Source organism: Komarekiella delphini-convector SJRDD-AB1, from assembly GCF_014831675.1.
GTDB lineage: Bacteria > Cyanobacteriota > Cyanobacteriia > Cyanobacteriales > Nostocaceae > Komarekiella.
In genome coordinates this window covers 172,109-229,779 of the sequence record NZ_VJXY01000002.1, presented here as the reverse complement: position 1 = coordinate 229,779, position 57,671 = coordinate 172,109, and the positions used below count along the sequence as shown (strand labels likewise).

The 57,671-nt window shown below is 41.8% G+C and carries 48 protein-coding genes and 2 tRNA genes (2 of these 50 running past the window's edge); 29 read left to right on the top strand and 21 right to left on the bottom strand.

Going from position 1 to position 57,671, the window contains the following annotated elements; genetic code table 11:
• A protein-coding gene (locus FNW02_RS03740; protein ID WP_191756238.1) for an IS630 family transposase occupies positions 1-727 on the bottom strand; the annotation gives its coding sequence in 2 pieces (ribosomal slippage) (positions 1-316 and positions 316-727; 1,110 coding nt in all); it reaches 382 nt to the left of the window's first position.
• A gap of 536 nt (positions 728-1,263) precedes the next feature.
• Here FNW02_RS03740 and FNW02_RS03735 point away from each other — a divergent pair.
• From FNW02_RS03735 to FNW02_RS03725, 3 genes are all read left to right on the top strand, one after another.
• Entirely contained in the window at positions 1,264-1,692 is a 429-nt protein-coding gene (locus tag FNW02_RS03735) for a tudor domain-containing protein (protein WP_191756237.1), read from the top strand.
• A gap of 570 nt (positions 1,693-2,262) precedes the next feature.
• A complete protein-coding gene (locus tag FNW02_RS03730; protein ID WP_191756236.1) occupies positions 2,263-2,427 on the top strand; it encodes a DUF2256 domain-containing protein in 165 nt (54 codons plus the stop codon).
• A 222-nt stretch (positions 2,428-2,649) separates the two neighbouring features.
• Entirely contained in the window at positions 2,650-3,606 is a 957-nt protein-coding gene (locus tag FNW02_RS03725; RefSeq protein WP_191756235.1) for an isoaspartyl peptidase/L-asparaginase, read from the top strand.
• Between the two features lie 17 nt (positions 3,607-3,623).
• Here FNW02_RS03725 and glmU read toward each other — a convergent pair whose 3' ends face one another.
• The 3 genes from glmU to FNW02_RS03710 form a co-directional block, all read right to left on the bottom strand.
• A complete protein-coding gene (gene glmU / locus FNW02_RS03720) occupies positions 3,624-5,006 on the bottom strand; it encodes a bifunctional UDP-N-acetylglucosamine diphosphorylase/glucosamine-1-phosphate N-acetyltransferase GlmU (protein WP_191756234.1) in 1,383 nt (460 codons plus the stop codon).
• Positions 5,007-5,124: 118 nt separating this feature from the next.
• Positions 5,125-6,357, bottom strand: coding sequence for a response regulator (locus FNW02_RS03715; protein WP_191756233.1), 1,233 nt, complete (start codon positions 6,355-6,357; stop codon positions 5,125-5,127).
• A gap of 761 nt (positions 6,358-7,118) precedes the next feature.
• A complete protein-coding gene (locus tag FNW02_RS03710) occupies positions 7,119-8,069 on the bottom strand; it encodes a tRNA (5-methylaminomethyl-2-thiouridine)(34)-methyltransferase MnmD (protein ID WP_191756232.1) in 951 nt (316 codons plus the stop codon).
• A 111-nt stretch (positions 8,070-8,180) separates the two neighbouring features.
• Between FNW02_RS03710 and FNW02_RS03705 the strand changes: the two genes are divergently transcribed.
• Positions 8,181-8,999: a sulfurtransferase gene (locus tag FNW02_RS03705; RefSeq protein WP_191756231.1), complete on the top strand. Its 819-nt coding sequence runs from the start codon at positions 8,181-8,183 to the stop codon at positions 8,997-8,999.
• A 46-nt stretch (positions 9,000-9,045) separates the two neighbouring features.
• Here FNW02_RS03705 and FNW02_RS03700 read toward each other — a convergent pair whose 3' ends face one another.
• On the bottom strand, positions 9,046-10,365 hold the full coding sequence (locus FNW02_RS03700; RefSeq protein WP_191756230.1) for a porin family protein: 1,320 nt from the start codon (positions 10,363-10,365) through the stop codon (positions 9,046-9,048).
• 465 nt (positions 10,366-10,830) lie between these two features.
• On the opposite strand from FNW02_RS03700, the gene FNW02_RS39460 reads away from it, so the two are divergent.
• The 4 genes from FNW02_RS39460 (at position 10,831) to FNW02_RS03680 (ending at position 16,287) form a co-directional block, all read left to right on the top strand.
• Entirely contained in the window at positions 10,831-12,354 is a 1,524-nt protein-coding gene (locus FNW02_RS39460) for a FecR domain-containing protein (protein ID WP_191756229.1), read from the top strand.
• 596 nt (positions 12,355-12,950) lie between these two features.
• Positions 12,951-14,327 carry a glutathione-disulfide reductase gene (gene gor / locus FNW02_RS03690; protein WP_191756228.1) on the top strand — a complete coding sequence of 459 codons (1,377 nt, stop codon included), beginning with the start codon at positions 12,951-12,953 and terminating at the stop codon, positions 14,325-14,327.
• Between the two features lie 45 nt (positions 14,328-14,372).
• Entirely contained in the window at positions 14,373-15,053 is a 681-nt protein-coding gene (locus tag FNW02_RS03685; protein ID WP_431356787.1) for a YqiA/YcfP family alpha/beta fold hydrolase, read from the top strand.
• Positions 15,054-15,138: 85 nt separating this feature from the next.
• Positions 15,139-16,287, top strand: a complete 1,149-nt coding sequence (locus FNW02_RS03680) for a histidinol-phosphate transaminase (RefSeq protein WP_191756227.1) — start codon at positions 15,139-15,141, stop codon at positions 16,285-16,287.
• An 8-nt stretch (positions 16,288-16,295) separates the two neighbouring features.
• Here the strand turns inward: FNW02_RS03680 and FNW02_RS03675 are convergent, their stop codons facing one another.
• The gene (locus tag FNW02_RS03675; protein WP_191756226.1) at positions 16,296-16,859 is read right to left on the bottom strand and encodes a hypothetical protein; all 564 of its coding nucleotides are present in this window, start codon (positions 16,857-16,859) and stop codon (positions 16,296-16,298) included.
• A 915-nt stretch (positions 16,860-17,774) separates the two neighbouring features.
• On the bottom strand, positions 17,775-18,419 hold the full coding sequence (locus FNW02_RS03670; RefSeq protein WP_348535357.1) for a GNAT family N-acetyltransferase: 645 nt from the start codon (positions 18,417-18,419) through the stop codon (positions 17,775-17,777).
• Positions 18,420-19,453: 1,034 nt separating this feature from the next.
• On the opposite strand from FNW02_RS03670, the gene FNW02_RS03665 reads away from it, so the two are divergent.
• The 4 genes from FNW02_RS03665 (at position 19,454) to FNW02_RS03650 (ending at position 25,932) form a co-directional block, all read left to right on the top strand.
• Positions 19,454-22,990, top strand: coding sequence for a response regulator (locus FNW02_RS03665; RefSeq protein ID WP_191756225.1), 3,537 nt, complete (start codon positions 19,454-19,456; stop codon positions 22,988-22,990).
• A 72-nt stretch (positions 22,991-23,062) separates the two neighbouring features.
• The gene (locus FNW02_RS03660) at positions 23,063-24,271 is read left to right on the top strand and encodes a hypothetical protein (protein ID WP_191756224.1); all 1,209 of its coding nucleotides are present in this window, start codon (positions 23,063-23,065) and stop codon (positions 24,269-24,271) included.
• A 57-nt stretch (positions 24,272-24,328) separates the two neighbouring features.
• Positions 24,329-24,399: transfer RNA gene (locus tag FNW02_RS03655), tRNA-Gly, on the top strand.
• Positions 24,400-24,975: 576 nt separating this feature from the next.
• Entirely contained in the window at positions 24,976-25,932 is a 957-nt protein-coding gene (locus FNW02_RS03650) for a hypothetical protein (RefSeq protein ID WP_191756223.1), read from the top strand.
• 124 nt (positions 25,933-26,056) lie between these two features.
• Here FNW02_RS03650 and nadA read toward each other — a convergent pair whose 3' ends face one another.
• Positions 26,057-27,031, bottom strand: a complete 975-nt coding sequence (gene nadA, locus FNW02_RS03645; RefSeq protein WP_191756222.1) for a quinolinate synthase NadA — start codon at positions 27,029-27,031, stop codon at positions 26,057-26,059.
• A 150-nt stretch (positions 27,032-27,181) separates the two neighbouring features.
• On the opposite strand from nadA, the gene FNW02_RS03640 reads away from it, so the two are divergent.
• From FNW02_RS03640 to FNW02_RS03610, 6 genes are all read left to right on the top strand, one after another.
• The gene (locus FNW02_RS03640; protein WP_191756221.1) at positions 27,182-28,111 is read left to right on the top strand and encodes a TIGR04168 family protein; all 930 of its coding nucleotides are present in this window, start codon (positions 27,182-27,184) and stop codon (positions 28,109-28,111) included.
• A 78-nt stretch (positions 28,112-28,189) separates the two neighbouring features.
• A tRNA-Ser gene (locus tag FNW02_RS03635) sits at positions 28,190-28,274 on the top strand.
• A 213-nt stretch (positions 28,275-28,487) separates the two neighbouring features.
• Positions 28,488-30,551, top strand: coding sequence for a DEAD/DEAH box helicase family protein (locus tag FNW02_RS03630; protein ID WP_191756220.1), 2,064 nt, complete (start codon positions 28,488-28,490; stop codon positions 30,549-30,551).
• The gene (locus FNW02_RS03625) at positions 30,518-31,288 is read left to right on the top strand and encodes a hypothetical protein (protein WP_191756219.1); all 771 of its coding nucleotides are present in this window, start codon (positions 30,518-30,520) and stop codon (positions 31,286-31,288) included. The genes FNW02_RS03630 and FNW02_RS03625 overlap by 34 nt, the downstream gene beginning before the upstream one ends.
• A 209-nt stretch (positions 31,289-31,497) precedes the next feature.
• Complete coding sequence (locus FNW02_RS03615) at positions 31,498-31,764, top strand: hypothetical protein (protein WP_191756217.1); 267 nt, start codon at positions 31,498-31,500, stop codon at positions 31,762-31,764.
• The gene (locus FNW02_RS03610) at positions 31,761-32,189 is read left to right on the top strand and encodes a type II toxin-antitoxin system VapC family toxin (RefSeq protein ID WP_225225397.1); all 429 of its coding nucleotides are present in this window, start codon (positions 31,761-31,763) and stop codon (positions 32,187-32,189) included. Before FNW02_RS03615 ends, FNW02_RS03610 begins: the two co-directional genes overlap by 4 nt.
• A gap of 336 nt (positions 32,190-32,525) precedes the next feature.
• Here the strand turns inward: FNW02_RS03610 and FNW02_RS03605 are convergent, their stop codons facing one another.
• Complete coding sequence (locus FNW02_RS03605; RefSeq protein WP_191756216.1) at positions 32,526-33,428, bottom strand: S1 RNA-binding domain-containing protein; 903 nt, start codon at positions 33,426-33,428, stop codon at positions 32,526-32,528.
• Between the two features lie 268 nt (positions 33,429-33,696).
• Positions 33,697-34,458, bottom strand: a complete 762-nt coding sequence (locus tag FNW02_RS03600) for a dienelactone hydrolase family protein (protein WP_191756215.1) — start codon at positions 34,456-34,458, stop codon at positions 33,697-33,699.
• A 211-nt stretch (positions 34,459-34,669) separates the two neighbouring features.
• Between FNW02_RS03600 and FNW02_RS03595 the strand changes: the two genes are divergently transcribed.
• Positions 34,670-35,653, top strand: coding sequence for a GntR family transcriptional regulator (locus tag FNW02_RS03595; protein WP_191756214.1), 984 nt, complete (start codon positions 34,670-34,672; stop codon positions 35,651-35,653).
• Positions 35,654-36,150: 497 nt separating this feature from the next.
• Here the strand turns inward: FNW02_RS03595 and FNW02_RS03590 are convergent, their stop codons facing one another.
• Positions 36,151-37,071, bottom strand: a complete 921-nt coding sequence (locus tag FNW02_RS03590) for an alpha/beta fold hydrolase (protein ID WP_191756213.1) — start codon at positions 37,069-37,071, stop codon at positions 36,151-36,153.
• 393 nt (positions 37,072-37,464) lie between these two features.
• On the opposite strand from FNW02_RS03590, the gene FNW02_RS03585 reads away from it, so the two are divergent.
• Positions 37,465-37,608 carry a hypothetical protein gene (locus tag FNW02_RS03585; protein WP_191756212.1) on the top strand — a complete coding sequence of 48 codons (144 nt, stop codon included), beginning with the start codon at positions 37,465-37,467 and terminating at the stop codon, positions 37,606-37,608.
• Positions 37,609-37,639: 31 nt separating this feature from the next.
• On the opposite strand, the gene clpX is transcribed toward FNW02_RS03585, so the two are convergent.
• The 3 genes from clpX to tig all read right to left on the bottom strand — a co-directional run bounded on the left by clpX (position 37,640) and on the right by tig (position 41,467).
• Positions 37,640-38,983, bottom strand: a complete 1,344-nt coding sequence (gene clpX, locus FNW02_RS03580) for an ATP-dependent protease ATP-binding subunit ClpX (protein ID WP_191756211.1) — start codon at positions 38,981-38,983, stop codon at positions 37,640-37,642.
• A 9-nt stretch (positions 38,984-38,992) separates the two neighbouring features.
• A complete protein-coding gene (gene clpP / locus FNW02_RS03575) occupies positions 38,993-39,691 on the bottom strand; it encodes an ATP-dependent Clp endopeptidase proteolytic subunit ClpP (protein WP_191756210.1) in 699 nt (232 codons plus the stop codon).
• A gap of 339 nt (positions 39,692-40,030) precedes the next feature.
• A complete protein-coding gene (tig, locus tag FNW02_RS03570) occupies positions 40,031-41,467 on the bottom strand; it encodes a trigger factor (RefSeq protein WP_191756209.1) in 1,437 nt (478 codons plus the stop codon).
• A gap of 1,027 nt (positions 41,468-42,494) precedes the next feature.
• Here tig and FNW02_RS03565 point away from each other — a divergent pair.
• The 3 genes from FNW02_RS03565 to FNW02_RS03555 all read left to right on the top strand — a co-directional run bounded on the left by FNW02_RS03565 (position 42,495) and on the right by FNW02_RS03555 (position 46,608).
• Complete coding sequence (locus FNW02_RS03565; protein WP_191756208.1) at positions 42,495-43,538, top strand: aspartate-semialdehyde dehydrogenase; 1,044 nt, start codon at positions 42,495-42,497, stop codon at positions 43,536-43,538.
• Positions 43,539-43,670: 132 nt separating this feature from the next.
• On the top strand, positions 43,671-44,558 hold the full coding sequence (dapA, locus tag FNW02_RS03560; protein WP_191756207.1) for a 4-hydroxy-tetrahydrodipicolinate synthase: 888 nt from the start codon (positions 43,671-43,673) through the stop codon (positions 44,556-44,558).
• A 280-nt stretch (positions 44,559-44,838) separates the two neighbouring features.
• Positions 44,839-46,608, top strand: coding sequence for a ribonuclease J (locus FNW02_RS03555; protein WP_191756206.1), 1,770 nt, complete (start codon positions 44,839-44,841; stop codon positions 46,606-46,608).
• A 254-nt stretch (positions 46,609-46,862) separates the two neighbouring features.
• On the opposite strand, the gene FNW02_RS03550 is transcribed toward FNW02_RS03555, so the two are convergent.
• Entirely contained in the window at positions 46,863-48,059 is a 1,197-nt protein-coding gene (locus FNW02_RS03550) for an SLC13 family permease (protein WP_191756280.1), read from the bottom strand.
• A gap of 500 nt (positions 48,060-48,559) precedes the next feature.
• On the opposite strand from FNW02_RS03550, the gene FNW02_RS03545 reads away from it, so the two are divergent.
• Positions 48,560-48,937, top strand: coding sequence for a Mo-dependent nitrogenase C-terminal domain-containing protein (locus FNW02_RS03545; protein WP_191756205.1), 378 nt, complete (start codon positions 48,560-48,562; stop codon positions 48,935-48,937).
• 88 nt (positions 48,938-49,025) lie between these two features.
• Here the strand turns inward: FNW02_RS03545 and FNW02_RS03540 are convergent, their stop codons facing one another.
• Positions 49,026-50,969, bottom strand: coding sequence for a caspase family protein (locus FNW02_RS03540; RefSeq protein WP_191756204.1), 1,944 nt, complete (start codon positions 50,967-50,969; stop codon positions 49,026-49,028).
• 199 nt (positions 50,970-51,168) lie between these two features.
• Between FNW02_RS03540 and FNW02_RS03535 the strand changes: the two genes are divergently transcribed.
• The 3 genes from FNW02_RS03535 to FNW02_RS03525 all read left to right on the top strand — a co-directional run bounded on the left by FNW02_RS03535 (position 51,169) and on the right by FNW02_RS03525 (position 52,914).
• Positions 51,169-51,756 carry a hypothetical protein gene (locus FNW02_RS03535; RefSeq protein ID WP_225225395.1) on the top strand — a complete coding sequence of 196 codons (588 nt, stop codon included), beginning with the start codon at positions 51,169-51,171 and terminating at the stop codon, positions 51,754-51,756.
• Positions 51,757-51,973: 217 nt separating this feature from the next.
• Complete coding sequence (rpmF, locus tag FNW02_RS03530) at positions 51,974-52,147, top strand: 50S ribosomal protein L32 (protein WP_012407602.1); 174 nt, start codon at positions 51,974-51,976, stop codon at positions 52,145-52,147.
• A 161-nt stretch (positions 52,148-52,308) separates the two neighbouring features.
• Positions 52,309-52,914 (top strand): sulfite oxidase-like oxidoreductase, encoded by a 606-nt coding sequence (locus tag FNW02_RS03525; protein ID WP_191756203.1) that lies wholly within the window; start codon positions 52,309-52,311, stop codon positions 52,912-52,914.
• Between the two features lie 62 nt (positions 52,915-52,976).
• Here FNW02_RS03525 and FNW02_RS03520 read toward each other — a convergent pair whose 3' ends face one another.
• From FNW02_RS03520 to FNW02_RS03505, 4 genes are all read right to left on the bottom strand, one after another.
• Positions 52,977-54,359: an aldehyde dehydrogenase gene (locus tag FNW02_RS03520; RefSeq protein WP_191756202.1), complete on the bottom strand. Its 1,383-nt coding sequence runs from the start codon at positions 54,357-54,359 to the stop codon at positions 52,977-52,979.
• A 166-nt stretch (positions 54,360-54,525) separates the two neighbouring features.
• A complete protein-coding gene (locus FNW02_RS03515) occupies positions 54,526-55,671 on the bottom strand; it encodes an ATP-binding response regulator (protein ID WP_191756201.1) in 1,146 nt (381 codons plus the stop codon).
• 462 nt (positions 55,672-56,133) lie between these two features.
• Positions 56,134-56,508, bottom strand: coding sequence for a PIN domain-containing protein (locus tag FNW02_RS03510; RefSeq protein WP_191756200.1), 375 nt, complete (start codon positions 56,506-56,508; stop codon positions 56,134-56,136).
• Positions 56,499-56,714, bottom strand: a complete 216-nt coding sequence (locus tag FNW02_RS03505) for a hypothetical protein (RefSeq protein ID WP_191756199.1) — start codon at positions 56,712-56,714, stop codon at positions 56,499-56,501. Before FNW02_RS03505 ends, FNW02_RS03510 begins: the two co-directional genes overlap by 10 nt.
• 117 nt (positions 56,715-56,831) lie before the next feature.
• Between FNW02_RS03505 and FNW02_RS03500 the strand changes: the two genes are divergently transcribed.
• Positions 56,832-57,062 (top strand): type II toxin-antitoxin system HicB family antitoxin, encoded by a 231-nt coding sequence (locus FNW02_RS03500; protein ID WP_191756198.1) that lies wholly within the window; start codon positions 56,832-56,834, stop codon positions 57,060-57,062.
• A gap of 7 nt (positions 57,063-57,069) precedes the next feature.
• On the top strand, positions 57,070-57,297 hold the full coding sequence (locus FNW02_RS03495; protein WP_191756279.1) for a type II toxin-antitoxin system HicA family toxin: 228 nt from the start codon (positions 57,070-57,072) through the stop codon (positions 57,295-57,297).
• Positions 57,298-57,414: 117 nt separating this feature from the next.
• Here the strand turns inward: FNW02_RS03495 and groL are convergent, their stop codons facing one another.
• On the bottom strand, positions 57,415-57,671 hold the final stretch of the coding sequence (groL, locus tag FNW02_RS03490; RefSeq protein ID WP_191756197.1) for a chaperonin GroEL. It continues 1,381 nt past the right edge of the window; only the last 257 of its 1,638 coding nucleotides appear in the window; its start codon lies off the right edge, out of view; the stop codon is at positions 57,415-57,417.

Here is a 57,671-nt window from a genome sequence, read left to right as displayed (position 1 = left end):
ATTTTTGTACGACGCTGTGTGACTTCAATATGTCTCCAACTGGCTAAAGGTTCAAAAAGGGCGAATAAATTTCCGACTCCATTGCGTTTGTATTCATAATCATAACGTTCAGCCTGCCCTGGTTCTGCGGGTATTGGTTTTCTAACTTCTTCTACTAATTGATATGGGCGTTCATCTAGGCAGAGCGTAGGTTTTTTCGGATCATATGGCTCATTGTACAAATCCAACACATCTTCCATCCTAAACACATACTCTGCGTTAATTTCTGGAATACACCACTGTTCTTTTAACCACGGTTTAATTTCATTTTTTTTAGAGTCTGGCGTATTGTTTCGTCGGAGATTGAATCTACTATCCCAATGTTTACTAAGTGCTCTGCTAATAATTGCATTGTCCAGCGCACTCTTCCACTTGGTGGATTTGAACAAGCAGTTGCTATCAAAAATGCTTCTTGTTTTTCATCTAATTTTTTAGGTTTTGTTGGATGTTCCCCATCCTTTAAAGCAAACTCTAATCCTCCAATCACAAACTTTTCTCTTGTCCTTTCCACCGTGGCAACATGAACTCGAACTGCGGCAGCGATCGCTGTGTCCGTTTCTCCCTCAGCCGCCATCAAAAGAATGTTTGCACGGGTTATAGTTCTTGCTTTGTGCTTTCCTTTTTTTAGGATTGCTTGCAGTTGTAAAACTTCCTCTTCACTTAAATCTACAATATACTTTTTTGCCATGCTTAACCCCTTTTTTGACTAGTTTATCAATTAAATGGGCTTACCCAGCAAAATTACCTTGGTGGACTACTAGGGGGGATCTAGGTTTCAGGATTCAGTGCGTAAGTTCTATTAGTAAGCAAAAAGGTATACTGGCTTTTCAAAATGCTCGATCGCCTTCTCATTTCAGTAGATCGCGCAAGCAAAAAGGCATATTGTCTTCTCAAAATGCTCAATCGCTTTCTCATTTCAGTAGATCGCGTACTCATTTTGGTGTTTTCCGCAAGCAAAAAGGCATATTGGCTTCTCAAAATGCTTAATCGCTTTCTCATTTCAGTAGATCGCGTACTCATTTTGGTGTTTTCCGCAAGCAAACAGGCAAATTGTTTCCAAATTTACCTGTTTGCTAACTCATTACAGTAATTCCTGCACTCATGACAACTATCGCGCTTGTAGCAAAAGGCATTGCAGATTTGCCAAAATTCTCTCAAGCCAATTAATACGTAAGTTTTTTAAGGTAAAGAATATTAACCGTAGTAAATTCCGAGGTCTACATCATGGCTCGTCAAAAAAGAACCTCTAAGATGTTAGAAAAAGCAGTGCGCCGTGCTGCTGGCATAAATTCAATCGATCCAAATTTAGATTTAGGCAATGGACTCACCCTAACTGCCTTTTTAATTCTCATTGAGACGATGCGAACCAGAGAGAATACATATAACAGCGCCCTTTCCAGCTTAGATAAGTTCTACTGTGAAATGCTAGAAACCGAGCGCGAGTTGGCAGATATGGCAGAACACATGCTGTTGGGAGTTGCAACTCGATATGGCAAAAGTAGTATAGAGTACGGCATGGCGGGAGGAGTTCCTAAGAACCAACGCCGCAAGGGACTGCGAGGCGAGTCGCCGACTTCCAGTTCACAGCAAGTGTCATTTGTTGCCAGTGTGAACAGCAACGGGAATGGAAAAAAACCAACAGCAACAAGCTAATAAGCTATTACGCCTTTAAATTGCACAGTCACTCATGAGGTTCGTTAACAGTCAACAGTTAACAGTCAACAGTCAACAGTCAACACGAAAACGCTACGACTCCAGGACTTTTCATCAGTAGTCTTTTTAAATGCAAAACTGCTCTCAAGTTTTGACAAGAGAGCAGTTTTGGCTTTCGCTGATCGCGCCAATCTCTTCCTTTGCAAAAAAGTTATCGCATACGATGATCGCAGCCTAGCAATTACAAAAAAACTGAAAAAGGCGATCGCCTAGCTTCAAAATCGGCAAGCTTACGCTGATGAGCACTCGTCTTTTGTAACTTCTGTTGGTTTATCTCTTTGTTTCCTGACAATGCTACGAAAAACCCTCGCTGGATAGATACACAAACTTATTTGAGCGTTGAGGCATCTGCCTATAGTTTTATCTTTCCAAGTAGGTAGTCAAGAAATAAGCCTATAGAGATATTGACTATACATTTGTTTGTTAAAAGTATCCTCCCTTTGTAACAAACTGGTTATAATTATCTTCCATCTCTCTCAGGAATAACATTCTAATCCGCATAGTGTTCATATGGGACATGCTCGTTCTAAATCTGACCTGCCCACAAAAATCTGTCCGGTATGTCAACGTCCTTTCACATGGCGCAAGAAATGGGAAGATTGCTGGGACGAAGTGAAATACTGTTCAGAACGTTGTCGCCGTCGTCGTTCTGAAATTACAGTGACTAGGGACTAGGGATTAGGGACTGGGGATTAGGACTAATCTTGGGAACTAAATTCTTCCCAAGACCCAATTCCCAATCACGCCGCTTGCTTCTCTTACAAAGCTTAGAGCGGCAAGAATCGCCGCTCTAAGCTTTGCGCTTCCGACGCAGGGCGACAGGAACGCAGTGGCTCCCCAATACCCAATCCCTAGTGAAATGAACCGCAAGTGAGACGCAAATAGCGCAAGAGATAGATGAAGCTACAGGTGCAACCTAAATTAATTATTCATGGAGGGGCTGGTAGTTCGCTCCACGGGAAAGGGGGAATAGAGGTAGTGCGCCGATCGCTCCATAAGGTAGTAGAAGAAGTTTATTCTCTTCTATTGTCTGGAGCAACTGCCTCCGAGGCAGTGGTGCAAGGATGCTACATACTCGAAGATGACCCCCGTTTTAATTCTGGCACTGGTTCAGTACTGCAATCTGATGGTCAAATCCGCATGAGTGCTTCTCTGATGGATGGTGCTTTAGGGCGCTTCAGTGGCGTGATTAATATCTCACGTGTGAAAAATCCCATTGAGTTGGCGCAATTTTTACAAAACTCCCCAGACCGAGTGCTGTCGGATTACGGATCAGCTGAGTTGGCGCGAGAAATGCAAATTCCGATTTATAATGCTCTAACTGATTTGCGGTTGCAAGAATGGATACAGGAACGCCAGGATAACTTTAAAAGTACGATGGCTGGTGTAGTAGCAGAACCCGAACTGGTAGAAACCAGTAACGCTCGACGCGGCACCATCGGAGTAGTAGCTTTAGATGGCTATGGTAAACTAGCCTCTGGCACTTCCACAGGCGGTAAAGGCTTTGAGCGAATTGGGCGGGTAAGTGATTCAGCTATGCCAGCAGGTAACTATGCAACTGGTCATGCTGCGGTCAGCTGTACTGGTATTGGAGAAGACATTATTGATGAGTGCTTAGCAGCAAGGATTGTAGTGCGCGTCACTGATGGGATGTCCCTCAAGGATGCCATGCAGCGCTCATTCATGGAAGCCCACCAGAACAAGCGGGATTTGGGAGCGATCGCTCTAGATGCTAGTGGGGCGATCGCTTGGGGTAAAACCAGCCAAGTCTTACTGGCTGCGTTCCACGATGGCGTAAGAGTAAGTGATACTTTGGAACTTCCTGAAAGTACAGAAGTTGGCTGTTTGTCTTAGCTATCAGCCTGAAGCTGTCAGCTAGATTTCGGTTGTTGGCTTTGGGCTGAACGTTTCTTTGATACCCAACCCGGTTTGATCACTTGATGCTCACGGGCAATCACCAATGAATCATCAGAGACATCTTCTGTAACAGTCGAACCTGCTGCTACATAAACATCGTTTCCGAGAGTTAATGGTGCAACTAAGGTAGTATTAGAGCCTGTACCAGTGCGATCGCCTATGATGGTACGATTTTTATTAACGCCATCATAGTTGGCAGTAATTGTCCCCGCACCGATATTGACTTTATTGCCCGTAATGGTATCGCCCAAATACGATAAATGCGCCACATTTGTGCGATCGCCTAACTGAGTATTTTTCAATTCCACAAAATTACCCACACGGCAACCAGTACCTACTTGTGCATGACCGCGCAAATGGCTATAGGGGCCAATCCGGCTGCCTGCCTGTACAATACTATCCGTCACCACAGAATACTTGACAGTGACATTTTCACTAATTTGGCTATTTTCAATTAAAGTCCCAGGCCCGATGCGACTTCCTGTTTGAATTGTGGTTTTTCCCCGCAGGTGTGTTTGCGGTTCAATAATTACATCCGGCTGTAATTCCACCGTTTCATCAATAGTGATGCTTGTAGGATCGATCAGGGTGACACCCGCCAGCATCCATTTTTCCTTAACTCGTCTTTGCAAAATATCGTATGCTGTTGCTAGTTGCAGGCGATCGTTAATACCAAGAATTTCTTGGTAATCTTTCACATCGACTGCCATGACTTTGCCAACCTGAGTCACAGCATCGGTAAGATAATATTCTTTTTGGGCATTGTTTGCCTGGAGATGCGGTAGTATCTCTGCCAAATTCTGCCACCGGAAGCAATAAACTCCAGCGTTAATCCGGCTATTTTGTCTTTGGGCAGGCGTACAATCTTTGTGTTCAACAATTTGCTGAACAACACTTTCATCGTTACAAAAAACGCGTCCGTAGCCTGTAGGATCACTTAGGTGCGAGGTGAGGATGGTGGCAGCGTTCTGATTTTCTTGATGAGTTTGTAACAGTTGGTGGAGGGTTTCGGTACGTACTAAAGGCAAATCGCCATTTAGTACCAGTAAATCCCCAGTGTAACCCTCTAAATAAGGAAGTAATTGCTGGATTGCATGACCAGTACCTAGTTGCACAGTCTGCTCAACAAACTCCAAGGTGGGGATTGAATGCATGGCGGCTTTGACTTCCTCGGCTTGATACCCCACAATCACTATCCGCCGTGAAGGCGAAAGTGGTTCTACACTTTCGATAACTCTCTCTACTAGCGATCGCCCACCCAAAGAATGTAAAACTTTGGGTAAGTTTGATTTCATCCGTGTGCCGCGTCCTGCCGCTAGAATTGCTACAACTACCATAATTAGCTATCAGCTATCAATAAAACTGTGATAAATACTGTTGGTGCTTTGAGATTTAGGCTCAAATCATACCAGCTAATTGTCGAAGACAGAAATATCAAAGACTCCTGATTACTGACTACTCTCTATCCTCAAAAGAGTTAATAAACTCTGTAAACTGCTGCATTAGTTTGGGATTACGCCAACCAGAATCAGTTTCTTCTTGCATCACTAAAAGCGCTTCTTCTGAAGTAAAAGCTCTCTTGTAAGGTCGTTCGCTGGTTAAGGCATCGTAAATATCAATTAACTGAAACACTTGCGCCAAAAAAGGAATGTTATCTTCCTTAAGTCTATCGGGGTAGCCTGAGCCATCCCAGCGCTCATGGTGATGGCGAATGATTGGAATTACACCCCGCATACTGCGTAGTGGTTGGCAGATTTTTTCCCCAATCAAAACATGCTGTCTCATAATTTTCCAATCTTCGGGGGTGAGTTTGCCTTTTTTCAGCAACACCGCGTCGGGAATACCCACTTTACCGATATCGTGGAGATAACCACCCCACATCAAATCCCGAATTTGGTAGCGTGAAAGATTGAGGTATTCCCCAAATGCTTGTCCCAGTTTGACCAGTCGTTCGCAGTGGTCGCCCGTATTAGGATCGCGACTTTCAATCGACATGGCAATAGAAAACAGTACTTGTTCGGCATGATCTAAGTCTTCATTCAAACGCTTCTGCCGCACTAAGGATTTAACACGCGCTGCTAATTCCACACGGTCAAAGGGCTTGGTCAGAAAATCATCCGCTCCGACTTCAATTCCCCGGATGCGCGATCGCCTATCATTCAAGGCTGTAACAAAAATTACTGGTATTAGCCTAGTCTGCTCATCCTGCTTGAGCAACTGGCACACTTCAAATCCATCCATCCCCGGCATCATCACATCCAGCAAAATTAGATCCGGTTGTTTTTGCGTCACTAATTCTACAACAATGAAACCACTGTCTGCCTCAATTACTTCGTACCCTTCCATAGCTAAAAGGGCAACAGCAGTCATGCGACTAGCAGCATGGTCATCAACCACTAAAACCTTGGGTGGCTCTGAGTCAAAGCCATTCAATTTAGAACCTTTGGTTTGTAGGATTCTAGATACCAATGAATCATCACCACCATTAACATCAGCCTTTATCCAAGAAGACACTGCTTGGGTATCTTCAAGCATAAGGTCTTCTTTAGATAAGCCCAAGGAATAACCCTCTACATTTTGCAATTCTACGGCGTGACTTGAACCGATACTCTTTACTTTACTTAGAGGGTTCGACCCACTAATAATTTGTTCGGTAGAGCCTGTATGGTTGGATTTCCATTGAATCATAAAGGCACTGCAATTTTATTGAAAAAGTTAACAGCGTCAAATTTCAAAAAAAAGTTTAGCTTTTGACTATATTTAAGCCAGTATTTTTATAAGGGTCACATATCATAACTTTTACTCTTTAATATACATAATTATGCGTTATGGTTCTCAAAAGCTGAACTAGAGATGTTTCCGTTAGTTACGGTTAAAAATCCTCCAGTTCAGAGTAAAACTTGACCGGAGGCGGAGTATCGCCGACTCTGCTCTTGCCAACCTTCTCTTGTAACCGACGCTGCTTTGTCGCTTGCTTCCCCAAAGGGGTACACAATAGAATGTGCAATTTATAAGTCTGAGAGCTGATCAAACTGCTCAACCGAGGCATTCACAGCATGTTTTTTATGTTACAAGAACCAGGGGAATATTGCTGTCTAATTTTTCGGCTATAAATTCCAGTATGATAAATCCGCGCAAATGTTAAATCAGGTTTTTTACGGATATCGATTAATATAGCAGTGCTAAAAAATCTTTTAATTGCTTAGTCCATATCAAAGTATTGGGGTTTAAATTTAAAGTTTTTATAGTGATTATATAAATGTATAAGTGTTTTTCCTTAGCTAACAATGAAACCTAGTAAATACAACTAACAAATGTGTATTTTTGGCTACTTATTAGCAATCTAATTGATTTAGGTTATCAAAACTCATTGCTTAACCAGTTAAGAAACACAAATCAAAATTTTCGTAAATTATTATACGTAACTTAGGATTGTTTACCAGATATTATTATGAACTAGTGCTTGTATCAGTACCTTCAATTCCCAATAGCCACCTTTTTCGCCAACGAGAGGTAGGTTCCAAGGATGAGGCTTGTTGCTCTTGTTGTCGACGCATTGCTATGAGTTCAGCAGAATCGCTCAATTTGGGATCGCGGTAGGGAATTGCAGCGCGAGTTAGCAAATGTTCTTTTTCTGCCTGAGAGAGTGGGTAAGAGGAGGGGGAGACAGGCAAAGGAGCAGAGGGGAAATCCAATGCTTCTCCTGTTGCTCTATTATGGGCTGCTACTGTACCGGGCGATCGCCTTCCCACTGGCAAAGTAGAAGCTATTACCAAGCCAGCTGCCAATAATGCTGTTCGTACAGCAGCAGCACAAGAATAAGTGGCTAGGAAACCGTCTTCATGTAAACACAATGACAGTTGTTGAATAAATTCAACTGTCCATAATTGAGGACATTGAGGTGGTGAAAACGGATCGAGAAAAATCGCATCTGCTTGGAAATCTGACTGACGTACCAATGCAATCGAGCTTCTAGCATCGCCAATTAGTAGTGTTGCTTTCAAGCAAGGTGTTTGCACTTGATGCTCAAAAGCTAATTGGGTCAAAATGCCGGTATGATTGCAGTTCCAATTATCGAACAAATTATGAGCGATCGCAGCTTTTGGCACAGACGGATTCAGTTCTAAACCAATTACTTCAACACAGCAATTAGGATTAATTGCCCAAATAGTCTGTAAAGCCGCCGCTGTATTGTATCCTAGACCATAACAAACGTCGAATAGCCGTAATACAGGTTTATGTGCAGCTGTAGATAGTTGAGTGGGAACTACAAACTTGAAAAAACTCTCCTGCTTAGCTCCATAATGGCTGTGAAAAGATTCGCCAAACTCATTGGAGGTAAAGGTGAATGAACCATCAGCTGTGAGCTTAGGTGTGAAATTATTTTCCAAGTCTGACATTTGACAAATAAAACTGATAATAACAATTCACTGACCCAAGGCTAAAGTACCCGTTAATTTTCCCTACCAGGGCTAAAGCTACTGGGTTTCCAAATACTATCGCAAGGTTTTATGACAAATATCCAATTTGTTGTTTCGCCAACGTGGCTGTTTGAACATCTTGAAGATCCGCAAGTCATCATTGTAGATTGTCGCTTTTCTCTAGCCGATCCACAATTAGGACGACAACAGTACCAAGCGAGCCATATAAAGAATTCCTATTACCTCGATTTGAATCAAGATCTTTCCAGTCCTGTAGGTCAGCATGGCGGGAGACATCCTTTACCTAATCCCAATGATATAGCTAACAAATTATCGGCGATTGGAGTAAATTCCCCAGAAACTTTAGTTGTAGCTTATGATGATTCGCGCTTTGCCTTTGCCGCTCGTCTGTGGTGGCTGTTACGCTATCTAGGACATGAGCAAGTAGCTGTACTGGATGGAGGCTTTGCTGGATGGCAAAAAGCCGGATATCCCATCACAGATGTCCTTCCTAGCCCCAAAATGGGTACATTCGTAGCTCAAGTACAAATAGACAGGGTAGTAGATATTATAGCGGTGAAAAATCGGAAAGATAGTCCAGAGGTAGTGTTGATAGACTCAAGAGAGAGCGATCGCTATCGAGGCGAACGAGAGCCAATTGATAAAATAGCCGGTCATATTCCCGGCGCAGTTAACTATCCCTGGCAAGAAATTACAGACTCCGGTTACTTACTTCCTCAATCAGAGCAACGCCGTCGATGGGAGGAAATAGAAACAGCCGAGGAAATTTTAGTTTATTGCGGTTCTGGTGTAACCGCTTGTGTGAATTTACTTTCTTTGGAACTAGCCGGCATAAGTAAGGGTAAACTTTATGCTGGTAGCTGGAGTGATTGGATTAGTTATATGTAGTCATTTGTAATCATCAAAGAGCAAGAAAAAATGACCAATGACAAATTTAAAACTGACCCAATTCCAAATTGTAATTGACACTAAAGAACCAGCCATCAAAATCAATGTTTTGAGCGGTAGAACTACCTAATGTAACTCCAGCCTGTACATTCATATTTATGGAGTTGGAGATTTGATAATTCAAATGCCCAAATAGCCGATGAAATTGATCTTCTCGCTCGCGCTGCGTAAAGTCAGAGTAGCTAAATTGGTAATCCAGACCAACCTGAAGCGGTTTTTGCAAGTAGTAATTTAAAGAAATCCAAAAGGAATTGATCACGCGATTTCTGCTTTCGGGGTCAGCAAAATTCACACTCAATTCGTAGAAGCTATCTAACGTCAATCTTGAAGTTAGAGGATCTCGCCGTCCCAAAGACAGTTGCAAGGAATTCTCACCTAAGAAGCGATCGCCAGCTTTAAAACTATCTAAGCGATCGCTGTTGTTGGCATAAAATAACTGTTGATTACTCCAACTCACTCTTCCGTACATTCGCTGCGATAGCTGCTGGTAAAGACTGACATTAAATCTTACTTGGTTGTAATTGTATTGTGATTGATCTATGTAACGAATTAGGTTGCCATCAATTGACCCGTTTAAATAAGTCTTAGATCCCAAAGGGAAATATGCAGAGGCTAGTCTTAGTCCAGAAAAAATCAAACCATCTTCAATTGGAGGATCATTGGAGGAAAAAATATTACTTGTCTGAAAGTAGCCAACACGAGCTTGTAGGTAGCCTATAGGTTTAAACTGAGCTAAAGGCTGTTCTGTTGGTGGTGGCAGCTGTTCTAGGGGTCGTGGTCGTAGCCTTAGTCCTAATTCGCGATCGCTATCAGACTCAAGAGGTGGCTGTTTTTGCTCTTGCAACAGTTGCCAGAGTTTCTCTAGTCTTTCAGACTCATTAATCTCAGGAGCATTTAATAGTTGCTCTATTGAGTCAGAAGAAGCAGGGAAGTTGCTTGGCTGTACTTCTAGCTGTGGCAGGTCATCCTGCTCTTGATTACCTCTAGAATTTTCTGTTGGTGCTGGAGTTTGCTCAGTTGTTGGTGGTGTTTGCTGTGTCAGATTTGACGGAATCTGAGAGCGTAAACTCTGTGACTCACTAGACTGCTTGCAAAAAGAGTTAATTGCTTCTTGCTCTAACTGCTGGCATTGCTGATGATTTTGTTTGCTAGCGAAAGATGTTATTTTCGGTGCAAAATTATTGTGATGACGCCATATATTTGTATTTGCTGATTCTGCCGCATCTACTTTAATGCAATAACAGCTTCCACCACTGAATGCTAACAAAATCCAAAAAAACAAACTTTTCCAGATCTTCATTTGCATCTTTGAAGGTGTTGATCGCATCTGGCAGATGTAGACCCACAAGTTGCACTGGAAGTTCCAACTCAGAAAATAAAATTTCTGCCTGACTTTACTGAAATTTAGCCAGTGAGTCACCTTATACAGCTCCTCAACAACTTCTTGTTACGCATACCCACCCTGTGGTTTAGGTAATTAGATAAGGATTATCTGTAAGGTACTCCTCATTTAACTGTTGATATTTAGTATTAACTTTGAAATTTGTCCCAGACTTTATTTCATAGTATGTCAATTTTCGAGTAAAAACTTAAACAAACTAAATATAGTGTATTTATTGTCTATTTTATCTATTAAATGTACACTAAAATGCAGATAAATTTACCCGAAAAAATTTGCTGTAACAGTTATTAGCTGCTTGAACCTTTAATATTAAAATCTATGATTAACTTGTTTGGTATCAGTTGAAGTTCATAAGTTCCCAAACAAACTATGTTTCATAAATCGTTTCCACTGTTAATTATTGGTTTTTGGGGAATTGTAGTGCTGCCTTTGTCAAATCGGGCAAGTGCCATAACTCCTCTGACAAGAGCTGAGATTCAGAATCTCCGCAATTTAGTGCAACTGATACCCAGAGATAACCTAAAGAAGCGTCCCGCACGCAAATTAGATGCAATGATTCCTGGGGATGGGCTGTCAACTGGTCGAGCTTCTCTAGCAGACTTGCGTTTCAATGATGGCTCTTTGGCAAGGATTGGAGAACAAGCGGTATTTCAATTTTTGCCAAAGACTCGCGATTTTAGACTCTCAAACGGGACTGTACTGTTGCTCATCCCACCTGGAAGAGGGCAAACGCGTATACAAACACCGAGTGCAGCAGCAGCGATTCGTGGTTCAGCATTATTTGTGCGCCACAACCAACAAACAGACACCACAATTGTGGGTGCGCTGACAAATAGTGGCATTGAAGTTTCTAATAAAGAAGCTTCTCAAACTCAAGTGCTGGAAGCAGGGCAGATGATAGTTATAGTTAAAGGTAAATTTCAAAGCTTATATGATTTTGATCTGAAAAATTTTTATGAAACGAGCGAGCTAGTTCGGGAACTTGATTTGAATAGACAAAATCCCACATCTACGCCTGATCCTGCCATCACTAGTGTTCAAGCCGAAACTACTGCGGCTTTAAAAGCACAGCCACCCATAACAGGCGAGGGAGTAATTGAAAATCCTTCTTTTGTACAGTTAACTACTAGTCCTTCAAACTCGCCCAGTAAAGACGTTATCACAAACAATTCTTCAGCCAATTCCTCAGAGAAAACAGGACAAGCCTCGACAAATACTGACCAGCAAAGCACAACAAATGGTAACGGCAACGTAAATACTCCGAAAAATAACGTTGGTGTTGATTCTAGTAGAACTTCAACAACACCTCAAAACTCTTCAGCAGAAAATCCGACAAACCAAAACTCACAAAATAACACATCACCCGTTAAAAATCCCACCAATAACACACCTGTCGAAAAGCCAACTGGCAACACACCTGCTAAAAATCCCAGCGATAACACACCCGTCGAAAAGCCAACTGGCAACACACCTGTCGAAAAGCCAACTGGCAACACACCTGTCGAAAAGCCAACTGGCAACACACCTGCTAAAAATCCCACCGACAACACACCCGTCGAGAAGCCAACTGACAATACACCCGTCGAGAAGCCAACTGACAACACACCCGTTGAGAAACCAACTGACAATACACCCGCTAAAAATCCCACCGACAACACACCCGTCGAGAAACCAACTGACAATACACCCGCTAAAAATCCCACCGACAACACACCCGTCGAGAAACCAACTGACAATACACCTGTTAAAAATCCCACTGACAACACACCCGTCGAGAAGCCAACTGACAATACACCCGTCGAGAAGCCAACTGACAACACACCCGTTGAGAAACCAACTGACAGCACACCCGTCGAGAAACCAACTGACAACACACCACCCATCAATAATTAAACTGATTCTCCAAATATATAAAACTGCTAAGGTAGTCTGTAATAGAGCTCCTCATCAGTTAATTTCTCTTTGTAAAGGACAAGGAGACAGCCTGAGCCTGCTTCTTTTACTACTAAAACTTTATTTCTTAAACACAGATGGAGTGCAAATTACACCCAACACTAGAAGCGGAAATATGACAAGTGTTAAGCTGTTCTTGCTTTGATTTGTATTCTGGCTATTGACTGAATGTTCACTGAGATTGCGTTTCTTCATTGTGAATTTCTGAGCTACTATCTCTACTAAAGTAAAAGCAAAAAGTAAGATTCACGACTGACAGGAGAGCATCTGCTAACGCTAGATTAAATCAAGGACAGGATTTGCAAAGGATTCAGCGGATATCCTTTGTAGTTCAATTAAGTTCTCTGTGTAATACTAATTCCAGAAAAGAATGAAACAGATGCTTAGGTTGGGTTTCACTTAGTTCAACCCAACAATTACAAGACTTTGAGGCGTTGGGTTTCGTACCTTAACCCAACCTACATCCGCATCAGATTTTTCGTGAAATGGTATAAGTTCCCAGGAACCAACTTGTTGCTAATAGAGATAAATAAATTATGACTTTTGATTACGACCTGTTTGTAATTGGTGCTGGTTCTGGGGGTTTGGCAGCTTCCAAACGAGCGGCTAGCTACGGGGCTAAAGTGGCGATCGCCGAAAACGACTTAGTTGGCGGTACTTGTGTGATTCGTGGTTGTGTTCCCAAAAAACTCATGGTCTATGGCTCTCACTTTCCCGCATTATTCGATGATGCCGCAGGTTATGGCTGGAAAGTGGGTAATGCAGAATTGGACTGGGAACATTTCATTACATCTATAGATAGAGAAGTTCGACGACTGTCGCAGCTACACATAAGCTTTTTAGAAAAAGCAGGAGTCGAACTAATTCCCAATCGCGCTAGTCTGGTAGACCCTCATACCGTAGAAGTTGATGGACGCAAAGTGACAGCGGACAAAATTTTAATTGCTGTTGGCGGGCGTCCTGTGAAACCAGATTTATCAGGTATGGAATATGGAATTACCTCTAACGAAATTTTTCATCTCAAAGAACAGCCGAAACATATAGTCATTATTGGCGCTGGTTATATCGGCACGGAATTTGCTTGTATCATGCGCGGTTTGGGTTCTCAGGTGACGCAGATTACTAGAGGTGAAAAAATTTTGAAGGGGTTTGATGAGGACATCCGTACCGGAATTGAAGAAGGTATGACGAACCACGGAATTCAGTTGATCAAGAACAATGTGGTAAAAGCAGTTGAACGCGTGCCGGAAGGGTTGAAACTGACTTTATCTCAAGCAGACCAACAACCAGTAATTGCCGATGTGTTTTTAGTAGCGACTGGTCGGATTCCCAATGTAGATGGACTAGGTTTGGAAAATGCTGGAGTAGATGTCGTCCCTAGCTCCGTCGAAGGGCCTGGCTATAAAACCATGAATGCGATCGCAGTCAATGAATATAGTCAAACTAGTCAACCGCATATCTTTGCCGTGGGCGATGTCACTGATCGCTTAAATTTAACTCCTGTGGCCATTGGTGAAGGTCGCGCCTTTGCTGATAGCGAATTCGGAACTAACCGCCGCGTATTCAGTCACGAAACTGTTCCAACAGCCATATTTTCCACACCCGAAGCCGCTACAGTCGGGTTGACAGAAGTGCAAGCACGAGAACAACTTGGCGATGCTGTAAAAATATATAGCACTCGCTTCCGCCCCATGTACCACAGTTTGACTGGGAAACAAGAGAAAATAATGATGAAATTGGTGGTTGATAGCAACACCGATAAAGTACTGGGCGCTCACATGGTTGGAGAAAGTGCAGCTGAGATAATACAAGGGGTAGCGATCGCAGTCAAAATGGGCGCAACCAAAAAAGACTTTGATGCTACCGTTGGTATCCATCCCTCAGCAGCAGAAGAATTCGTCACATTACGTTAAGAACGAGGTCATTAGTTTTTTGTCATTTGTCCTTTGAAATCACAAATGACAAATGACAAAGGACAACCCTCACAAGAAAGCTTGATGAAAACCAAGTTCGTATATCTTCATGGCTTTGCTTCCAGTCCTAAATCTGCTAAAGCACAAGATATAGGCGATCACTTTGCCCAAATTCAAACAAACCTAAAAATTCCTGATCTTAACGCTAGCGATTTTTCTCATCTGACAATCACTCGTCAACTAACACAAGTAGCCGCAGAATTCAGTAATGATAGTGCATCTGTAGTACTGATTGGCTCAAGTTTGGGCGGTTTGACAGCTGCTCATTTAGGAGAGCAATATTTACAAGTACAACGTTTAGTCTTGCTAGCACCAGCCTTTGGATTTCTATCTCATTGGTTGCCCAAGTTAACAGATGAAGAGGTGAAGCGTTGGCAAAGGGAAAAATATCTCATGATCTACCACTATGGGGAGGGGCGATCACTGCCCCTAAGTTACGATTTCGTTAAAGACGCTGCTCAATACCAAGAGGAACTTTTGCAACGTCCTATCCCTACCCTTATTCTGCATGGAAAGCATGATGAAGTCATCCCTATTGAAGCTAGTCGTGATTTTGCGCGATCGCGTCCTTGGGTGGAATTAGTAGAACTAGAGGATAATCATGCTTTGGGTAATGTTATGGAAGAGATCTGGCAAGCAATTCGCCTCTTCTGCCAATTACCTTGAAGCTGTAAAATATTAAACTCTTACTTGTCATTTGTTGAATAACCAATGACAAATGACAAATTACTAATAACAAATTACTAAAATTATGCTTCCATTCATCCGATCAGATTTAACTAAGCTACACGCGTATAAACCTCACCCCAGCAGTGATACAGCCGGAGCTGTTCCCACGCAGTTTGATCGGCTGGATACAAATGAAAGTCCCTATGATTTGCCACCTGAATTAAAAGAAAAACTAGTCTGGACGTATCAGCAAGTAATTGAAACAAATCGTTATCCTGATGGCGGACACGAGACACTCAAAGATGCGATCGCCGAGTACGTCAATGAGTCAGCGACCCTTTCACCATCCCTGTTCACTTCTGCCAATATTTCTGTGGGCAATGGTTCAGATGAACTGATTCGCTCCTTATTAATCGCCACCTGTCTTAAAGGAGAAGGCTGCATTCTAGTTGCCAACCCTACTTTCTCTATGTACGGAATTTTGGCACAAACTTTAGGCATCCCTGTAGTAGCGGTGGACAGAAATGAAGAAAATTTTGAAATTGATTTAAAAGCTGCACAGTCTGCCATCGAACAAATTCAAAATCCTCCCATTCGAGTGGTTTTTGTAGTACATCCCAATTCTCCAACTGCCAACAGCTTAACCATGGCAGAGTTAACATGGTTAAAAAATCTGAGCGAGGATATTTTAGTAGTAATTGATGAGGCTTACTTTGAATTCAGTCAAAATACCCTAGTTAGTGAATTAGCACATCATCCTAACTGGATTATACTACGTACTTTTTCTAAAGCTTTCCGATTGGCAGCCCTTCGCGTTGGCTATTGCGTTGCTCATCCAGAAGCGATCGCCATCTTAGAAAAAGTCCGCTTACCCTACAATCTTCCTAGCTTCTCCATAGCAGCAGCATTAGTTGCTTTGCAAAACCGCACACTCTTACTTGAGACGATTCGCCACACCCTAAATGAACGAGCCAAACTTATCGAAGCTTTATCTCAACATCCAACATTACAAATTGCAGAAAGTACTGCTAACTTTATTTATCTGCGTCTCAAACCAAAAGGTTCTTATCCCCAAGACGCTGCTTTAAAAAAGCTACACCAAAAACTCAGAGAGTATGGCACTCTTGTTCGACAAATTAGCGGAGGATTGCGAATTACTGTCGGGACGACCGAAGAAAATGCTCGCACCTTAAAACGAGTACAAGCTGCTTTGGCAAATCTTGACTCTTAGCGATTCACTCAAGAATTAAACCTGCCATCTAGCTCGTTGCCAAAACGGCGTACTGTTCCGACTGTTTGTGGCAGTACACCCACTAAAAGGGCAAAAGCAACATCCGGCAAATCAGCCACTATTTCTGGTAGGAAATATTGTTCAAATTGATCAAGAATTTTCTGGACTCGCTGCTGGGGCACCGGGTTTTCTGTAATTTGCTTAATTAACCGAATCCACTGTCGTCGAATCAAGTAAGCCTTTTGGCGCTCCTCATTAGATTCAGGAGTTAATAAAAACTGATTAGAAACATTTCCTATGGGCAGTGCCCTATGGCAATCACAATCGTAATCCCCACCCACTGCTGCTCCAGGCCCAGCAAACTCCGCGTGGTAGCGTTTAAAGAGTATTAGTCCATTCCGCTTACGACTATTGACGATGAAAACTTTTCCAGTGTGCAAAAGTGTGAGGATATCCGAGCCTTGCGATTGCTCAGTTCCATCGTGCATGACAAGATGGTCAAGGAAACTGGTGTCAGGGTAGTAAGTTGATAACATAGCAGTTTGATAGCGTCGACGCTTTTCGCTATCCATGTTTTCTCAAACTTTTAATGAATTTTGTAGTAGTATGCACTTCCAAACAGAACTAGATTTTACATCAAATTAAGTTTTTGAGTTTTCTTATTATCAAAATTTTGCAGGATAATTTAACTAAAATGGGAAAAATATAGACGTTGTTCAGTAATTGAGTGATCATATTTTATGAGATTTAACTAGATTTGTCTCCAACTGTATGACTTTTTGTTTAAAGTTTTTATAAAGATGAATATGTTAATTACAAAGTTATTATGAGGTAGATAAAATTTGAAAGTGTGAAATTACGGATATATCCATTATAATATAATTGATTAATTTTTTTATAGAAATTTTTAGTATTAATAAATCTAAAAAATTCAAAACTTGGATACATTTAAAAATAGTAAAATTTTATAAATAAACAAAATCAGATTTTTTTGATATTAGAAATTATTTAGAAATTTAAAAAGTTTATATCAAACTATACTATGTAATATCAAAATAACTTCCACAATTAAATACTCAAAGATGTCTAAAAATTTATATTTAACTTGGAGCTATATTAGCTATTAAACTATCTAATATATATAATTTTTTCTAAAATTTGAAAGTAGTTTATTTTAGACTAAGCAATACTAATAATACAGCATATTTATTGTTATTTAAAGAGAGGTTAATGCAAATTTATGATGAATCAACATAACAAAAAATTATACTACTTGGGTACTCATCTATTCAATATGGACAATAAGTTTTATATCAATTGTGTCACTTAATCTAAATTATAGAAAACATGAATTACCGCCATATAAACTATATGTGATATTGAAAGTATATTCAACTAGATAAATTTATAGTCTAATTACCAATATTTCCGATAATTTTTTTCCTAGATAACTATAATTGTGTAATTTCCAATTCCCACAATATAACTCAGGTAGTTGAATCAGCACTCAAATGCTTGAATAATAGTATTTGACGTGCTCGTCTTAGAAGATATGTATTCCAATTCGATTCAACTTTATGCGTCCGATATCCCAGCTTGAAATAAAGCTGTCTTGCCTGATAATTATTTTCTAACACGTGGAGATATAGGTCTTGAAAACCCCAGTCTTTGGAGAATTTTTCACAGCTAATAAGTAACTCTGAAGCTACACCGTGCCTACGGTATTTTGGATGAACCGCTAAGTTAGACAGATAAGGAAAACTCTTACCAATCTGTGCCCACGAATCACTGAAACGTACATTTAGTTCCACGGTTCCCACTAAGTTATTAGCCTCACCATTAGTAACATCAACGGCAACTAAACAAACTTGATGGGGTGTAGATAACGCTAGGCGATGCCTTAAATCTTCATAAATACCCAAACGTAGTAACGGAAAAGCCCATCCCCATATACCCTTTTGAGAGTGAAAGCTTTCAGTAATGATTTGAGCAACACCAGTCAAATCAGCAGATGTCGCTGCACGGATTTGAAATTGCCTAGAAGTTGGATTAATAACAGATGTAATAGACTGTTGGTGGTATGGATGAAAAAAACAAGATGTCAAGGCTAGTTTAGTATTAATTTTATTCACAAAAATCTTCTCAAATATCCTAAAACGCCGTCTACACCTGGATAAAACTCAAGAGCCGCCCAGGTGATTGAACTGACCTGAGATGCCAATTCACCTTTGATTGTGGATCAAACAAAGTGCAAAACTTTGCTTGGGGTTTTATAACCTGTGTGCCTCAAGGAGCTTTAAGAGTTGCAGTTTCATAAATTTACACTCTTTAGTTCAGGAGGTTCAAGCGCATCCTGGTTTTAGGGTAGAAAAGCAAGCGATGTGTTTAGTACAAAACAAGTTGATAGTTGACAGTGGTAGTAGCTGGATTGAGCAGGTAGAGACATAGTATAACCTGTTAGTAAGCATTGCCTACAAAATTGTTAAGCAAGCACACCCCTCGCAAACCCTGGTTTCAAACCACCTCTAATTACAGTACTGACTTAAATTTATGCAATTAAAACTACATAAAAACAAGCACGCTACTAAGTAGTAGATACAGGCTATATAGGTACTAAGAAAAGAATTTGCAAGGTTATCTTATTCCTAGTACTCAATTTTGCTGATACTAGCACTTGTCCTAATTATAGTTTTGATTGCTAAATTGGAAGGAGGTATTTGTCTAATAGTATACGTTGTCCTTAAATATTATTGTTGTAATATTGCTGACTCTACCATGACTACCACAAATAAAATTTACCAGCAAGTGTTAGTGCAACTGCTGCGAGGGGAAAACTTAATATGCAGCTTCAGCTGGATTTTTCAACCAGCTTTGAGCACTGTATGTAGTATCAGACATTTCTTCTCGGAGGTGAGGGAAAATTTGGCCAGCAAGCATCAACTCTGTAACACTAATGACTATAAAACCAATTGCGCTGCACCAGAGCGAATAGCAATCGGCACAAGCTCTTGAGACAAATTACTGTGAGTAAACGCTTCCACACTCAGCAGTCATGTAGCCAAACAGCCTTATTGGTCAAAATGCTCTGCTCTGGACTGACTCAGAAGCATCCTTACCTGATCAGATTATTCTTTATCCGACTGCCGTTGCTGCAGGAAAGCGGTGCATGAAATCCCAAGCAAACAGTAAGCCTAAAATTTTGGTTGTCGATGACGAACCAGACAACCTTGACTTGCTTTACCGCACTTTCTATCGCGACTATAAGGTGCTAAGGGCAACCTCTGGTCCTGCGGCGCTGGATCTGCTCTCGCAAGAGGGAGAGGTCGCAGTGATCATCTCCGATCAACGAATGCCGATGATGAGCGGTACTGAATTTTTGAGTCTGACAGCGACTCAATATCCAGATATTATCCGGATTATTTTAACTGGCTACACCGATGTTGAAGATCTGGTTGAAGCAATCAACGCTGGTAAAGTATTCAAATATGTTACTAAACCGTGGGAAGCAGAAGAACTTAAAGCAGTAGTACGTCAAGCTTTAGATACTCATAATGTTCTTAAAGCCCGCACTCGTGAACTTACCCGTACACTTCGTCAAGAATCGCTGTTGAACACTGTTACCAACACTATCCGCAGCGCCTTAGACTATCGGCAAATTTTGCAGGCAATTGTGGATACAGTGGGTCATATGTTGGAAGTGGATGTCTGTCTGTTGCGTCCCTTTCAAGATGAGCAATTGGCAGATGAAGGATTCATTTACCAGAAGGCTCTTAAGGAAGAAGCAGGGAGAGAAGAAGATGACACAGATGGGGGAGAAGCAACATCTCCTTCACCCTCCTCATCTTCTTTACTAGCTCAGACAGTGTGGGAAACCCGCGAAGTACAAGTGATTCACGATGTGGTAGGTGATGAGCGTATTCAGGGTGATACTCCCGAATTTCATCAACGTGGTGCTGCTTTTGCTACCGCTAACATTTGTTCCAGTTTAGTTGTGCCACTGATTTGCCAACAAGAATTGATGGCAGTATTAGCATTACACCAGTGTTCTCAGCCACGCTTGTGGGGCGAGGAGGAGGTACAGCTGGTGTTGATGGTAGCGGATCAAGCAGCTCTAGCGTTGTCTCAAGCCTATGCTTACGAGCAAGTACGGGCCCTTGCCAAACGAGAGAGCTTGATTAATACAATTACTAGCGCGATTCGCTCTAGCCTAAATCCTCAAGATATCTTTGCAGCTATTACACAACAACTAGGACAAGCCTTACAAGTTGATGGCTGCATCTTGTCTTTGTGGACAGAGGAAGATGAGTTCGTCCAGTGTGTAGGCTTGTATGACAACTCTTCAAATTCACAGGATTCTCTGGAAAAAGTCCAGGAAAAGCACATAAGTAGCAATAAACACGACTCCAGTCAGCAATTACCCGATTACCAAGCACCAATTAAGGATAATCCAATCCTGCAAGAATTATTGCGAACACATGAACCAGTGGTAATTGCTGATATGAGCTATTCATCCTTGGAAATCCAGGATTTTGATTTGCCTTTAAAAATGCCAGCACGATCGCTAATGGTTGTCCCATTATTAGCTGATGGTAAATGCATCGGTAGTATCACCCTGCGTGAAGGCAATAACGCCCGTCGATGGCTATTATCTGATGTTGATCTGGCGAAAGCCGTAGCAGCTCAAGCGGCGATCGCTGTGCAGCAGTCACGCTTATACCAAAAGACTCGCCAGCAAGCTGAACGCTTGTTGGAATTAGACAAACAAAAAACCGAATTTTTCCAAAATATCTCCCATGAGTTCCGCACTCCCATAACTTTGATTCAAGGGCCTTTAGAGTCAGTGGTGGCAAGTGGTGAGGGGTTATCTTACTCGCAAAGTGCGATCGCCCTGCGTAACTCCCGCCGCCTCCTACGGCTGGTAAATCAATTGCTAGATCTACAACGCCTGGATGCAGGGAGAATGCAGCCTAGTTTCCACCCCTGCGATTTAGTCGAATTTGTCAGTCAAATTGTTGAGTCGTTTCGCCCCTATTGCGAAAAAAAGGGACTGCATCTCGATACTCAGTTGGGTGAATGTCCAACAGTGTACTTGGATATGGAAAAATTTGACAAAGTAGTTTACAACCTTCTGTCGAATGCTATGAAGTTTACACCCGAAGGGGGTACGCTCAGCGTCAGACTACAATCTGAAGATGACCGTTGTATATTACAAGTACAAGACACTGGAATTGGCATTGTTCAAGAACAAATTCCCCATCTATTTGAGCGCTTCCGCCAAGCTGAAGGCTCAGCAAATCGCTCCTATGAAGGCAGTGGTTTAGGTTTGGCTTTAGTTAAAGAATTGGTGGAATTGCATGGTGGTAAAGTAACCGTAGAATCAGTTTATGGACAAGGTACTACCTTTACCTTATGCCTATTCACTGGTAGTGCTCACTTACCCGTACAGCAAATACTAGAAACGCCTTGTGAATTAAATACGAGCCGCGCTAGCGTAGAATTAGCTGATTTAGAATTAGTAGAGCCAACAATAGACAATATTGAAAGTATAACCAAAGAGTTATTACCTAGCTCAAGCACTCAGGGCTTGCATGAGCATAATAATGTTCTAACCCTAAGTAATGGGCACTCAATTTTGGTCGTAGACGATAATCCGGATCTACGAGCTTATGTATCTGATATTCTCCGCCGCAATGGCTATCAAGTGCAGACAGCTCGTAACGGTTACGAAGGGTACGGTATATCTCAAGAAATTTTACCCAGCTTGATTGTTACTGACTTAATGATGCCTTTGGTGAGCGGACTGGAGATGATTCGGATGATTCGCAATGAGCAGAAGTTAAAAGGTACACCAATCATTCTGCTTACAGCCAAAGTTGATGAGGAAACTCGCATTGAAGGTACTGAACATGGCGCGGATGCTTATTTAGCAAAACCATTTAATGACCGGGAACTTCTAGCAGAAGTTCGGAATCTTTTAGCCTTAAAGGAAAATGAACGTCGGATTTTGGAGTTAAATACTTATCTGACAGAATCGGTGCTCAAACGCTTCTTGCCATCTGTATTGGTGCAAAAAGCCGCAGCCGGAGATCTAACGCTAGATTTGCGCCCAGAACCACGTTTGATTACAGTTTTATTTAGTGACATTGTTGGCTTTACGCAGCTAGCAAATACTCTCAGATCTCGGCGAGTGGCAGAGTTACTGAATGAATATTTAGAAGCTATGACTAAGGTTGTATTTGACAATGGCGGCACTGTCGATAAATTTATGGGAGATGCTATCTTAGCTTTATACGGAGCTCCGGAAGAACTAACCCCGAATGAACAGGTGCGGCGTGCCATTAATACAGCAAGAGCAATGCACCGCTCATTAGCTCCATTGAACCAGCGCTGGCGAGAGCAAGGTGTATTCGACGGCGATAAACTTACTAGCGTACAGTTCCGCTGTGGCATTCATCAAGGTACGGCTGTTGTAGGTATGTTTGGTAGCGCTGAACGTGCTGATTACACAGCTATTGGCCCAAGTGTAAATATTGCTGCTAGGTTGCAATCTGCTGCTGTTCCCGGTACTATCCTGGTTTCTGCTGCTGTGGCAGATTATTTGCAAGAAGAAGAAATTACTAAAGGTAGTCCGCTAGAACTAAAAGGAGTTGATGAAACAGTTCTAACCTTTGCTGTTACACCAGAGCTAATGGCTAATCGCTAAAATTCAGCAAGCTGGATTTGAAGCATTAGCAATGTGTAAGAGTGCCAAATCATATCCAGTTTTAAATATAATATGACACCATCGGTTGCAGACAAAACTCCAATTCCAGCCAAGGTCTGGAGGCGACACACCGATCCACCAGGTTTGTGGATTGCCGTCGTTATAGGTTCAGTCTCTCTGCACTTGCTGGCGTTCTGGCTAATCCGCTCATCTCAGTTTAGCCGCTTGTGGCAGCAAGAGAACAAAGCCACTATTCCGATTGAAGTTGTAGAGATTTCTTCTCAGACACCAAGAGCAAGAAAAGTTACTTCTAAACCAAAACCAGTCTCGCCTAGGCGACCATCCACAACTCAAAAGCTACGAGCTGCAAATTCACCAAAGCAAGTAGTTCCAAAAGATAACTTAACAGCAAAAATTACTCCTAGTACTCAAGATAGAAGTGCAATAGCTTTTGCTAAAAATAAAAAAGCGATCGCTGAGCAACTCCAACGTCAGCAAGCTGAACAACTCCAACGCCAGCAGGCGGAGCAACTTCAACGTCAACAAGCGGAGCAACTCCAACGTCAGCAGGCTGAGCAACTCCAACGTCAGCAGGCTGAGCAACTTCAACGCGAGCAAGCTGAGCAACTTCAACGTCAGCAAGCTGAACAACTTCAACGTCAACAAGCGGAGCAACTTCAACGTCAGCAAGCGGAGCAACTTCAACGTCAGCAAGCGGAGCAACTTCAACGTCAGCAAGCTGAACAACTTCAACGTCAACAAGCGGAGCAACTTCAACGTCAGCAAGCTGAGCAACTTCAACGTCAGCAAGCGGAGCAACTTCAACGCCAGCAAGCTGAGCAACTTCAACGCCAGCAAGCTGAACAAACTAATACCCAAGGAGCATCCTCGCAAACCTCTAATGCTCCTATTGGAAGTCTCTTAGCGAGTTTGGTGGGGGAACCTCAACAGGTAGACAGGGATAGACATAATAACCCAGCTAGAATCAAAATAAGTGACGAGCCATTTCCCAAAGGACTCGAATATGTAAAGTTTATTGAAAGGAAACCTGGTCAGCCTGTAGAATTCACGGTGATATTAACAATTTCTGAAAAGGGCAAACTTGAGAAGATTGATATTGAAGATGAGGGAGTACCAGAAGACGAAAGAAGCTACTATGAAGACTTCGTTGCTGATCAAGTTTTCAAAGGCTGGGAATTTGAACCTGCATACGATAACGATCCAAATGATCCAAAGCCTAGCAATCTGATGGTACGTATCAGAATAGAACCTCTCCCTTGATAACTAAATGCTTGAATTTTATTTAAAACTGTGTTAAATTTATAAGGTTGGAAATTCGCGGGCGTAGTTTAGTGGTAAAACTATAGCCTTCCAAGCTATTAATGCGGGTTCGATTCCCGCCGCCCGCTTAATAAGAAAAACTTGTGAAATGCATATTTTTGACAAATTGTAGGTTTTTTATAATAGTTAGTTCAATTTATAGGTAGATACTATAGGCTTGCAATTGTGCGATCGCCAGTGATACTGCAATCAAAAAAAATACCTTATGTTCTGCCATAATACAAAAACAGGACTTAGGCATTTTAACGAGATTGTGATCATTCTGTTCGCACAGCATTACCGTAGGATATGGAGCGATAGCATAGTTTGATAGTGGTCTTTCCAAACCAGTCTGATTCCACGGGTTTATAAACTGAGGCGAATGCCTTTGCTAAATTTTTGTCTCAAGAACTGATATTCTCAGTTCAAGCGTAAATTGCTTTCAGTAGCCAATTACGTTATCGGCTGGATTCGATGTAAAGAAGATGCAAAAATAACAATTGCACAGCACTTCAGCATGAGCGTTATACTTACTGACGCAGATAAAGCTTTCTTCCCAAATTCAGAAGGAGACTTTATTTTTGTGATTTTATTTGGCAACCTCAACTTTTTACTCGTAAAATCGAAGACAAGATAAAGATCAGTAGAATAGAGTTTCTAAATTAATGAGTCAATTAATAAGTCAGGGTGGAACAGCTATCACTAAGGCTCCAATAGTAGATCGGATAAACGATATTGCTTGGCAAGCTCACCAAGGTAGCGTTGCTGCGATTATTCAACTATTGAATGAAAAGCTTGCTAAATCTGGTGTTAGAACTAGAGCGATTTTTTCCGATGGTGTCTTACAACTTCTGTGTGAAGCGGCTAGAGTAGAGCAACTTGAGCAATCTCAATTAGTAGAACAAATTCAACAAATTCTTGAGTCAATCGCACCACGAAACATTCGCCGAGTCAATATCAACAGCCGAATTGTTAGGGAACAGCAATTACTTTGGTTGAAGGAAATTTATAGCGATCGCGAGAATCAATTGCTTTGGTCACAGGAAATTACATTAGTTCAGCCCAATATCTTAAAGCAACTAATTAAAGATTTTACAGAAGCCCAAACTGAACTAAAAAAGATAAATTTACCTAAAACGCAATCCTCTCATCCTTTAATACTTACTAATAAAGAAAAACACAAAACTTCAACTAAAACAAGCACACTAGCAGTTGTCGGTTTATGCTCACTCTTATTGCTCGGTTGGGTTGTTTATGCTCAGTTAGGCGATAAATTGAAAAACTTAATGCAACTAGACTCTTCCAAATCTTTAACTACAACAAATACCAACGAGAGTCAGACAGAAGCACTACCCCATGCTACTAAAAATAATCTTTCCGAATCATCTGACGATCCATTTGTAGCATCAGTGCGACTCGCTAACCAAGCTTCTGCATCTGGGAAAACAGCTACAACCTCAACTCAGTGGTTAGAGCTAGCTGCTAGGTGGCAACAAGCTTCCGATATAATGAGCACTGTACCAGCAAAACACAACCGCTATCAAGAAGCTCAGATTCGCACTAAGCTCTACAGAAAATATAGTGAGGCAGCGCAGAAAGAGGCAGATAAGAGTAAGTCTTAGTTTCTGGGGTGGACTATATTTTTAAATTTTTAGTAGGACGGCAATTACTTGTGGAAACAAACTCATAAAAGTTTGTAGAGATGCAAAATTGCACATCTCTACAAATATTAAAAACTAAATTTAACTAAACACTCATCTCTAGCATTTTTTGAATTGGTCGCAGTGCAGCGAGGCGGATATTCTCTGACATGGTGATTTCGGGATTGCGATTTTTCATCGCCCAGTAGAGCTTTTCCAAGGTATTTAACCGCATGAAAGGACATTCGTTGCAATTGCAGTTATTCACTGGAGGAGCCGGAATAAAATGTTTGTCAGGAGCTAGTTTTTGCATTTGGTGAATGATACCTGGCTCCGTAGCAACAATAAATTCTTTGGCATTACTCTGTTGACAATATTTGAGTAAAGCTGCTGTAGAGCCAATAAAACTGGCGTGGCGCAATACACTACTTTCGCATTCTGGATGTGCGATCGCCTCTGCTTCTGGGTGGGCAATTTTTAACTGCACAATTTTCTTTTCGGAAAAGGTTTCGTGGACAACACAGCTGCCTTGCCATAATACTAAATCTCGCCCAGTCTGTTCCATAACATACCGTCCTAAATTCCGATCTGGGGCGAAAATAATTGGCTGTTCTTTTGGTATCTGCTGCACAATCTTGACAGCATTGGAACTAGTACAAATAATATCGCTCATCGCCTTAATATCGGCAGAGCAGTTGATGTAAGAAACCACCAGATGATCAGGATGCATTGCTTTAAAAGCTGCAAACGCCTCTGCTGGACAACTATCTGCTAAAGAACAACCAGCATCCAAATCTGGTAATAACACCAATTTGTCGGGATTGAGTATCTTTGCTGTTTCTGCCATGAAGTGAACACCAGCAAAGACGATCACATCGGCATTAGTCTTTTCTGCTGCTTTTGCCAGTTGTAGTGAATCCCCAATAAAGTCTGCTATATCCTGAATATCTGGCTCTTGATAGTAATGCGCCAGGATAACCGCGTTGAGTTCTTTTTTGAGACTCTCAATGGCAGCAAACAAATCTAGTGGTAGTTCACCCGGTTGGGTTTTGTTTCGTTGAGCTAGTACAGTCGTAAACACAGTTAGGGGGTTGCTTTAAGTTGCAAGTTTTTGTCTTGTGGAATCAATTATAGTAGTTTTTACCAAAAATGGTAGACGGTTGATTTCCTGAGATTGTGTCCAAATCCGGCTGAGTTTCATATCCTGGAGATAGACGGCAAGGAAAGTGGCATGACCAGTCAGAAAACTCAATCAACAACCCTCAAAATTGCTGTAGTTGGCGATGTTCACGACCAATGGGAAGTAGAAGATGGTATTGCACTCAAGTATCTGGGTGTTGACTTAGCGCTGTTTGTAGGGGATTTTGGTAACGAATCAGTGGAAGTGGTCAGAGCGATCGCCTCCCTCGACATTCCCAAAGCAGTGGTGATGGGAAACCACGATGCATGGTACACTGCCACGGAATGGGGACGTAAAAAGTGTCCCTACGACCGCTCCAAGGAAGACTGGGTACAGGAACAACTCGATTTATTAGGCTCAGCTCATGTCGGTTACGGCAAGTTGGATTTTCCCACTTGGAATTTAACTGTAGTGGGGGGTCGTCCTTTTACCTGGGGTGGCCCAGAATGGAAATTTGCTGACATCTGTAAAGAACGATATGGTGTAACAAGTCTGGAAGAATCTGCCGACCGAATCGTCAAAGCGGTCAAAAGCGCCGCTTACGAGACGATTATTTTTTTAGGTCACAATGGGCCTAGTGGATTAGGCGATCGCCCAGAAGACCCCTGCGGCAAAGACTGGCATCCTATAGGCGGCGACTTTGGTGATCCAGATTTTGGCGAGGCGATTTCGCAGGCTCTCACTGCTGGTAAAACCATCCCTCTGGTGACATTTGGGCATATGCACCGAACTCTCCGGCACACCAAGAAAGTACTGCGAAAGCCAGTCTTTAGAAGTCCAGAGGGGACAATTTACTTGAATGCGGCAAGTGTGCCTAGAATTGTAGAAAATGGCAGCGAGAAACTGCGTAATTTTTCCATTGTCTCTCTAGAGGCGGGTGTGGTTTCGCAAGTTTCCCTAGTTTGGGTAGGCGATGATTTCCAGGTGGCATCTGAGGAAATTTTGTACGAGCGATCGCGTCCAGTAGTGCAATCTGCGTAGATGATAGGATATAGTATTATCTGTCAGCTTTAGTGCTAACCGACGAATGTAGGGTACACAATAGCTTGACAGTTTATTGGAGAGGTGGCAGAGTGGTCGATTGCGTCCGACTTGAAATCGGATGAGGCTAAAACCTCCGGGAGTTCGAATCTCCCCCTCTCCGTTGGAAGTTAAAAGTAAATTATTCCTTGCTCAGTAATATGTGAAATATTGATTGCACAGTAAACATACTGAGCAATATTCTGCTAAATTATCAGCTAGTTGGTAATCGTCCCCTAATTGGACTTTTCAGAAGTAACTGGCTCAGAATAGAAACATTTGCAGAACACTTGTACTATTATAGCCTATATAAGTTAACTACTGGAGAAATTTTTAGATGGTAAAAGAGAGTCGTTTCCTCCGGTCGAAACGACTACGCGCCAGCCTCTGGTATGCGGCTGATGGAAAGTGTCAACTGTGCGGGTGCGATATGCCTTCAAATTGGCATGCAGATCATATTGTTCGGTGGGCAGAAACCTACCGAACTAATGTTCATGAAATGCAGGGATTATGTCCTCAATGCCATTGCATAAAAACCGCACAAGAAAATAGAAAAATGACAACTGCCAAACAACTCGACTTATTTTCAGAACCTTCCCATCAGCAGCTAAATCTAAATCAGCAGCTAAGTCTAAGGAAACACCAAGCCGAGTTTTTAGAGATATGTAAACTCATCAAGGCAGGACAATCTATTAAAAAGATTCTCATGTTGGTTACGCCAGGAGGTGGTAAAAGCTTAATTCCGGTAATTGGTGCCGCGCAACTAATTTCAAATAAGGCTTTTCAGGGAGGCTTTCATGGAACTATAACAGATGCAATATGTTGGATAGTCCCAAGACGAAATTTACAAAGGCAAGGAGAAGAAAATTTTGACGATGCTTTTTTTAAACAACACTTAGGGCATCAACACAGAGTGATGGCTAATAATAACGAGCCTAACCCATGTAAGGGAATGTCAGGCTATATAGCTACCTACCAAGCAATAGCAGCTAACCCCGATCTTCATGCTCAAGAGTTTCGGCGCAAGCGCTACATTCTCGTGTTGGATGAGTTTCATCATGTTGAAGAGGGGGGAATTTGGCATCGTGTCTTACAACCATTAGTAGATGAAGCAGTTTTGCTAATTCTCGTAACAGGAACCCATGTGCGTGGAGATCGTAAGCAAATTGCCTTTATGCCCTACAAACAAACTCCTGCTGGTCTTACTCCTAATCTGTCTAGCAATGAGGATACAACAGTTCTTCAATATACACGCAGTCAAGCTCTTAGAGAACGTGCTATAGTTCCTCTTCATTTTGAGTGGGGAGATGGAGAGGCTGAGTGGATTGATGAAACAGGACAGAAATGTTCAGTAGAAAGTTTTGCAGAAGCTGGAGATTATAGAAGCATAGCACTTCAAACAGCGCTTAGTACAGGATATGCTCGTCAGTTATTAAAAAGCTGTGTTGATAATTGGAAACAATATAAAATAAATAACCTTCGCTCAAAGTTACTTGTACTTGCACCATCAATTTCAACAGCTAACCAATATCTCGACTGGTTGAAAGAGCTAGGAATTAATACAGCTGTTAAAGCAACAAGTGATGAATCAAAAGAAGCACAATCTGCAATTAAAAAATTCAAGAAAGACTATCAACCAAGAGATGCAAAAGCAGTTGATGTTTTAGTAACAGTGGCAATGGCATATGAAGGACTTGATGTTCCAGCTATTACCCATGTTGCTTGCTTAACTAACATAAGAAGTGTACCTTGGCTGGAACAATCATGGGCAAGAGCGGCTAGAGTTGACAGAAAAGCAGGAGACTTAAAAAGTTTCGGATTAATTTTTATCCCCGATGATCAGTTAGCTCGTCAGTGTGTAGAGACAATTATTACAGAGCAAGAGGTTGTTTTAAAAGAAAAAGAGCAAAACGAAATCAAAAATTCTGGTGCTGGCAATGGCAGCAATGAAGAAAATAGGAATTTGCAACGCAATAATTCCATTATTCCATTAACTTCAAGCTTGACCCGCTTAAGTGCATCTGACTTAAGTACTGGAGAATCTGTTGATTATTTAGAGACAGAAATAATTCAATCCACTGCACAGTTATTTGGAATTAGTAGTAGCACAATTAATTTAAAACATTTTATAGAGACTTACAATTTGCGGTTAATACAGAAGGATTTTGACAATATAGAAAGTACTCCACAAGAATCTTTAACTGTCAGTGAAGAAATAGATATTATGCGGGACAACATTGAGAAATATGGCCGCAGCTATGCAATGAAAAATAAACTAGACTTTAAAACCATAAATGGGGAGATTGTCAAATATTTTGGCAAGTCTCGTAAAGCAATGACACTTGAGGAATTGGGACGGGTATGGGCATGGCTACAAAACAACTATCCAATGACCGATTAAAGGCTCACATAGAAACTTTAGGAAATGCTGGAGATTTAAACGCACTACCTGGTTCACGACCTTGGGCAATTGCTGTCAAATTAGAGATGCAAGCAGTTATACATGACGCTGTATTTAATGCTCAACAGTTAAAAGCATGGCGTGACTTGATGAAGGAATACGATGGTTATCAGCAATTAGTTGATGAACATGGGAAGCCTTTCAAAACCTATGAGGAATTATGCAAAGCACAGCCGCCTTTTGGTTTGGGTTGTGAACCATTAGATATTGACAAACTTATTAGCGAATTAGAATTATCTGATGAAAAAACTTTTGAGCTAGAAAAATTACCACTCAAGCAAGGAGGAAATCCAAAAGGGTATTTACAAAGGTTTTCTCAGGTAGTTCAAGCTTGTCCAGATAATCAGCCACTCAATGTAGAAAAAATTAGGGAAGTATTGCAGCTTGCACGTAGCAAAGCACACATCTGGAGGAAACGTTGGTATGACCTGGGTTGGATAGAAGCATTACCAAGTAACAAACGTGGCTATTATCAAATCACAGAGGAGGGACGGAAAGTGGCTAAAGACTGGCTAGAAGAATTACCATCTGCTACTTTCAGGGGTGGATTATGGCTTAATATACCTCGTCATAACTCTAAGAAAGCAGCAGAGCAGCTAATTCAAGCTTTAGATTCTGAGCAATTACAAGAAATTTACAGCTTGATCAGCAAATCACTCAATCAGGATTCATCTTGATGGTTACGCTTACTCACTAATGTTGCACGAGTGTTATCTTTTAGAATTTCAAAATACATAGCTAATTTATAGAAATCTTAGAAGCCAAGTTATCCAAGATGTATAGCAATCTCTTAAAGAGGAAGTCAGACTACAGGCGATCGCACCCTCACCCTCTCTCACTCCTACCGTGCTACCATCACCAATAAATTCTTTTGGGAGGTCAATCAATGGCTACCCTTCATGCGCTAGATATACCCGATGAGTTATATGAACAGCTGCAACAGTTGGCTAAAGCTGAAAATAGCTCAATTGATGCTCAAGTGATTACAATATTGCACAACGCCTTACAGATAAAAACACAGCCAACAGAAGACGAAAGGCGAAAAAATGTCCCAAAACTTTTAGAGGAAATCCGTCTTCGCCGTGAACAGCTACCAACTGATATCGAATGGCCTGATAGCACTGCATTAATCCGAGAAGACCGCAACAGATGACTATCCCTCTTAGGTGTGTTGTGGATGCCAGTGTAGGTATTAAGCAATTTATACCTGATGCTCCACTAATGGCGAAAGTTGATCAACTCTTTGCTCATCTTGCCAATCCTAAAACAGCAATCTTTGTCCCAGACCTGTTTTACATTAAGTGTGGCAATATCATCTGGAAGTATGTCCGCGCTAGGCTTTATGCTGTTGCTGATGTGCAAGCAGATTTAGCCACTCTCAAAAGCTTCCCCTTGCGTGTCGTCTCCACTGCTGACTTAATGGCGGATGCAGTCACTATCGCCTTGAATTATGGAATCTCCGCCTACGATGCCTCTTATGTGGCACTTTCACAGCAGGTTGCAGCCACTCTCCTGACTCTCAATGCAAAACTGAATGAGAGCTTTAAGCGCTTCGTCTTACAATGTTTGCTTGTTTAACGACTTCGAGGTTCCACCGTTGCCTTCAATGTAGAAGCGATCGCACATCTCCATGCAATCATTAACAGCATAAAGCGATCGCTTTCCGCGCATCGGAAATTATCCACAAATCGTCAACTCTCCAGCCACTAAGGCGGTTTTTGATAGAAGAAACAAATAAGCACCCAGGTGGTGGGTAGAATTTTTTGCTAATGAATTTTTGCAAGCTCTCTCAGAGTCTATGTTGTATGGTTGGGGCAAATTAGTTGAGTTAATTGCATTTGCCTTTCATGAAGATACTTTACAGGAACTCCGAAAGAGCTATTGCCAGAAAAATCGCTGCTATGTGTTTAACAATTATTCCGCAGTTTTGTTACTGGCTCGATTAGCACGCGCTTCAGCGGTCGCCATTACCTCGTCCATATTTTCTAATACTTCGCCGGGAAAGTTTTCCAAAACCCTCGTAGAAAGAGCAACTCGACCTTTACCTTCATCCAAGTCAATAATGATAGCTTTAATCGGCTGACCAATTTGAAAAACTTTTTCTAGAGATTCAATGAATTTTTGGCTGACTTGCTTGATGTGGAGTAAGGCACTCATTCCATCCAAATCTACAAATACACCAAAAGGCTTGATACCAGTCACTTTACCTTCCACCAACTGACCTATTTCTAGCAAACTGAAGTTACTCGAACGAGTTGCCAAGCGTTGAGAAAGTATGAGTTTGTTTGTGTTGCGATTAATTTCTAAAAAGCCAACAGTCAAATTTTGACCTTTGAGTGCTTCTAAGTTATCACGCTCAGCTAAATGCGATCGCGGAATAAATCCCCGCAAAGATAGAATATCGACGGTGACACCACCTTTATTTACACCCATAACCCGTACTTGCACCGTCTGGGCATTTTCCTGCATTTGCGCCAGTCGTTCCCAGATGTGCTGAATTTCTAACTGCTTTCGGGAAAGAGTAACTTGACCTTCTGCATCCTGATCACGGATAATCAAAAACTCAAGTTCCTCTTGCAATGGCAGCACCTCCGATAAATCGGTCACTGCTCTCAAAGAAGCCTCATCGCGGGGAAGAAAAGCTGACGACTTGCCACCAATATCGACATAGGCTCCATCATGGTCAAGTTGAAACACTTTGCCGTGTACAACCTGTCCTTTTTGAAACTGGTAGTCGTGTTTTTCTAGTGCTTTGGCAAAATCGTCCATTGTGAACGACGAATTGGCTGTTTGAGAAAGTTTCGATTCGGAATTCATGACTTTTGAAGATTAATTGTTATTTGAGGTGATGCTACTGGGGTTTAGATTGTCATTTATACTTTGTCTCTGGTTCTTATTAATAACCAATGACCCCTTCTCCTGTCGGAGACGCTGCACGAACGAGGTGATGCCTCCGGTACGCCTTGGCGTTTGTCAAAGCCTCTGTTTACGACACGTTACGCGAACGTAGAGAAGCCTCTCGCAGAGAATACCGCGTTGGCTTACCAATGACAAATCACAAAATCCTGCCTTGGCTGCATGGGTTTCAGTTCAGTTGCCCAAAGAGTTGTTTCACCTGCTCCCAAGCATCGGCCGCAGCTTTAGGATTATAACTGCCACGATGGTCACAGAAAAATCCGTGATCAGCTCCATCGTAGCGAAACACACGATGAGGAATTTTGTATTTTTCTAACTCTGCTTCAATTTCTTCTATCTGTTCAGTGGGTATACTGTTATCTTCCGTACCAAAGAAGGCATAAAGAGTGCCAGTAATTTCGCTTGTGCGAGTAACGGTAGGAGCGCCACCTCCCATTGTGCGCGTAGTAATACCAGCACCGTAAAAGGAAGCAGTAGCCTTGGTATCTGGTAGCGTGGCAGCAAGATAGGCTACATGTCCGCCAAAGCAGAAGCCAATACAGCCAAAGCCATCTTTTTTGACTTGGGGTAAGCTTTTGAGGTAGTCAATTGCTGTTTGAATATCGCTCAATAACTCTGATGCTTGAGTTTGCATAGCGTATTTTCTCCCAATTTCGATATCTTCCGGGGTGTAGCCAGTTTCAAAGCCAGGAGCTTGACGCTGGAATAATGCAGGTGCGATCGCCACATACCCTTCCTTGGCAATCCGTTCTGTTACTTCCCGAATGTGAATGTTGACACCGAAAATCTCCTGCAATACAACAACTCCTCGGTAAGAACCAGGTTCTTTTGGGTGTGCCAGGTAAGCAGCTATTTGAAAATTATCTTGCGTTGACGTAGCGTCTGGTAGAGAAAGTTTAACCGTTGTAGTGTTGATTGCTCGCTCTGTCATAATAATTTTTACCAGTGCCGTGTGATTAGCTATGTGATTCTTTGATATAACTATGCCAGTATGTCCAGACTATTTCCAATCAAATTATCAATTAACAACAGTGATTGCATTAGAAATTTCCACCAGAAAAACTTCATGTGTAAATAAAATATTTGACATTTAGTAAATACAGCTGGTTACTTGCCGCTGCTAGTACTTAGGAGGTTTGGTGATGATTCAATTCCGTATTCAGCCAGACAGCGAAATTCCCGCATCAACCCAGCTGTTTAATCAAATCCGGTTTGCGATCGCTTCCCGGCAATATCCGCCTGGATACAAATTGCCAAGTACACGAGCGCTAGCAATGCAAACTGGGTTACACCGGAATACCATTAGCAAAGTTTACCGCCAGCTAGAAGAAGACGGATTTGTCGAAAGTCTGGCTGGTTCAGGAATTTATGTCCGTGCTCAAGGGCATGAGGGCGGTAGTAGGCTACAATCGCCAATTCTCAAAAAAAATCCCAATGCATATCAAGTTGTTCAACAAGCACTAGACGAACTGCTCTCTCAAGGATGTTCGCTCAGTCAAGCACGGGAGCTATTTTTAGCAGAAATTGACTGGCGCTTGCGTTGTAGTGCGCGAGTACTGGTTGCAGTTCCGTCTCACGACATGGGTGCTGGGGAATTGATGGTGTATGAATTAGAACGAGCTTTAAAAATACCAGTACAGTTGGTAGCAATGGAAGAATTAGCAGCTGTACTAGATCAAACTACCTCTGCTACAGTGGTTACAAGTCGATATTTCATTGGAGATGTAGAGGCGATCGCTGCTCCTAAAGCTGTACGAGTGATTCCTCTGGATATCTACGACTACACTAAAGAACTCAACCTACTGAAAACCCTACCAAAAGAAAACTGTGTAGGTATAGTTAGCCTCAGTTCTGGGATTGCGCGAGCTGCAGAAGTTATCCTGCACGGTTTACGTGGGGACGAACTACTGATAATGACTTCGCAACCAAAAGATGCTTATAAACTTCAGGCGATCGTCAAGCGAGCTGAGGTAATAATTAGCGATCTGGCCAGTTTTGCAGCAGTACAAGCAGCTGTGCAAACAGCGCTTGAAGACATTATTCGCCCACCTAAACTGATTAAGGTTGAAAATTACATCGGCACTAACTCGATTAACTTACTAAAACGAGAATTGGGTTTGAGTTAAGCCAAAAGAAAGGGGAGAAGGAAACACCTAACAAATCACTTAAATTTATAATTGTGCAAATGCAACCCTACTTTTGTATTCCTCTGTGCGGCTGTGTCTTGGAAAATCGAGCCACTACGTTGGACAAAGAGAAGTCTGAGCACCAGAGGCAGGCACTCAAAGTTCTCTGAAGCCGCCCACTCTCTTGGAAAGTTCAGAGCGGCGGGAACCGCCGCTCTGAACTTTCCGATTCCGACGTAAGGCGCTCTCGGTAGCACTGACTCGACTTTCCGCTAAGTTAGATAAAAAAGATGTGGTTCATTTACCTTAAAAGCACTATAAATAGATGTATACCGTTTACTACCACTCAGCTACGTCTCTGAATCTTTTAAGAGGCAAAGTAAACACATCTAATTAGATTCATCTATCAGTAAAGTAAATCATCGACGAAAGGAACTGTTGAGAGGCAATAAGAGTATCCCACTTCTACACCATTTCATACAATGGTTATTTGTTAACTAACCTGCTTGCGACTCTAGCTTTGCAAGTTGTAAAAACTCTTGCACCCGCCGCAGATAAGTTGGTGCATCTTCCAACATCGGGAAATGTGCTGTACCAGGAATTATGGCAAACTCAACTTGATCGCTTAATGCGGCTGCTTGACGCCCCATCTCCGCTGGGATAATCTTGTCATACTCCCCAGCCACTAGCAGAGTAGGTACTGTCAGTTTGGCAAACTCTTGCGGCATCAATTCAGCTTGTGCTTTACTAACTGAAGTAAAAATTGTACCCAAAGCTGCATCGTAATCAGCTTCAAGAAAATCTTGCAAAAAAGCTTGACGCTCAGAATTTGGTATAGGGTTATGCAAAAATCTAGCCATAAACATTCTGTCAACAAATGGTATTTTCCCTAACCACTTGGGACGGAATTTGACTACATAGCCACCGAATTTATGAAAGGCTGCAAAGGCTTTTTCGTCGTACTCAAAAATCCCGCTACAAGTCAAAATACCTCTTTCTACTCGCTGGGGATAGCGATTAAAAAACAAAGTCGCAATAGATGCACCCGTTGAGTGAGCATTTATATAGACACGCTGAATCTCCAATTTATCTAGCAAAGCTACTAAATCTTCAGCGTATTCCTCTAATTCATAGGTCAACTCTCTGATTGCCTCTGATTCTGCCTGGGGAGACTGCGACTCGACAACAGATTCACTAGCTTGGACTATTGTTGGCTTACCACAAGAACGCCCAAATCCCCGCAAATCATAGAGTAAACAATCAAATTGGTCTAACAAAGCATTAGCGGTGCTTCTCCAATATCTAGCCGAACCAGCCCAACCGTGAATGAAAACCATCACTGGTTTCACCAAAGAATCAGATGGTTTTTTCATCCACTCGTAATAATGCTCAACTCCACGAACATTAATGTAAGGCATTTGTACTTTGTCCTTTGTCTGTGAAGTTCTGTTTGACCACCGAACTTCTGTTTGGTCTTCTCTACGAGAAGGAAAGGCGTTAGCCTAGCCAGATGCTCACGGACTCGCTCTAAGCGTACTCCTACGAAGAAGCAAGAGAAGTCTGAGCGGTTCGCGTTGGCGTAGCCTCTGTCTACGACACGCTACGCGAACGTAGAGAAGCGTTTGGTAGAGAGGCTTCCGACGCTTCTACGTCACTCTAAGCGTTGGCGCAGCCTCTCGTAGAGAAGGCTTTACGCTGCGCTATCCTTTGGCGAAGCCCGCCGTAGCGAAAATCTCTGTAGGCAGGTTTCCCAACCTAGGAAACTTTTCAAGACAGGCATCAGAACTTCGGGAGCGTCTCCTAGAGAAGCAATGCCAACGGCAAAGCCTCTCGTAGAAAAGAGAAGGCTTTACGCTGTGCTATTTATCACCGGACACCAACGTTTAGAGTTCTGGCAAGCCGACGCACCTTGCGGGATATTGCTACAGATTTATCTGTTTGTCTTTTGTCATTAGTTCTTTTTCTTTCACTAATGACTAGTGACTATTAAGCTGATTCTGGCTTCGGTAATGAAGATGGATGCATTATCAATTCAGCGGTTGATCGCTTCTCAACCATCTCCCGCGTTACTGTGCAGCGCGTTACGTCCTTACGGGATGGTAACTCGTACATTACATCCAGCATCAGTTCTTCTACAATACCCCGTAGTGCTCTAGCACCAGTTTTACGACGGTAAGCTTCTTGAGCGATCGCCCGCAAAGCTTCTTGTTTAAAATCTAGCTGCACATTATCCATCTTCAGCAGTTTTTGGTATTGCTTCACTAGAGCACTGCGTGGTTGCGTCAGAATCGCCATCAGCGCTTCTTCGTCTAGTGGCTCTACTACTGCTACCATTGGAACTCTGCCGATGAATTCTGGAATCATGCCAAATTTCACCAAGTCGTCCGGTTCTAGATGGCGGAGAGTATCTGCTGCCCGTTTTTCCTTCGACTGGCCTTCTCCTGGTTGCACAAAGCCTATTGCTTTTTTGCCAACTCTCTGATCCACAACCTTTTCTAAACCTACGAAAGCACCACCACAGACAAATAGGATATTACTGGTATCAATCTGGATGCAGTCTTGATAGGGATGCTTACGTCCTCCTTGGGGTGGTACGTTAGCGATCGTTCCCTCTAACATTTTCAGTAAAGCTTGCTGCACACCTTCGCCAGAAACATCGCGGGTAATCGAAGGATTCTCACTCTTACGCGCAATTTTGTCAATTTCATCAATGTAGATAATTCCCCGCTGTGCTTCCTCAACATCCAAATCTGCCACCTGTAACAGTCGCAGCAAGATATTTTCTACATCTTCTCCTACATATCCTGCTTCCGTCAGCGTCGTGGCATCGGCGACAGCAAAGGGTACATCAAGAATTTTCGCTAAGGTTTGCGCCAAGAGAGTCTTGCCACAACCAGTCGGGCCAATTAACAAAATATTAGACTTTTGCAGTTCTACCGCATCATCCGCCGCTCCACCTTTGCCATTGGCTTTAGACTGAATGATCGCCAGCCGTTTGTAGTGATTATAAACTGCGACTGATAAAACCTTTTTAGCTTCGTCTTGACCAATGACATGTTCGTCTAGATACTTTTTGATCTCTCTCGGTTTAGGTATTTGATTAAACGAGAGATTAGAAGAACGGGCACGACGTTTTTGAGGCGGTTCTGACCGTGGTGCTGGTTGCGCTGCCGCACCATTCGTGTCGAGTAACTCCTCATCTAGAATCTCATTACACAAGTCAACGCATTCATCGCAGATGTAGACTCCCGGCCCCGCGATCAATTTACGCACCTGCTCTTGAGACTTGCCACAAAACGAACATTTTAAATGGGAGTCGTACTTAGACATACCAGCCTCTTATTTCAGAATGGTGACGTTTTCCCCTGCTGTGGGAAGATTTTGTCTGGAAATGACTTGATCGATCAAACCGTAGTTCTTTGCCTCTTCTGCCGACATAAAAAAGTCGCGCTCAGTATCTGCTTCAATTCTTTCTAAGGGTTGACCAGTATGCTGAGCCATTAACTGATTCAACTTAGCCTTAATATAAAGAATTTCTCTGGCTTGAATTTCTATGTCAATGGCTTGTCCTTGAGCTCCACCCAGTGGTTGATGAATCATGATGCGGGAGTCGGGCAAAGACATGCGCTTACCCGCAGTCCCTGCTGTTAACAAAAATGCCCCCATGCTCGCAGCTAATCCAAAACAGATAGTGACAACATCAGGACGAATCTGCTGTATTGTATCATAGATTGCCATCCCTGCGTAGACCGAGCCACCAGGAGAATTAACATAAAGTTGAATGTCTTTTTCTGAGTCTTCGGCGTCGAGGAACAACAACTGAGCCACAATTGAATTGGCTACGGCGTCGTCTATTGGGGTTCCCAAAAAAATAATCCGCTCTCGCAGCAGGCGGGAGTAAATGTCGAAAGCCCTTTCTCCCATACCAGACTGTTCTACCACCATCGGCACGATGTTGCTAGGGCTGTTCAACTGGGAGTTAATTTTTGTAATATTGGAACTGCTGATTGGGTAATTTCCCGACTGTGATACAAGCATACAAGAACATTTGACAATAAGTGGTACAGAGTTTAAAGCAGCGATGATGCTAACACCAAGGGCGTACGCTGCTTTTATTGCGGATGAGATTTTTATTTGAGCTACGTGTTAACCATTATGCCTCATATAAATTCTTCTCGTGCAACCCAGTATTAAGCTAAGACGGTAACAACGTAGCTATTTATTGAAGATTCCTTCATTATTCTGGCTTTATCAGTCCTGAGTCGTAAGTGTTGAGTTGTAGAGCGAAAATAATTTGGAATTTTTCTCCCTTCCTCATTCCCCTCACCTCACCAATTCCTTAACTTAGAACTGGTAGACTCGTTGCTGTTGGAATTTTCATTGTTCTTGTGTAGCTTCTGTTGGCGCTTCGCTGCTTTCTTCCTCTATATTAGGGGCATCTAATTCTGCTGCTGCTTCTGCTTTCGTTTCTTCTGTAGCACTCAAAGAGCCTTCAGGTACAAGTTCAACTGATGAATGTGCCAGTAGCCAATCAATGATTTTTTCAGTTAATAGTTCGTTTTCTACAACTGATTGCAGTCTTTCGGTGTCAATGTCTTGATCTGTATACTGCTCTAGCAGTTCTGTAACTCTGGCTTGAATTTCTTCTGGTGTCACCTGGATTGATTCGCGTTTACTGACTTCTCGTAAGGATAGAGAGCGCTTTAGACGTTCAATTGCCTCAGTACGCGATCGCTCTCGCAATTGAGGAATAATATCTTGAGTAAACAACTTCTTGACATCTAATCCCTGTTGAGATAGCCGAATCGCTGTTTGCGTCAACATCGCATCTACTTCCTGCTCAATCAACGTTGCTGGCAAATCAACTTCTACATGCTTGAGCAGTTCTACTAACAGTGCTTCCTGCTTATTTGTTTTGGTTTTCTCCTCAGCCTCCTTTTGATATCGCTCTTCTAGAGAAGCACGTAATTCCGCTAAAGTTTCAAAATCGCTGACTTCTTGAGCAAAGTCATCATTCAATTCTGGTAGCTCTTTTTCCTTTAATTCTTTGATTGTCACTGTGAAAGTTGCCGCTTTTCCAGCTAATTCTTCGTTGACATAAGGATCTGGGAACTGAGCCGAAATTTCTCTAGTTTCTCCAGGATTCATTCCTATCATGCCAGAGACAAAACCCGGAATAAACTTATCTTCCTGTAACTCTAGTTGAAAATCAGTTGCTTCACCGCCGGGAATTGGTGTTGGTTCGACTGTTTCGTCTTCGCCCTCAGTTTTAGAGAGCATACCTTTAAAATCAACTACGGCAATATCGCCGAATTGGGCTGCACGTCCTTCTACAGGAATCAGTGTCGCCAATTCTTCACGTTCCTTGTTTAAGACACTCTCAACTTGAGTTGGATCGTACTTGACGTCCTCTGCTGTGGCTTGCAAATCGGTGTACTGCACCAGATTTATTTCTGGTTCCACATCGACAGCAGCGGAAATGGTCAAGGGTTTTCCTGGTTCATAATTATTAATCAAGTCATCAAACGAGGAGCGCAATTGTGGCTGACCAATTGCCTGGATAGCCTCTTGCTTAACTGCTTGCTCGATGCCGTCTTGAATTAGTTCTTCTAGCGCTGCTGCCTTGATTCGAGTGATGCCTAGGCGTTGTAGCAATATTGGTCTAGGCACTTTGCCCTTGCGAAACCCAGGAATATTGGCAGTGCTAGCTAAGTTTTTAATGACCTGTTCGTAAGTTTGCTTGGTAATTTCCGGCGTAATCTCTATTTCCAAACCAATTTGGCTGGCGGGAAGTTTCTCCTGGGTGACTTTCATGCTATGTCTCTAGTTTTCTGCTGGTATTTTAAACTCCGAGTACACACAAGACACGATTAATCGCTTTTCTGGCTTGATGTCTCTTGATTATGATGAGAGATGACCACACGACATTATCAGATCTTTAGGATAGATATTTGTCTTGGGGCAGAGATCCAGTTTACTGCCAATGACAAAGGACTAAACATTTTACCGCCATAACAATTAGTAATAAGTCACCGATTTACTGTTCGCCGTTGCAGGAAAGCGAAGCCATCGGGATGCGGGTCTTACTACCCAGCTGTTCAGAAATAACGGTTTTTTGTGTATTTTAGACACAAGGGAGACGCGCAAAGGCTTGCACATCTCGGCAGTGATACAGCTATCAGAGGCTTTCGCATCTCAGAGTTTTCGCTGAGTCTTGAGCATTAATGTTGAAAAAGTATATCAATATTCTTCGTTTTACGGTTTTCTCACCTTGAATTTGGCATTTTTAATTCAGGACTTATTATCAGAGAGCTAACACCGTGATATTCTAGTTCTCAACCAGCAGTTCGTAACTTCAAGGTTGAGTCAGTTGTACCATTCGGTCTGACTGCATTGTAAAATAATACTACAGCTATTGCTTTACTCAATAGCTAGATACTCGGTTAATTTTGTTCTGAATCATAGTAGTAAATCTATTATCCTAATAACCAACTTTATAGGCAGTACACTCGTTTATTTTAGAGGTGACACATCTAAGTGCAGATATCTCTACTTTCTACTGAATAGTAATTTGTCATATACTATGTAGAATATGGAGTTTGAACTAACGAAAAAGTTGAGTAAAAATTGTTGTAAATTGCAACATTACTTAACCTAGACTCATATTATAGAAAAAATAAATGCATTATTTTATATAAATCTATTAAATTAAATTAGTTAGATAGAGAAAAATTAAAAGTATTCAAATCTATTTAATGACTGCATATTGCCATTTAGATATACGTAAATCATAAATTGTTCAAAAAAATTGCACATAAACCTCTTAAAGGAGGAAGCCAGGTTGTCTAAATTTTATCGTGTAGCTATTTTGGGAGCAACTGGTGCTGTTGGCACAGAGTTGCTGGAATTACTGGAGCACCGTAATTTTCCTATTGCTGATTTAAAGTTATTGGCGTCAGAGCGGAGTGCAGGACGGACGCTAAAGTTTAAAGGAGAAAATTTACTGGTTGAGCCAGTGAGCGATCGCGCCTTTGAGAATGTAGACTTAGTACTAGCTAGCGCAGGTGGTTCCACATCCAAAACTTGGACAGCAGTTGCAACACAAAAGGGTGCAGTGGTAATAGATAACTCCAGTGCTTTTCGGATGAATCCAGAAGTACCATTGGTAGTGCCAGAGGTGAATCCATTAGCTGCCGCCAATCACCAAGGCATTATTGCCAACCCTAACTGCACGACAATTTTAATGACAGTAGCAGTATGGCCCTTGCATAAAGTGAAACCAGTGCAACGCATTGTAGTATCTACCTACCAATCTGCTAGTGGCGCTGGTGCAAAAGCAATGGCAGAAGTCAAAACCCAAACAAACGCTATATTACAAGGACAGCCACCAGTTGCCGAGGTATTACCTTACCCGTTGGCATTTAATTTATTTCCACATAACTCCCCATTAAATGATTTGGGGTATTGTGAAGAAGAAATGAAAATGGTCAACGAAACTCGAAAAATTTTTGGCACTCAAAAAATCAGAATTACCGCAACTTGTGTACGGGTTCCCGTACTCCGTGCTCATTCAGAAGCAATCAATCTCGAATTTGAGAGTCCTTTTAGCTCAGATGAAGCTAGAAAAATTTTAAATCACTCCCCTGGAGTAAAATTGGTAGAAAATTGGGAGAATAATCATTTCCCTATGCCAATTGAAGCAACTGGTAAAGATGAAGTTTTAGTAGGAAGAATTCGACAAGATATTTCTCATCCATGCGGCTTAGAACTTTGGCTGTGTGGTGATCAAATCCGAAAAGGCGCAGCGTTGAATGCAGTACAAATTGCCGAATTGTTGGTTGAAAAAAATCTACTTAAAGTTAATAAAGCATACGTTTCAAGCTAGTTATTGCTCATTAGTCATTAATTCAAGAACAAATGTGGGAATCACGCTTGAAAGCAATTTGCAGATAGGTTATTACAATATAAATCCACCAAGATACAAAAACAAAGAGGGTAATTTAGGAGTGAAAAGAGGGTGGGAGATTTTGGCAGCGTTTTAACCGCTATGATTACACCGTTTAAAGCAGACGGTAGTGTCAACTATGATGTAGCGGCAGAATTGGCAGCGCATCTAGTAAGCAACGGTACAGATACATTGGTGGTGTGCGGTACAACAGGGGAATCTCCTACCCTGAGTTGGGACGAGGAATACCAGTTGTTTGTCGAGGTATTGCAGTCTGTGGCAGGAAAAGCCAAGGTTATAGCAGGGTGTGGCTCCAATTCCACCAAAGAAGCGATCGCAGCAACCCAAAAAGCAGCTAAAATAGGAGTCCATGGTTCGTTACAAGTTGTTCCTTATTACAACAAACCGCCGCAAGCAGGACTAGAAGCGCACTTTCAGGCGATAGCACAAGCCTGTCCCGACCTACCGTTGTTGTTATACAATATCCCTGGTCGTACCGGACAAAACCTTCAGCCAGAAACAGTTGCCCGGTTAGCTCAGGTCAACAATATTGTCGGGATTAAAGAATCCACTGGTAACATAGATCAGGCAAGCGAAATTCGCCGCTTGACACCAAAAGAGTTCCAGATATACTCTGGTGATGATTACATGACCTTGCCCTTGTTAGCAATCGGGGCAAAGGGTGTTGTAAGTGTGGCTTCTCATCTGGTAGGAAACCAACTACAGCAGATGATCCAAGCTTTTAGTACGGGTAAAATTGAAGTTGCCACTGAAATTCATCTTCAACTATTCCCGTTGTTTAAAGCTTTATTTTTAACTTCAAATCCCATTCCGGTTAAAAAAGCACTGAAACTTCGAGGTTGGGAGGTTGGTTCAACTCGTCTGCCGTTATGCGAAGAAGCGGATTCAGAAGTCAGTCAAAAGTTAGAGGTGGTTCTTAAAGAACTGAGTTTAATCTAAGCACCAGCTTATTGAGTGCTGGCAATTTGCTAGTTGCCAAAGACAGATATAAACAACGGTCATAATTGTTAACAGGTTGCAATCGAAATACCTGTGTTAGGACTGATAGATATACTATGAATCCTTCACTGTACAGTCAATTTTATTGAACAAAAAATTGAACATCTAACAATTAAAATTTGGTTGCTTTTAGACTGACTTAATAGACAGCTTAAATTGTCTTTAATACAAGATCGCTAACTATCAACTGATTAACAACAAACAAAAATCTAAGGAGAAAATGGCTAAAAACGAAGCTAACTCCGCCCTAAAAATTATTCCTTTGGGTGGTTTGCATGAAATTGGAAAAAATACCTGTGTTTTCGAGTATGACGATGAAATTATCCTGTTAGATGCAGGATTGGCATTTCCTACAGAAGCAATGCATGGGGTAAATATTGTTCTGCCAGATACGACATATTTACGGGAAAATCGTCACAAAATTAAAGGGATGATTGTCACCCACGGTCATGAAGACCATATCGGTGGAATTGCTTTTCACCTGAAGCAATTTGACATACCTGTGATTTATGGCCCAAGACTAGCAATGGCAATGCTAGAGGGTAAATTGGAAGAAGCAGGAGTGCGCGATCGCACGGAGTTAAGAAAAGTTTTACCACGTGATGTAGTGCGGATTGGCAAAAACTTTTTAGTAGAATATATCCGCAACACTCACTCCATCGCTGATAGCTTCACTGTTGCCATCCATACACCTCTTGGTGTCGTTATCCACACAGGAGATTTTAAAATCGACCACACCCCAGTGGATGGTGAAAAGTTTGACTTGCAACGCCTAGCAGAACACGGTGAAAAAGGCGTTTTGGCGCTCTTAAGTGATTCAACAAATTCAGAAGTACCAGGATTCACCCCTTCAGAACGTTCAGTTTATCCCAATCTTGACCGGGTATTCAGTCAAGCCACTGGGCGACTGTTTGTCACGACCTTTGCTTCCTCAGTGCATCGCATCAACATGATTTTGGATCTGGCGAAGAAGCAAAATCGTGTAGTGTCAGTTGTAGGGCGTTCGATGCTGAATTTGATTGCTCATGCCCGCAATCTAGGTTACATCAAGTGTGAAGATAACCTGCTGCAACCATTGCACGCAGTCCGTAACATGCCTGATGAAAGAGTGCTGATTCTCACTACAGGTTCTCAAGGTGAGCCAATGTCAGCTATGACCCGTATTGCTAACAAAGAACACCCCCACATTAAAATTCGCCCAGGAGACACAGTAGTATTCTCTGCAAACCCGATTCCGGGAAACACAATCGCTGTAGTCAACACCATCGATAAATTGATGATTCAAGGGGCAAAAGTAGTCTATGGTCGGGATAAAGGGATTCACGTCTCTGGTCATGGCTGTCAGGAAGACCAAAAGTTAATGATTGCCTTAACTCGACCCAAGTTTTTCGTGCCAGTTCACGGCGAACATCGGATGCTGGTAAAGCACTCGGAAACGGCTCAGAGTATGGGCATTCCCGCAGAAAACATGATAATTATCCAGAATGGCGATGTGGTGGAACTTACCGAAGATTCTCTGCGGGTTGGGGGTAAAGTGCCATCTGGTATAGAACTTGTGGATACTACCAGTTCTGGAATGGTGAGCGCCAAGGTACTGCAAGAACGGCAACGCATGGCAGAGGAAGGTATTGTTACCATTGCCGCTGCTATTGATTGGAATGGCAAACTCATGGCCAAGCCAGAAATTCATCTGCGCGGTGTCGTGACAAGTATGGAGCGATCGCTTGTGCAAAAATGGGTGCAACAGCGAATTGAAGAAATCCTGACTGTGCGCTGGTCAGAATTTGCTGCCCCCGAAAGTGAAGCAGCAGATATAGACTGGGGTGGATTGCAAGGAACTTTAGAGCGGGAATTGCAACGTTCTATCCGTCGAGAATTGCAATGTCAACCATCTGTAACTTTGTTAATGCAAATTCCTGATGAGCCGCCTGTGAAAGTCGCTGACGGCAGAAGACGCCGGACTCGTACTGCTGCTCAGGTAGCATCGTAGGGAATTCAAGATAAAAATCTCACGCAGAGGCGCAGCGGAAAGTCTGAGCGGAGGTTTCCTCCGAACAGAACTTTCCAAGACAGAGACGCAGAATTCTTCTGAGCGTCTTTGCGCTTTGGTGGGAAATTTAGAGAAAAACCATTTGCCTTAATAATTGTTTCTCAAACTTTTGGAGAACTAACCCTGATGGCGCCGCAGTTGTTTTCAGCGTAGGTTTGTTGTTTTTATTCAACTTTTAGTTCACGCACGCACATTCAGTTAACCAACAAGTAAACTAGAAACAGAGTACATACTGTTAACGGCGCTCCAAAACGCAAATGCTCCCAAAAAGTCAGCTTGTAACCAAGCTCAGCAGCAGCTTCTACAGTGATCAGGTTAGCGACTGCACCAAATAAGGTGAGATTGCCTGCTAAAGTTGAGCCGGCTGCTAGTAATAGCCAAGACTTGGTATCATTTTGAGAAATTAGGGGTTGAAGTAAGAGTACAGCCGGAACATTAGAAATCAAGTTGGACAGCATAACAGTTACACCCAATAAACTCGCAGCTGAGTTAACCGCGTGGGTAAATGGCTGTAGCAAATTCAACTTCTGTGTAGCTCTAGTCAGGATAAACAGTCCAGAAAACATCACTAGCAAGTTCCAATCCACCTTTTTCAAAATGCGGTGGGGTTTTATCCGTCGAGTGATTAGCAATAAGCTAGCAGCTACTAAGGCAGACTCAGCTAAGGGTAAACCAACAGTAAATGCAATTAGTAACCCGGTGGTGATCAGTAAACTTTTATTAAATAAGGGTTTGAAGATGCGTTCTTTGCTAATGGGTATCTGTTGGCGAGGCTGGGTAGAGCGAACATCTGGGTAAAGTAGCCACAGTAGTCCTATTTGAATTACCAAGCCAGTTAGGGCAACGGGAGCCAACGCCCGCAGAAAATCTAGATAGGAGATGCCGGAAAAGGAGCCAATTAGGATGTTTTGGGGATTACCGCTCAAGGTTGCTACTGAGCCGATGTTAGTTGCACCGGCGATCGCAAGTAAGTAAGGAATCGGATTTAAACCCAAAGCTTCAGTCAAGCTCAAGGTCAAGGGTGTAAAAATTAGCGCCAGGGTGTCATTGAGAAAAAAAGCGGAGAGGATACCACTACCAAAAGTTAAGGCAATCAATAAGCCTAGCGGGCTGCGAGTCACACTCAATATCACTGACAGCGATCGCCGAAAAAATCCTGCAAAAGATAGGTTGGCATTGACTACCATCATACTCAGTAGAAATACAATGGTATTGGCATCAATTGCCTGCCAAGCCTCCTGCAAATTCAGAGCACCTAAAGCAATTAAAAAGGCAGACCCGACCAAAGCAATGGTGGCGCGGTTCATGCGTAAACCCGGAATGTAACCCAATGCTAATCCTAGGTAAGTCAGCCCTAATACGCTATAAGTTGCAAATTGCAGAATAATCACTTCTATTACCGAACCATTAGGGGCAGAGATTTCTTGCGGCAAACTACCCCTGAAGGTCTAACATCCTTCTGTAGTTGCGAGTGCTGGAAGCTGATGATTGGGCTTCTCAAAAGCCTATGCTTAAACTTCTCTGTGCTTGTGAAGCATTCAGCCACCAGCAAAATTATTTCCATCGCTAATATTTATACTTACCAAAATTAATTACAGGAATTAATTAGATTAAATTTTGTAAATGTTACAATAGAACCTGTCCAATGGCAGATGTCTTTATTAAAATTTAAACTGTGTCAAGATATGAACAAGATCAGTGGTACTACACTACCACTCCGCAAAATTTGCGATTAACTTGATGTAGTAATAAATTAGGTTCTGACTTAAGTGGCTACTCAAACACTATATTGTATCGTCAGTCAGAACACGATTCTTCCGGGAAAGGTCGTTGCCACTTTGTATATATTCATCGGAAAGATGAATACCCTCAATAACACAGAGGACTAACCATGAAGGTATTTAATAATACCACAAAAAAGATTTTTTTGGCAAGCTGGGTATTGATCAGTCAAGCAGAGGCTAGTGATGCTCATGTAACCCAGTTGCACCGTTCTACTTCCAAGTCTTACTATAATATTCTCCAACCTTTAAGGCAGCGAGTAGACAGCATTCAAGTTCGCGATCGCCAATTAGCTCACCGTTTGTGCAAACTGATTCCATCTCAGTGCCCCTTTGAGCGCGATGTCAAATTATTCGGGAAAACCTTGTTTCACATTCCGCCAATGTGTAAGCTTAACCCCTTATATGATGAAGTCGTTGGCTTACGTTTCCGAGCGATGTGCTATCTAGCCGATGAATGTGGTGAGGATGTGTCGCAGTACTGTTAACACAGAGTCAGTCAATAGTTCAATCATTAATAGTCCAGGGTCAATGGCAGTTGCTTTTGACTCTGGACTTTGAACTTTTCGACCATTTTTAATTTCTAATTCTCCTGTCCTGCCATTTTTGGATAGCATCTTGAGCATCTTCATAAGCGGCCGTTACTTCTGGGACTAGAGCAGCAGTTTTAATTGCCGCATTGAGTTCTCCTTGAGCAGCACGACTTTTAGCTAAATCTAAAATTTTTTCACTCCATTTATTGATCAATTTTTGAGCAGTATCAAAGCCTGGCTGACCTGATGGTATTCTCTTGGCAACTTCGATAGCACGATTGTAAGTAGATGCCTGTCCGGGCTTAATCAAAGCATTCGCTGCGTCTAAAAGAGTTTTATTGCTCACATACTGCTTGCCTTCTATCCGCCACTGGTTAATTGCTGCTTGTGCTTTGGCATAAAGGGCTTCGTCTTTGGTGATTAACTGCGCGGTCGCAATGGCATTACCATATCGCCTTTGTCTAGCACGACTCTCGGCTAAATCTAAAATCATCCGGCTCCAAATCTTTATATTCTCCTGAGCTTGTTCGTAAAGCGGTTCACCGGGTTGAATTTTCCGGGCTGTGGCGATCGCCAAGCTCAGATCGCTAGCTTGAGTTGGCCGGAGCGACATTTTCCCTAAGTCTAATACTGCTTGATTCCGTTTTGACTGGGAGCTAGAAGCTATTTGTGTTCTGGGGCGAGTTTTTGATTGACCTGATGAGGGATTAATTTCATTGATGGAGCGACCATCTGGTGAATCCTGGAACGTAGGATCACTAGCAGCAGTGGGTGATTCCCTTGATATTTGCTTAATTCTAAAAGTTGCTTGATTGCGGAGAAAAAGGACTGCGATTAAACCTGCTACTACCATGCTGCCTCCACCCCACAACATAAACTGTTTCCACAAGGAGATATCTGCCTGATTCGCTGGCAATCGGGAGACATAGGCTTGAGAAGAGGAGCCAGCATCGTGAATGGGTTTATCTTGTTGAGATAACTGGTGTGAAGGAATCACTTCTAAGGAAGTTTCCTGCATCGGATTTGTATCTGGAAGAGTGCCTACTGGCTCGGAAGCTGATATAACTACTTCTTCGTCTCCTGCTTTTTGTTGGGAGGATTGACTCACAGTAGTTTGTACTGTTGTGTCTTCTCCCCACTTACCTTGATCTGCTGAAGTTCTAGAAGGATTGTCATCAAGTGGGGGAGCTGCACGAGCAACAGCAAAGGATTCTTCTGGATAAATAATCGGATCTGCTTCCAGGTTGCTTTCTACTGCTAATTGCGGCAAGATTATTTGCTGCCTTGATGGGATGATAGTGGCAGGATTTTGGATGGGACGCCAGTGATGTTGACATAATTGGGGCGTGATCAAGTTCAGGTAGCTTTCTAAATCAGCTAAGCTGTTGCCATTCCCAGAACGCAAAGCTTCTAACAACGCCGCTGTAAAGAATCCATGACCTAGGTCGCTATTTTCGTGTGAGAATTGTTCTGGCTGGCAAGAAAGAATTGTGGCAATTTGTAGTTCTTGGGCTAGTTCTATGATTTCTTCGCCAACGGGAGCATCCGCTTGAGTACCAAAAGCGCGGTTGATATCGAATAGTAGTAATGCATTTAAGTCAGCAAGTTTCAGACTTTGCATTAGCGATCGCACTTCTATGCCAGTCTCTAGAACCAGTTCGGGGTTTCCTTCTATTGGTATTAAGTAATCTTTGCCGTTGTAATTGACCCCATAACCGCTAAAGAATAACCACAGATAGTCTTGCGGCTGAAAACTTGTCGCGGCTAAATCTTCAAGCAAAAGCAAAATATTTTCTTTAGTTGGATGGGTTGATCTATTTCCTCTCGGTGGCGAAGTATCTGTCATCAGTAAGCAGTGTTCGCTGGTAAAACCTGCTTCTGTCACCAAAAAATCCTTTAGTGCCTCAGCATCGGCTTGGGCATAACTCAAAGGTTGAAATAACTGATATTGATTGATGCCAATAGCGATCGCCCAGTAATTTGCCATCCCGCTCTTTGTCAGTTATTGTTTGCTGGTCTTAAAATTGCAATTAACTTTGTTGTTGGGGCAAAGCTAACTTATATTTTTTAGTCTAGGTGACTCGGATCAAATTTTTAGATAAAATGTAATTTTTGTTACCTTATAATGGCGAAAAATACTTCCACCGAATTACCATTACAGATCATCAATAAGGAGTTACAAGGTTATGAGCAAAAATTATGCTCACCTACCATCATCGATCATCCCCTTCTCAGTTATTAGCCAAATTGCCACAAGAATCCGGATAGTTCCTTTAGTAGTTTTGCTCATATCTACAGTTCCTACATGGCTTTTGACCGAAGCGATCGCACCTCAGATTGTGCGAGCTTACACCGCTAGAGTTGACCTGGCTATTGACCGCCTACCAGAAGAAAACTACGAAACCATTCTGCGAAGGGCAGAAGCGGCTGCTAGAGCAGCTGCTCAGCGGAGCTTTGATCAAGATATCTTGGTGACAGATGTTTCAATCATCATATCCGTACAAAGTTATGGAGCGATCGCACCAGTCCTGACATTAGAAGTTAGCCGTCCACAATGGCGATCGCGTCCAGATGCTCAACGCTGGGCAACTTACTTCAAAACTGCGCGATCGCTACTGTTCTTTGAAAATCAAACAACCTCTAATTCAGTTCCAGCCGCTACTGTTAGTAGCCCCGCAGTACCTCAACCCACCAAGCCTGCAACAACAGAGGAAGCTACCGATAAGATACCGATGATGGAAGCGCCTCCAAATGGGGCGCTAGATAAACGCTAATCAAGAAGATAAAACACTATAGGAATCTTAAATGATATGTGAATTTTAAGTGATGTATGGTGGCAAAGCCTACCAGACGTGTATTTCAAAAATCAAATAGGAGTCCTATATATTCCAAATGCTACGTTCTAGACTGCCTGTTTAATTCTTCATACTTTCTTTGGTCAGTAGATCGCTTAGAATAAAAAGGTTGTCAAGAATTGCGATCTCCGCTAATATGGCTGTCCCTAAGAAGAAAACGTCCAAGTCTAAACGAGATAAACGCCGAGCTACCTGGAGGCACAAAGCTGTTGTTGAAGCTCAGAAAGCTCTCTCTCTAGGCAAGTCGATTTTAACTGGACGTTCTACATTTGTTTATCCAACAGCTGAAGAAGAGGAAGAAGAATCATAAAAACTCGCGTGAGTTTGGAATTAGCTTGCCTTTGATAAAATCCCAGCGGCTTAATCCTCTGGGAGTGATAAATAACAAGTAAAATATCTGGTTCTCCTAGCTTTTAGCTAATCTGCAAAAAAGCTTGTAAATATCTTGAGAAAACTTATTTTTCTACGACTATGCTAGGAAAATTTTTTCAAAAACCAGAAAAGGAAGAAAGCGAACGCGTCCCTCCAGGCCAACACCTGGCCAAAGGATTCCCCGTATTAACTTATGGTGCAACCCCTCGAGTTAGCACCGAGGAATGGGAATTTCGCGTTTGGGGTTTAGCAAAACCTGTCACTTTCACTTGGTCAGACTTCATAGCACTACCTCAGCATGATTTCACGGCAGATTTCCACTGTGTAACGCGTTGGTCTAAATTGGATGTCAAATGGACTGGCATTAAAGTGACAGACTTTATGAGTCTAATTGAAGTAGATCCAAAATCAGCGCATATTATGGAACACTGCTATGGCGGTTACACCACCAACATTTCAATGGAAGATTTTTTGCGCGAAGAAAACTTTTTTGCCCTTAAAGTCTTTGGTGAGCCGTTACCAGCGGAACATGGTGGCCCAATGCGGTTAGTTGTTCCCCATCTCTACGCTTGGAAAAGCGCTAAGTGGATCAATGGTTTGGAGTTTTTAGGCCGCGAAGAACTTGGCTTTTGGGAGCGTAATGGCTACCATCGCCGTGGCGAACCCTGGACAGAGGAGCGTTACAGTAGCGCCTTTGGGTTTTAATAGTTAGGAGTCAGGAATTAAGAATTTTTAACTCCTGACTCATAACTCTTGATTTTTAATTTTTAACCCAGAAGTTTCTTTATTAGAGGTAATTTACCTTTATAGGGAGCGTACCGCCATTTTAAATCCAGCCACAAGGAGTTTTGTAATACACTTTTGTCATGGGAAAAAATATCGAAACTAGTTTTACCGTGATAGTTGCCAATACCACTATCTCCCACACCACCAAACGGTAAAGATGAAATACCAAACTGCATAAGTGTGTCGTTGATACAGACTCCACCAGATGAAGTTTCCTGCAAAACGCGCTTTTGCAGGTTTTTATTTTGAGAAAATAAGTATAAAGCTAAGGGCTTTGGTTGAGAGTTAATCCAAGCGATCGCTTCAGCGATATTAGTATATTCAATTATGGGTAGCAGAGGGCCAAAAATTTCTTCCTGCATTATAGGATCTACTAAAGAGACATTATCAATTAATGTGGGGGCAATATAACGCTCTGAAGATTTAGTTTCTCCACCGATGATAATTTCACCATCTTTAAGGAAGTTAACTAACCTATCAAAGTGTTTTTGGTTGATAATTCTGGCATAATCAGGACTTTTGTCTGGCTGGCCGCCATAAAATTCTTTTAAACATTTTTGCAGCCCATCTACTAAATCTTTTTTGATTTTCTTGTCAACTAAAAGATAGTCGGGTGCGATACAAGTTTGTCCAGCATTCAGAAACTTCCCCCAAGTAATTCGTCTAATGGTATGTTCAAGATTAATATTAGTATCTACAATACAAGGACTTTTACCGCCTAATTCTAAAGTAACTGGTGTGAGGTGTTTTGCCGCTGCTGCCATGACGACTTTACCCACGGCTGTACCACCAGTAAAAAAGATATGGTCAAACTTTTCTATTAGTAGTTTTTGACTGGTTTCTACGCCTCCTTCTAGCACTGCAATATAATCTAGGTCAAAATATTTAGCAAGAATCTCAGCAAGGATATGAGAAGTATGCGGGGCAAGTTCTGAAGGTTTGATAACTGTACAATTTCCTGCGGCGATCGCACCAACTAACGGTGAAATAATTAAATTGAATGGATAATTCCAAGGGCCGATAATTAAAACAACCCCCAACGGTTCTGAATGAATTCGGGCTGAGTAGGAAAAAAACTCCCAGGAAACTGCTACTTTTTTGGGTTTGATCCAAGTTTTGAGATGTTTTATGGCATAATCCACTTCCTTGATTATGCTAAGTTCTGTTATGTAAATCTCAAATTCTGGCTTACGTAAATCCGCTTGTAATGCCTGAATTATTGCTTGTTCATGCTCAAGAATTGCTTGCTTGAGAGTTTTAAGTTGTTCAATACGAAAATCAACATCTTTAGTTTTGCCAGTTTGAAAAAACTTACGCTGATTAAGAAGAATCTCAGTAATGTTTGATAATTCAGTATTAATCATTTTTTTGTGAAATTAATACAAGTATTAATATATATAAATAATTATTTTTAGTTTATCAAAAAACATATATACAATAGTTATTTTAAAAATTAAACTTTACCTATTAAAAAGTTATAAACTTTTAATTTTAAAAATTTAATAATTCATATTTTATATTTTAATTTTTTTATGATTTTAGAGGTAGAAGTACAATAAATTTACTACCTTCACCCAGATGTGAATTGAGGCGGATTGTGCCTTGATGGGCCTCGACAATTCGGCGGGAAAGATACAATCCTAAGCCACTACCAGAACTCTTATGGCTACCCTGGCGAAATCGTTCAAATAAGGTAGCTTGTTCTTGAGAGGAAATACCTGGGCCGGTATCTGCTATTTCTATGCTCATGTAATCAACAGAATTGGATTTCCAAGATAACTGAGACTGGTTGCTTTCGTCTAATTGGCGTTGAGATGTCAGACGAATGGTAACAGAACCAGAATCAGTAAATTTGATAGCATTACCTATGAGGTTAGTGAATAAACGATGCAGTTCTAAGCGATCGCCCATCACTGTATTCGTGCTTAAATCCTCAGTAAAATCTAGATTTATTGATAGTGTTTTGGCTTGAGCCAAAGGTGTCAATTCTCCAGTTACCTCCTCTAGCAACCTACTCAGATTAACTGGTTGAAGCGCCAAAGTTTTACGGCCGGCTTCAAAGCGATAAACTTCCAATAAAGTATTGACCATAGAAAGCAGATTAGTATTGCTGCGAGCCATGATGGCAATTACTTCCTGCATTTGCGATGATAAACCTCCTAAAGCACCCTGCTGAAACAGCATCAACATCCGATCAGCCGCCACTAACGGAGTGCGTAAATCGTGGGTAAGGCGCGAAACAAAGTCTTCTCGCTGGCGGGCAATTTCATCGCGTTCATCCATACTATGCTTCAAACGCAAAAGCGATCGCACCCTAGCTAGCAATTCATCTACAGTTACAGGTTTGCGGATAAAATCATCAGCACCCAAATCTAACCCGCGGGCGACATTGGGCGCATCATGGGCGGTGATCAGCAGTATTGGGATATATTGCGGTAACTTCATATCTCCACGAATGTGCTTGGTAACTTCGTACCCGTCCATTCCTGGCATCATTAGATCCAGCAACACTAAGTCACAAGGAGATGCTTTAAGTTCTGCCAATGCTGAAATACCATTTTCTGCGGTGCTAATTGTGTAACCTTCTTCTTCCAAGATTGTTTTAATCAAAAATACGTTATCAGGAGAGTCATCGACAACCAAAATTTTGTCAGAGCGAGAAGATTGTAAATTCATGTCGCGACAAGGTTTGGGGTAAAAGTAAATTTTTGTAAAATTAGTTGCATTTGGAGCAAATTTTTTCTATAAATTTTAGTTTTCCTCTCATGCAACAAATATTATTTACTAGTAATTTGATATCAATGGACTAGGGATTTTTCTGCTTGGTTTAACTGCACTGGGTTTTTTGCCAAAAAATAACTCGCTAATATAATTATGGCTGGTAAAATTTTAGAAATAGAATCGTGTAAGCGATCGCCCTAAGTTAATAGTGCCCAATTTTTTAAAGTAACTTGCTCTTTATAGTAGAGTAAATCCCGTAAGTAGGATAGCTTTTAATTAGCATTAGGCACAATTTATTTTCCGAATAGATTGCATAAGGTAAGCCATTGCCTCTAGACATTTTTTGGCGTGAATTATTGATTGCGATTAGGAATGACGAGGCAAACACCTGATCTCAAAATAGGCGATCGCTAACAATTACACAATTTGTACCGTTTGAGTGTTAATTTCTATTAATCTAGCCAGTCTTATATCATTCGTAAACAATATTGCGTTTAGATATTTTGCAGTTGCTACAATTATTGCGTCAGGAAGCCTGAGTTTATATTGTTTGCGAAATTCGATTGTTAAATTCTTAATATTATTATCAACACCGACAACTCTAATTTTATTTAAAAAATCAATAATTTGTGTTTCTTCTTCTAGACTAAAACTCGGATAAGAGAGTAATTCAATCTCAGTAATCACTGAAATAAAATATTGTCCTGATGGTAGTGGATTTACCAACCGACCACCCAAAAAATATAAGGCTATATTTGTATCTAACAATATTAAAGGTTGTATCAACGCCACTCGTCCCTAATTTGCTGCTGATATTCCAGAGGGTCTTGAGTTAATTTAATTACACCCTTATACTTGTTTAAATCAAATTCTTGTTTTTTTTGTGATTGATGCTCCTCTAATATCTTCTCAATTTGCTGCCAGTCCTGGTAATCAATCAATACTGCTACCGGACGCATGGCTTCATCAGTAACAATTTTTTTCTTAAAAGGTAGCATTATTTTTCACATTAGATGCAATGTTAAACTTATTTGATCGTAACTCCAAAACCAAAATTTTAAGAAAGCGATATTCTAACAATTAGACAACCTCAACAAGTAATGTCTACATAAATAATGGAAAGATTACTAAACATCCACATTGAAAAATTACCAGAAGGAGTTTATTTAGCAACATCTGATGAGCTTCAAGGCTTAGTTACTCAAGGACGTACGGTCGCGGAAACTTTAGAAATTGCTCATGATGTAGCACGTAAGTTACTAGAAGCTCAGTCTCAAAACAATGAACCAGATTATTTGCAACCAATAGCTGAGCAGTTTAACTATCCTTTAGTTGTAAGTCAGTAGTTAATTCATAGGTAGGTTAGCTGGGTTTAGCTATAGACAGATTATCAAAATTATCAAATCTTTTGGGTTTATTTTTTACCGTCAGTCCGCAGGAAGCCATGAAATTTGGTTTAATCCTGAAACTAATCGTTATACTACTATTCCCAATCATTTAGGTGATATGCCAGAGGGAATATTGCGTGCGATTTTAAAACAAGCTGGCATTCAGCCAGACGATTTTCTTAACCAATCTTGAAAATCAAAAACGCCAAGTGCGATTGCCCTCCCCTGTTCTTTCTCCGTTCCAACAAAAAAATAGCCGCCTCCATCAGGAAGCAGCTGTTTTTCAATATAAATGACTGATTACAGAATATTAGTAATCGAAGTCGCCGCCACCCATACCACCACCAGCAGCAGGAGCAGCATCTTTCGGCTCAGGTTTGTCAACTACGATACATTCGGTTGTCAACACCATACCAGCAATAGAAGCAGCATTTTGCAGAGCAGAACGAGTTACCTTGGCAGGGTCAACAATACCAGCAGCTAACAAATCGACGAACTCGTTGGTTGCGGCGTTATAGCCAATGTTGAATTCCTTCTCTTTGACGCGTTCAGCGATGACAGCACCAT

Coding starts and splice junctions, on each gene's coding strand:
- FNW02_RS03500 (WP_191756198.1), top strand. CDS start 56,832: ATGGAAAGATTACTAAACATCCACATTGAAAAATTACCAGAAGGAGTT.
- FNW02_RS03730 (WP_191756236.1), top strand. CDS start 2,263: ATGGGACATGCTCGTTCTAAATCTGACCTGCCCACAAAAATCTGTCCG.
- FNW02_RS03725 (WP_191756235.1), top strand. CDS start 2,650: ATGAAGCTACAGGTGCAACCTAAATTAATTATTCATGGAGGGGCTGGT.
- rpmF (WP_012407602.1), top strand. CDS start 51,974: ATGGCTGTCCCTAAGAAGAAAACGTCCAAGTCTAAACGAGATAAACGC.
- FNW02_RS03710 (WP_191756232.1), bottom strand. CDS start 8,069: ATGTCAGACTTGGAAAATAATTTCACACCTAAGCTCACAGCTGATGGT.
- FNW02_RS03615 (WP_191756217.1), top strand. CDS start 31,498: ATGGCTACCCTTCATGCGCTAGATATACCCGATGAGTTATATGAACAG.
- FNW02_RS03545 (WP_191756205.1), top strand. CDS start 48,560: ATGAAGGTATTTAATAATACCACAAAAAAGATTTTTTTGGCAAGCTGG.
- FNW02_RS03700 (WP_191756230.1), bottom strand. CDS start 10,365: ATGCAAATGAAGATCTGGAAAAGTTTGTTTTTTTGGATTTTGTTAGCA.
- tig (WP_191756209.1), bottom strand. CDS start 41,467: ATGAAAGTCACCCAGGAGAAACTTCCCGCCAGCCAAATTGGTTTGGAA.
- FNW02_RS03585 (WP_191756212.1), top strand. CDS start 37,465: ATGCCAACGGCAAAGCCTCTCGTAGAAAAGAGAAGGCTTTACGCTGTG.
- FNW02_RS03555 (WP_191756206.1), top strand. CDS start 44,839: ATGGCTAAAAACGAAGCTAACTCCGCCCTAAAAATTATTCCTTTGGGT.
- FNW02_RS03595 (WP_191756214.1), top strand. CDS start 34,670: ATGATTCAATTCCGTATTCAGCCAGACAGCGAAATTCCCGCATCAACC.
- FNW02_RS03520 (WP_191756202.1), bottom strand. CDS start 54,359: ATGATTAATACTGAATTATCAAACATTACTGAGATTCTTCTTAATCAG.
- FNW02_RS03685 (WP_431356787.1), top strand. CDS start 14,373: ATGACAAATGACAAAGGACAACCCTCACAAGAAAGCTTGATGAAAACC.
- FNW02_RS39460 (WP_191756229.1), top strand. CDS start 10,831: ATGTTTCATAAATCGTTTCCACTGTTAATTATTGGTTTTTGGGGAATT.
- FNW02_RS03640 (WP_191756221.1), top strand. CDS start 27,182: ATGACCAGTCAGAAAACTCAATCAACAACCCTCAAAATTGCTGTAGTT.
- FNW02_RS03540 (WP_191756204.1), bottom strand. CDS start 50,969: ATGGCAAATTACTGGGCGATCGCTATTGGCATCAATCAATATCAGTTA.
- FNW02_RS03680 (WP_191756227.1), top strand. CDS start 15,139: ATGCTTCCATTCATCCGATCAGATTTAACTAAGCTACACGCGTATAAA.
- FNW02_RS03515 (WP_191756201.1), bottom strand. CDS start 55,671: ATGAATTTACAATCTTCTCGCTCTGACAAAATTTTGGTTGTCGATGAC.
- FNW02_RS03705 (WP_191756231.1), top strand. CDS start 8,181: ATGACAAATATCCAATTTGTTGTTTCGCCAACGTGGCTGTTTGAACAT.
- FNW02_RS03525 (WP_191756203.1), top strand. CDS start 52,309: ATGCTAGGAAAATTTTTTCAAAAACCAGAAAAGGAAGAAAGCGAACGC.
- FNW02_RS03675 (WP_191756226.1), bottom strand. CDS start 16,859: ATGGATAGCGAAAAGCGTCGACGCTATCAAACTGCTATGTTATCAACT.
- FNW02_RS03625 (WP_191756219.1), top strand. CDS start 30,518: ATGGCTACAAAACAACTATCCAATGACCGATTAAAGGCTCACATAGAA.
- clpX (WP_191756211.1), bottom strand. CDS start 38,983: ATGTCTAAGTACGACTCCCATTTAAAATGTTCGTTTTGTGGCAAGTCT.
- FNW02_RS03630 (WP_191756220.1), top strand. CDS start 28,488: ATGGTAAAAGAGAGTCGTTTCCTCCGGTCGAAACGACTACGCGCCAGC.
- clpP (WP_191756210.1), bottom strand. CDS start 39,691: ATGCTTGTATCACAGTCGGGAAATTACCCAATCAGCAGTTCCAATATT.
- FNW02_RS03505 (WP_191756199.1), bottom strand. CDS start 56,714: ATGCTACCTTTTAAGAAAAAAATTGTTACTGATGAAGCCATGCGTCCG.
- gor (WP_191756228.1), top strand. CDS start 12,951: ATGACTTTTGATTACGACCTGTTTGTAATTGGTGCTGGTTCTGGGGGT.
- FNW02_RS03650 (WP_191756223.1), top strand. CDS start 24,976: ATGAGTCAATTAATAAGTCAGGGTGGAACAGCTATCACTAAGGCTCCA.
- FNW02_RS03590 (WP_191756213.1), bottom strand. CDS start 37,071: ATGCCTTACATTAATGTTCGTGGAGTTGAGCATTATTACGAGTGGATG.
- FNW02_RS03605 (WP_191756216.1), bottom strand. CDS start 33,428: ATGAATTCCGAATCGAAACTTTCTCAAACAGCCAATTCGTCGTTCACA.
- FNW02_RS03665 (WP_191756225.1), top strand. CDS start 19,454: ATGAAATCCCAAGCAAACAGTAAGCCTAAAATTTTGGTTGTCGATGAC.
- FNW02_RS03660 (WP_191756224.1), top strand. CDS start 23,063: ATGACACCATCGGTTGCAGACAAAACTCCAATTCCAGCCAAGGTCTGG.
- FNW02_RS03735 (WP_191756237.1), top strand. CDS start 1,264: ATGGCTCGTCAAAAAAGAACCTCTAAGATGTTAGAAAAAGCAGTGCGC.
- glmU (WP_191756234.1), bottom strand. CDS start 5,006: ATGGTAGTTGTAGCAATTCTAGCGGCAGGACGCGGCACACGGATGAAA.
- FNW02_RS03535 (WP_225225395.1), top strand. CDS start 51,169: ATGAGCAAAAATTATGCTCACCTACCATCATCGATCATCCCCTTCTCA.
- FNW02_RS03600 (WP_191756215.1), bottom strand. CDS start 34,458: ATGACAGAGCGAGCAATCAACACTACAACGGTTAAACTTTCTCTACCA.
- FNW02_RS03715 (WP_191756233.1), bottom strand. CDS start 6,357: ATGATTCAATGGAAATCCAACCATACAGGCTCTACCGAACAAATTATT.
- FNW02_RS03610 (WP_225225397.1), top strand. CDS start 31,761: ATGACTATCCCTCTTAGGTGTGTTGTGGATGCCAGTGTAGGTATTAAG.